This window comes from Actinomyces ruminicola (assembly GCF_900103885.1).
In the GTDB taxonomy this organism is placed as follows: Bacteria; Actinomycetota; Actinomycetes; order Actinomycetales; family Actinomycetaceae; genus Actinomyces; species Actinomyces ruminicola.
The window spans coordinates 1-57,671 of record NZ_FNIM01000004.1; the positions used below are offsets into that span (position 1 = coordinate 1).

Consider the following 57,671-nt stretch of genomic DNA (forward strand, 5'->3'; position numbering starts at 1 on the left):
CGCCACCTCCTCACACATCGCCGCAGCCTTCACCGCAGCCCGCGCATCCCGACCAACCGCGAACGGACCATGATTCGCCATCAACACCGCCGGCGACCGCGACCCCGACAACGTCTCAACAATCCCCCGCCCAATCGAGTCATCCCCAATCAACGCAAACGGACCCACCGGAATCTCACCCCCAAACTCATCAGCCATCATCGTCAAAACACACGGCACCGGCTCCCGCCGCGCCGCCCAAGCCGTCGCATACGTCGAATGCGTATGCACCACCCCACCCACACCATCCATATGCCGATACACATACGCATGCGCCGCCGTATCCGACGACGGCACCAACCCCTCCGGCGTCCCATCCACAACCTTGTCCCCATCCAGCGTGCACACCACCATATTCTCAGCACAAAACTCCTCATACGCCACCCCCGACGGCTTAATCACAAACAACCCCGTCCTCTCCACACTCCCATCCGCCCGGGTCACCACCACCCGCTCAGACACATTCCCAGCCGTCCACACCACCAAACCCCACCGAATCAACTCCCCATGCAAACCAGCCACCCGCTCACGCGCAGCCGCCACCGCCCCACGCACACCATCATCCAAATCAGCCAGGACGATTCGTTCGGTCATGTTCTTCTCCTAGTTGCTCGTCGGGTGGGTCATGGTCTGCAGTGGCACCGTTCAGCACCGTTGCCGCACTGGTGAGGCCTTGCTGGACGTCCGCTCGTTGGATGCCGCAGGGACCCGGCCGCGGCGATCGTCGCGGCTCAGCACCCCAATAGTGAACGTTCACATCTTAGATGTCAAGAGCCTCACGGAGGCGCTCGGTGGAACGGGCACCCCGGTCGGCACGGCGCCCGGCGCCTGGGGGCAGCGGGAGGCACGGCCTGCGGGCACTGTAGCGGCGACGGGCGGGTCCGGTACGCCGGTGCCGCCGGGCCGCGCCGGGGCCAATGGCGGGTACCGGGACGCCGACGGCGACCACCGGGACCGTTGAGGACGCGGATTCGCCCGCCAGGACGCTGGGCGCCTCGAGGACGCGGGTCTGGGCAGCCTTGTTGTCTATACAGCTCCGGGGCTACTGAGTCTCATGACTCCCGGGATGCCAGCGTGCCCGCCACCCCCGCGACGCCGGCAGCCCCGCACCGTTGGACCATCTGCCGCCACTTGGACCGCCTACCGCCACTTGGACCGTCCTAGACGCGTTCTCAGACGGTCCAAGCGGACACACGCGGTCCAAATAGCGGAGCGCGGTCCAAGTAGCGGAGCGCGGTTCAAGCGGAGCATGCGCGGGGAGGGCAACTCGGCATAAGTATCCGGGGCGCCGCGGGGCAGGCTCACGAAGCCTTGCCGCTCCGCACCAGCCGTCGACCGAAAGACACCAGCCGCCAACGCATCTGCCGCCGCACCCAAAAGACGAAGCGCCGGATCCCGACCGCCACGTGGCCTGGTGGTCATCCCTCGAACACCACGCCCCGTTTCGGCCAGCCCGACCGCGGCGCCGCGCAAGACGCCCCCGTTGTGCCAGCGCCAGAGCCTCGCGGCTTCTGACACCCCCAGAACCAACGCGATCCGATAGCCCCAGAAACCACGAGACAACACAGCGGGTATGGGCTGCGTGCTCGGTGTCAGTCGCGCATTCTCGACGGCTTGCCCGCGTCACCGTCCGCTATTGTCCGCGCGTCCGCGCCGTCGCCCGCCATACCGCAGTCCCGCACCCACGGCGTCCACCCGGCGCCCGCCGAAATACCGCACTCACAACCGGACAAGCCGTCAGTGCTCCGCCAGTGCCCGAATGGCGGCCTCGACATCGGCGTCGTCGGGTTCTTCGATCGGCACCGCCGACTCCGGCAGCGGGAGGACGCCCGAGCGCCAGTACAACCAGGCCACGCACCAGGCGGGCAGGGTCGTACCGAAGACGGGGACCAGCCCTGGACACGCGCGCCACAGCCACAGCCATCCGGCCGCGACGGCCAGCACCGTCAGCGAGTGCGCCGGACGTGACAGCGCCAGCACCACCACCAGCCTGGCCACCCGCGGCAGGGGCTCGTCGAAGTGCACCGCCACCGGCCAGACGATCAGCGTCACCGCCGCCCACAGCACGCTGAGCACCACCACGAGCCCGGACAGCCAGGGAGTGACCTCGCCGACGCCGCCGCGCAGCACCAGCCGGTCGAGCCCGAACAGGGCCCAACCTGCGAGCAGCACCGCGCCGATCGCCTGCGCGCGCCAGAACTCTTGGCGCCACACCCGCCAGAACTCCCGCCACAGGCCGGGCCGTTCGGCTACCACCAGATTGCCCGCCTCCAAGGCCTGATTGAGCAGGTCGCGCCGAATGACGGCGTTGAGAGCCAGAGTCGCCGGCGCCGCACCGATAATGACCCCTCCGGCAGCGACCCCCAGCAGCCAGACCAGATGCAGGACGAACAGGCGTCCTACTACCTCGCCGATGCGTACGTGCCACCCCACGAGGGCGGGCATGACGCGCCCCCGTGGGGCGGACTGGCGGCTCATCCCTTCACCGCTCCGATCAGCACGCCCTTCTCGAAGTACTTCTGCAGGAAGGGATACACGACGATCACGGGCAGGGTGGACACCACGATCACCCCGTACTTGATCTGGTCGGCGTATCGCTGCGCGTAGGCGCCTCCAGACCCGCCGCCACCGCCGGCCCCGCCGGAGAATGCCTGGTTGGACAGCAGGATGTCTCGCAGGACGATCTGGAGCGGCTGCTTGGCGTAGTCGCGCACGAAGATGAGGCCGGTGAAGAAGTCGTTCCAGTGCTGCACCAGGTAGTACAGCCCGATCACCGAGATGATCGCCTTCGACAACGGCAGCGCCATGGTGGCGAAGAACCTGAAGTAGTCCGCGCCGTCTAGCGTCGCCGCCTCGTAGAGCTCCTCGGGCAGGGAGTTCTCGAAGAATGAGCGGGCAATGATCAGGTTGTAGACGTTGACCGCCGAAGGCAGGATGAACACCAGCCAGTTGTCCAGTAGTCCGAGGTCCTTGTAGAGCAGATAGGTGGGAATGAGCCCGCCGCTGAAGAACATGGTGAACGCGAAGAACAGCATGAGCGGGCGCCGCGGCCGGAACTCCCTGCGGGACAGCGCGAAGGCCGCAGGCAGGGTGACCGCGAGGTTCAAGGCCGTGCCCACCGCCGTGTACACGATCGTGTTGCGGTATCCGGTCCAGATACGCCCGTCGCCGAGGATCTGTTCATAGCCGAACAGGCTCAGCCGTTTGGGGAGCATGATGACCTCCCCGGTGGCCACGGCGTTGGAGTCGCTGATGGACGCGATCAGCACGAAGTAGATCGGATACAGGGTCGCGAACACTACGAGCACGCAGGCCAGCAGCACGCCGAGGTCGAACAGCCTCTCCCCCGACGACCAGCGCCGACGTTGAGACGGAGGTCGCCCAGCCGCGCGGGATCGGCCCGGTGAGAGCGATGTGGTGGTCATGTCTCCTCCTTCGTCACCACAGGCTCGTGTCAGACACCCGCTTCGCGATGCGGTTGGCAAGCACGAGGAAGGTGAAGTTGATGAGCGTGTTGAACAGGCCGATGGCAGTCGAGTAGCTGAACTGGCTGCTGAGAATGCCGATCTTGTAGGTGTAGGTCGAGATGACCTCGGAGACCGGCAGGTTCAGGGTGTTCTGCATCAGGAACACCTTTTCGAAGCCGGTGTTGAGTACGTTGCCCATGTTGAGAATGAGCAGGATGATCATCGTGGGCACCAGGGCGGGTATGTCCACGTGGCGAATGAGTTGCCACCGGTTGGCCCCGTCGATGCGGGCGGCCTCGTACAGCTGGGTGTTGACGCCGGCCAGTGCCGCCAGATAGATGATCGAGTTCCATCCGGCGTGCTGCCAGATGTCGGACAGGACGTAGACCGGGACGAAGCTGCCCGTATCCCCCAGGAAGTTGGTGCCGGAGATGCCAATGGATGCCAGCAGCCGCGTCAGCAGGCCGTCGCTGGGAGACAGGAACACCTGCAGCATGCCCACGATCACCACCACGGAGATGAAGTGCGGCAGGTAGGTGATGGTCTGGACCCAGCGCTTGATGCGCGAGTGCATCAACTGGTTTATCAGCAGCGCGAGGATGATCGGGGCGATGAATCCCAGCACGAGTGTGGTCACCGAGATCAGTACGGTGTTGCGCATCAGAGTGGCGAACATCGGGGACTCGAAGAACTGTTGGAAGTACTTCAGCCCCACGAACTTGCCGCCCGTCAGGCCCGCGGAGAAGTCGAAGTCCCGGAAGGCCAGCTGGATGCCGTACATGGGGACGTAGGCGAAGACCAGGACGAAGGCGGTGGCCGGCAGCACCATCACCCACAGCTGCCAATAGCGCTTGAAGTGTCTGGCCGGGCCATGCCCGGCATGCCCCGCCGGGGCACCGCTGCGTCTTGCTACTGCGGTACTCATTGCTTCGAGGCCATGTAGTCGTCGTAGTACTGCTGCATCTTGGCGATGTTGTCCTCAAGGCCCGAGGCCTTGACGGTGGCGAGGTAGTCGTCCCACTGCTCCTCGACCCCGCCGTTGGTGATCCAATCGGCGAACTTGGTCTGCGTGGTGTTGAGCATGGTGGTGTCGACCAGCGCCATCGCGTTGATGTCCTCGGCGCTCATCTTGATGAACTGGGCGGGATAGACGTCCTGGTCCAGATCCATGTTGTCGATGGCGGGTTGCAGCGGCACCGACTCGTCGATGGCCTCCTGCAGGTCGGTGGGCAGCTCTACGGTGATGTCGTCGCGGATCCACATGGGGCCGTTGTCCGCCAGGGTGGAGGTCCACTTCCAGGTGGAGGGGTCGGTGCCGTCCTCGGCCGGCAGCACCTTGTAGGTGGTCTCGTCGACCTTCTCAATATTGGGGCCGATGTCTCCGAAGAGCACCTGCAGGCTCATCTCCTGGTCATAGAAGGCGTTGAGAGCCTTCAGCGCCGCCTCCTTGTTGGGCGTAGCGGCCGAGACCACGATCTGGTTGGCGGGGAAGTTCTCGCCGAAGCCGTCGTAACTCCAGACGACGGGCGCGGCCTGTCCGGCCTTCTGCGCCAGCACGGGCATGGCCTCGTACTGCTCGTAGATCTCGGGGCCGAAGCGGTCCGAACGCGTCCAGCCCCAGGTGAAGCCGACCGTGGCCACGCCGTCCCCCGGACCGCGCGCGGCGGACTGGTAGGCCGAGTAGTCCTGAGTCAGCACCTCCGCGGAGATCAGTCCGGCCGCGTAGCACTTGTGCAGGAAGACCATGACGTCGCGGTAGCGCTCGTCGATGAGGAAGTTGGAGACCTTGCCGTCCTGGAGGAAGTAGCCCTGCCCGCCGCCGGAGGACAGGGGCAGGCCGGTGGATCCGAGCAGCAGCACGGATTGGAAGTAGCCGAAGCCCGTGGTTCCTACCGGGCTCCAGTCCATAGGGATCACCTTCGCCCCGGTTCCGGTCGGATCTCCTTCTTTGAAGGCGAGTAGCACGTCGTACAGCTCGTCCCAGGTGGTGGGCATGTCCAGGCCCAGCGCGTCCAACCACTGGCGGTTGATGTACTGGTGCTGCACCGTGGGCGGCCAGAAGCGCTTGTACCCGGGGACGGCATAGATCGCACCGCTGTTCTGAGTGGCCAGGGCCATGAGTTCCGGCTTGGCCGCCAGCATCTCCTTGACGTTGGGAATGGCGTCAAGATCGTCGGAGAGATCCTCGAAGAGCGTGCCATAGGTGGCCAGGTCGGAGTCCGAGATGGCCCCGGTGCCGACGATCAGGTCGGGGACGTCGCCCGCGGCGAGCATGGTGGACTTCTTCTGATCCCAGTCTGCGGAGACCTCCTCCCAGGTGATGGGCATGCCCGCGACGTCTTCGAGCTGCTTGACCCATGCCATCTGCGCCATCGGCTTGGTCAGGGCGTGCTTGAGCACAAGGATGCGCAGGCCATTGGAGCCGCCCGAGCCGGATCCGCCGCATGCGGCGAGCGTGCCGCCGGCCGCCGCGACGGCGGTGGCAGCCGCCAGGCTCCGCAGGACGGTGCGTCGGCTAAGCGCCGGCACACGTGGACAGGTGTTCATGGTTCTCTCCTTTGAGCGAGGGTTGGGGAATGGACAAGAGAGGGAAGGCGTGGCCGGCAGCACGGTCATGCCGTCGGGATCCACACGCGCATGGCGCCGGGGCCGCGGTTGCCCCAGGTGGAGAAGGGCACCAGGTCGACCTCGACCCTTCGGGATGCCGCCACCCGTGCGCCCCAGGTGGCGGGGCGGTACAGCGGGTTCTCGGTCTCACGCACCTTCACGCCGATGCGCAGCGATGGGGCCGGGGCGGCAGCCGCGGGCGGCAGCTCAATGGCCGTCGGCGGTTCGGGCAGGTAGACGTCGTCGACGGCTACGCCCTCGGGCAGGTCCGCTTGCTCCAGGCAGTACAGGATCGGGCCGCGTTCCAGCGCGACGGCGCCGCGAACGGCATCCACCCGGTGGTTGGCTGCGGTCCAGCGGGCACGGAGCGGGAGTTGCAAGAAAGCGCCGTCGACGTCGTCGGCCGGGATGACCACGTAGCCGCGAGCGCGCTCGGCGTCCGTAACCGACCGCTGCCTGTCGGCAGCCCGCAGTGTGACGCCCTCGGCCCACGCCGGGATGCGCACCCGCACCGCCGACCCGAGTGGCAGCGCCGGACCGTTCACGTGCAGGGAGATTTCACCGTCGGCGGGGTAGTCGGTGCGGACCGCCAGAGTGCCACCGCCGAGGGCGTCAGGCAGGCCGATGTCGCAGGCGACCAGTTGGTGCAGCTCCAGCACGGGCCCGTCGGCGACTTCCAGGACGCTGGCGACATAGGCACCGGCCTGGGCGATGGTGCGGGCGATATTGGGCGGGCAACAGGCACAGGCGTACCAGGGTTGGCGCTCGGCGGGGGCGTTCTCCTCACTGAAGCGGTCGGGGCGGCGCTGCATCGGGTTGGAGTAGAAGAAGCGAGTGCCTCCCTCATCCACTGCGGCGGCCAGGGCGTTGAAGAGCTCGCGCTCCATCACGTCGGCGTAGCGGCGGTCCTCGCCGGCCAGCAGCATGCGCCAGGTCCACTGCAGGTCGGCGATGGTCGCGCAGGTCTCGGCGTAGGCCCGGTCCGCGGGGAGCTCGTAGTCGTTGCCGAAGGACTCGTCGCGATGGCGGGAGCCGAAGGCTCCGGAAAGGTACATCTTGCGCTCGTGGGCACGGTCCCACTGCTCACGCATGACCTCATGCAGCAGCTCCTCGCCGGTTTCCAGGTACAGGTCGGTCACCCCCGCGTTCAGGTAGAGCTGGCGGACCGCGTGGCCGGTCGGGTCGACGGCGTCGCGTACAGGCCGGTGATCCTGGTAGTAGCGGCGACCGAAGCCCTCGCCCGGCAGAATGTCGCGGCCGCGCTGGTTGACCAGGTGCTCGGCCAGGCGCAGCCAGCGCGCCTGGCCGGTGTGGCGGTACAGCTCGATGAGGGCGGTCTCGACCTCGGGGTGCCCCGGGATGCCTTCCTCGCGGCCGGGACCGAAGCGGCGGTCCACCAGGGCGGCGAAGCGAATCGCGACCTGGAGCAGGTCCTCTCGGCCCGCCGCCCGGTCCAGGGCCACGGCGGCCTGAATCAGGTGGCCGAGCACGTACATCTCGTGGTTGCGATCCAGTTCGGCGAAGCGCCTGGAGGGGGCGACCCCCTGGATCCAGGTGTGCAGGTAGCCGGTGGGTTCCTGTACGCGCGCGATGAGCGCAACGGCGTCGTCGAGCCAGGAGTCGAAGCGGTGAGTGCCGGAACGGGCGATCTCCCAGGCGACGGCTTCAATGACCTTGTACAGGTCCGAGTCGGCGAAGACGAAGCCCCGGTAGGGAGCGCCGGACTCGCCGATGACGCGCCGGAAGTTGTTCATGACGCCGGAGGCCTCCAGCTGCCCGATGCAGTGGGGGATGGTTTTGGAGGCGTTGCGCTCCTGCCAGCGGCCGAGCAGGCTCTCCGGACGAATGCGGACGCGCTCGAGGCCGAGCGGGGCACGACCGGCGGGGCGGGCGCGGGGTCCCGGTGCGGCCGGGGCGCATTGGCAGATCGGCGCCCCGGTCTCCTCCATATCGAGTGGCGTCATTGTCAACTCCTCTGGCCGTTGTGACACGTCCATCATGACCCCCTGATTAAACGTTGTCAACCACGATTAAGTGATTCAGGGCACAACCCGGCGTCGAGGTGGCGTTGCGAGAGGGGAAAGCGCCGGGCGGCGTGCGGGCGGTTCAGCGGCTGGAGTCGCGCACGATCAGCGTGGTCGGCGCCTCTGCGGGCGCCTCGTGCGCCTCGCCCTGCAGCTGTGCCACCAGGCATTCCACCGCGGCGCGGGCCATGGCGTCGGTCCCCGGGTCGACAGTGGTCAGCGAGGGGGTGGCGAACTCGCCCTCGACGGTGTTGTCGAAGCCGGTCACCGCCACATCCCGGGGGACCGCGATTCCGGCCGCCTGCAGAGCCCGCAGAGCACCGATGGCCACGGCGTCATTGCTGCACATCAGCGCGTCGAAGCGGACGCCCGAGCGCAGCAGGCCGATCGTCGATTCCAGCCCGGTGTCCCGGCGGTCCCAGTCCTCGCCCTGGACGATCAGGGCCGGATCGGCGTCGACGCCCGCTTCCTCCAGCGCGAAGCGGTACGCCTCCAAACGCGGCCCGCCGGCGCCGTCCATCTGAGCCATGTAGGCGATGCGGCGGCGTCCGCTGGCGACCAGGTGGCGGGCGGCGGCGAGCGCACCGCCGAACTCATCCATGGCCACCCTGGCCACCCCGGCGGTCGGGTTCGCGCCTATCTGCACCACCGGCAGCGGCGGACGCCGCCCGGCCAGCAGCTCATCTCTCAGGCGATGCGGGCATATGAGCACGCCGTCGGCGTCCCGGGTGGTGACGCCCATGACCGCATCGCGTTCCCGTTCGGGATCGTCCTTGGTGAGCCGAATCGTCGAGCGCAGGCCGTGCCGGGCCAGTTCGTTGATGAGGGTCTCCGCGAGACGGGAGAAGTAGGGCTGGTAGAGGTTGGGGACCACGATCGCGATCCGCCCCGAGGCGCCGGTGACCAGTCCCCGAGCGGCCTCGGAGGGGACGTACCCCAGGGTCCGCGCCGCCTGCCTGACCCGCTGCCGAGTCTGCTCGGACAGCCGCGTGGTTCCGCCCTTCTCGCGCCCGGAGAGCGCCGTCGACGCCGTGGCCACCGAGACACCGGCGGCCTGCGCCACATCCCGCAGCCGGACCCGCCGCTGCATCAGCCCGCCTCCCCTCGGCGCGGCCGGAAGCCCCCGATCGAGAGAGGGACCGTGGAGGTGAACCCCAGCGTGGATTCGCGACGTATGAGCGTGGCCCCTACGGGGGTGATCACCCCGCTGCGGGACCCCGGTTCCCACCTGCGTTGCAGATCGTCGAGCGCGATCCTGGCGATCTCGCCCGCGGGGAAGGCCAGCGTGGTCAGCGACGGCGAGGAGAACCGCCCGTCCTCGAGTCCGCCGCATCCGCACAGCGCGATCTGCTGCGGTACCCGGATTCCTCGGCTGCGCAGGCCCGCGAGCGCTCCCAGGGCCAGTTCGTCATCTGCCAACGCGACGGCGTCGTGGCGGTCCACGAGCAGCGCCAGTTCCGCAGCCAGGCGGAAGCCCTCGGCCCGGCTCGGCACGGCGGCCGTCTCCACCACCGACGGCGCGTTCAGCGCCCGCCGCAGGGCGTGAGCGAAGCTGCCCGGCCGGTCCGGGCGGGGGCCGACCACCGCCGGTGTCGTCAGGCGCAGCGCCCGCAGGTGCCGGGCGACGGCGTCTGCGGCCTGCTCCAGGTCCAGGCCCACTCCCCCATCGGCGCTCGGGGCGCCACCGGCCTCGAAGGCGCCGACGCGGCAGACCGGCAGCGGCCACTCCGCCGCAGGGGAAGTGTCCTCGCCATGTATTCCCCCCACGACAATCGCGCCGTCGAAGGAGGTCGCCTGCTCGGCCAGCACGTGAGCGGCCCGTTCACCGTCCCGGCCACAGGGCTCGATCGCGGTGCGCAGCCCGCGCCGATCCGCCTCGATGACCAGCGCCTGCGTCAGCGCGGACACCCAGCCGGACCGCATGTCAGGAACGACGACGGCCACGGTCTCGGTACGACCGGTGCGCAGCGTTCGCGCCATGGCATTGGGCCGCCAGTCGAGTTGATCAATCGCAGCCTTAACCTTGCGCCGCAGCTCGTCGCTCACATTCGGCTCGCCGTTGACCACCCGGGACACGGACTTCAGCGAGACGCCGGCCAGGTCCGCAACCTGACGCATGGTGGCGGCCATCGCTTCCCCTCCTTGATCTCGCCCCCGGGGCGGCTCGGCGCCGCCACCCACACGGTATCGATGCGCGACGGGTTCGGCGCGCAACACCGCAGACACGTACCTACACTCCCGAACCCAACTCTCACCAATTGCTTTGACAACGATTCATCGCCGGAACAGGATACGGGCGACAGCCCACCGCGGAGCCGATAATGACATATTTCGGACCCCGCCTTCCCGCCGAGCAGTGGGCGCGAGCACTCCGAGCCCGGCCTACCAGGCAACCAGCCTGCGCTGTTACACCTTCCGCGACCCCTTCGAGGCCAGGGGCGCGCCCGCGGTTTCACCGCCTAGGAGGGTGGGATTTCGTCGAGTAGTGTGGTCAGGCCCAGCTCGTGCAGGGCGGCAGGATAGGGGACGGCCTCGAAGGCTCCGACGGGCCGCCACCGGGCCGAGGCCCGCGGCCGGCGGCATGCTGGCTGCCTTGCCGGGTACGCAGGGTCATGCCCGTTATGGCGTCCGCCCGCAGCTGTGAGGGCGTGCGCTTGTCTCCGGAGGCCCGGGCACTCGCGGCGACGGCGCCCAGTAGTCCGGGGGCCTAGCCCGCCCCGCTTCAAGCACTACCCCTTCACCGACTAGATGTCGATGTCGTCATGCACGGCCACATTGATGAGCTCCACGCGCCCGTCCGGCAGGCGCCAGAAGTGCAGCCTCCGGGCGGAGGGGGTGTTGACCTGGACGGCCACCCGGAAGGCGATCGCGCCGTCCTCGCGGGTGCGCACCTGACCGCTGTGATTGTTCAGGCGCAGCCGGTGCAGCTGCCGCGCCGGGATGTCCTTCACCCGTCCGGTGAGCACCTCGACCACGACCCTGAGCACCCGTTCGTGGTCCACCCCCTCCAGGGCCTTCAGCGAGTCGAGGAAACCGGAGCCCACGACATAATCCGTCGGAAGCGGCCACCGACCCTTCTCCTGCGGAGGAGTCAGCTGCGCCCAGGCCAGATAGATCTCATGGCGCAACTGGTCCTCGGGCTCGAGGAACAGCGCCTGCGCGCCTCGCGGCGATTCCGTCCCACCACCTGCACCGCCCCGCGTGCCATCGCGCTCGGGCCTGCGCTGCGCGAGCCTGCGGGATGCATTGCGGTGCTGCGCCATGGAGTGTTGGAGCCGCTCGGTCAGTTGTGCCGCCTCGTTGACGGCCTCGCGGTGGAGCTGCCTCGTCAGGGACAGCTCCCTGCGCAACTGCTCCGTTTGTTCTCGTTCCCGGTCCAGGCGGTCGGCGAGCCGAGACATGCTCTCGCGCGCGCTGGCCAGGGCGCGCTCCAGCTCGATGATGCGGCGCCCCCGGGCGTCACCCTCCACCACCCCGCCCACGGCCAGTGGAGACGGCACAGTCCCGCCACCACCCACGGCGTCTCCATTCGCGACGCCGGGGGCGGTGTCGGGTGAGGGCGCACTGCCAGGTGATTGCGGTTCGCTCCCCGCCCCGCCAGTCGGCTGTCCGGCGACATAGTCGGCACCCTCCCACGCGGCCGTATCAGCCTCCTCCAGCCAGGGGGGTCCGCCCGGAAGCAGGCTCGGCGGCGTACGAACCGGCTCGTCGTCGTCGACGTCGTCCATGGACAATGCCAGCCCGTCAGCAGTGGATTCGACACGGGCGCGGGCCACCGCGCCGATCCAGAACAGATCGTCCAAACTGTCAAAGGGGTTCGGTGTCACGCGACCCTTCGGAATGCGTACAGCCACGCGCGGATAGGGCTCGACCACGAGCTCTTCCGGCGTCATCGCCTGCACCCTGACCAGAACTACGTCTCCGGCCATCACCCCGTCCAGCGCGCGTTCCGGCGGGTAAACCCCCGCCGAGACGTCGAGGTAGCCGGTGTCCTGGTCGTAGCCGCCTTCGACGTGCTGCCCCTGCGCGACCAGCTGACCGATGCTCACCTCGAGTGCGGGCACGGAGTCCTCCGGAGAAATCGTGGCGAGCACGGAGTCCTCCCCCTCGCTCTCGATCAGCGCCCGGGACGGAGGAATCAGCATCTTCACAGTCCCTCGGAACGGCTGCGCCGCCACCGGCTGATCCTCACGCGGCAGCAACCTGGCGACTTCCCCGATCAGACCATCGGTTGCCCGCTGCCCGGACTGCTCGTCGTATGCGAGGAACAGTCGCGACCTGCTCCAATCCGTGACCCAGCTGAGGTCCGGCGCGTATATGCGGCCCGCTCCCCCGTACACCTGCGTGTACTCCGGCATGGCATCGGCAAGGGCGAAGGATGCGGGCCCCGTCTTGAGCACGTAGACCGGGACGCGGCCGCGCCCGTAGCGGGCGAGGGCGGCGGCGTCGATCAGGGGCTTGTCGCTGCCTGAAGGCGTGGACACCACGGCCACTGCTGTTTCACGGTCCGCACGCAGCAGGAGGGCGGCGAGGTCACGGGCACCGTCCGGCGTTGAGACCACCTCTGGCTCGGGTATGCGCGGGCGGGCCACGTCATCGGGCGTTGCCGGTCGCGCCCTGCCCCTTCGCTTGTCCCTCCGCCGCCGTTTCACCACAGTTGCCTCCCAGGGTACGTCTCTCGCGACCGTTGTCTTCAAGGCAAGGCATCATCCCATGTTCCCCTCAGCGGCTCACAACCGTAGTCCACCCGCGCCACCGGGTCGACGACGCACCCGCCCGAAATCGAGTGCCTGCACGTGGGCGTGTCCGGCCCGGAGTGATCGCTATATTGCAAACGGGGAACGCCCCGCCACGACTGTGCCTGCCGAGGCCGGGGACGCCCCGGACCGCTGCCGAATCGACCAATCCCTGGAGGTCAACATGGCACGACTCGAGGACTCTGCGGCGCCGCTCAAAGACGCCATGGGCAACGCCCTGCTCGAGCTCATGCAGAACAAGCCACTGAAAAAGATCAGTGCCGGTGAGATAGCCTCACGGGCCGGACTGGGCCGGGTGACCTACTTCCGGCACTTCTCCTCCAAGGAGGAGGTACTGGCCTACAAGTACCGGGCCGCCTGGCTGGACTTCGCCGCCCGCCACTGGTACGACGAGACCGACGACCGCGCGAATGCGATAGCCCTGTTCCGCTTCTGCCTGCAGGTGCGGGACATCAACGACGTCGTCTACGACGCGGGGCAGGAGAACATTCTGCTCGACACGGTACTGGCCGCCCTAGACGGAGAGGCGCCGGCTCGGGCGGCGGGCCGCGCCCCCAGCGGCGCCTCCACCGTCGACCCCCGCACACAGTACGTGCGCCGCTTCAAGGCCTATGGCCTGTTCGGACTCATCGATGACTGGATTCGTGGCGGCTACCACCGCTCGCCGGAGGATATGGCCGCCGAGTACATCAACTGCCTCAGCCCGGAGATCGAGTCCCTGGGGCATCGGGGCGGCGGGCGCAGGACCGGTGGCCGGGCGGCGCGGATGCGCAGGCTGCAGCGTATCCGCGCCGCCCGGCAGGACTCGCGTCGGCACATGATGCCTTGACAAAATGAAACCATTCAAGGTTAAATGAACCAACCGGTTGGAACCTCGTTGGTTGCCAGCGTCACAGCGAACGTCCGGGCATCTATGCAAAGGAGCCGCATGTCCACCACCGTCGATCCCCGCGTCGAGGAGCCCAGCCGCCCGGGCACTTCGGCCAAGTACCTGGGCGGGCGCCCGTACTACCAGTACCTGATCTCCTTCGTCATCGCCGGCGTCTTCCTGTACGCCTGCTACTCGGCACTGGCGGCGATCCTGCTGCCCAACACCGTGCAGACGATCGAGTTCCGGCAGTACTTCTCCGGCACCACCGTGACCACCCTGGATCAGCTCACCGAGCTGACCAACCTGGCCAATGAGGTCAACGCCGGCACGGCCACCGCCACGGCCGAGCAGGCGCACCTGCTGGAACTGCTGAAGCAGTACGAGGCCGCCCGGGCCAGCTCGATCTCCAACATGATGATCGTCGGCTCGTTCTTCACGCTGTTCGCCCAGCCGATCGTCGGCGTCATCTCCGACCGCTGGCGCTCGCGCTGGGGGCGGCGCGCCTTCTGGATCGTGGCCGGGGCCGTCGCCGGGGCCGCCTTCATGATCGGCCTGCGCTACTCCACCACGGTGCTCATGCTCACCGTCTTCTGGACCACTGCCCAGGTGTCCCTGAACTTCATGCAGGCCCCACTGTCGACGACGGTTGCGGACCGGGTGCCCGCCGAGCGCACCGGCACCGTCTCCGGCATATCCGGCATCGGCATGATGGCCGGATTCACCGGCGGTTCCGTGGTTGCCGGCATCCTCATGAACTCCATGGGCCTGGACGCCTACTTCGTGTTCGCCATCGCCGTGGTGGTGGGGGCACTCATCTTCGTCACCTTCGCCAAGGACCGCTCCTCCAAGGACCTGGAGCTGAGCCACTTCGACTGGATCGCCTTCTTCAAGGGCTTCTTCGTCCCGTTGTTCGACCATGACTTCCGCTGGGTCTGGATCGCCCGGTTCATGATGTTCTTCGGCTACACCGCCGTCACCAACTACAACCTGTACATCATTCAGTCACACCTGCGCCCCGCGCACACCGCGGCCGAGGCCAACACGATCGTCGCCACGCTGTCGGCAGCCGCACTACCGGTACAGCTGCTCATGCTGGCCTTCGCCGGCAAGCTCTCGGACAAGGTCAAGCGGCGCAAGCCATTCGTCATCGGCGCCTCGTTGGTGATCGCCGCGGACATGCTGGTACCGCTGCTGGTGCCGACACTGCCGATGTACTACTTCTTCTACATCCTCATGGCGGCCGCCTACGGCATGTACATGGCGGTGGACGTGGCCCTGTTCATCGATGTTCTGCCCGACCCGGATGCCGCCGGACGCGACCTGGGCGTGGCCAACGTCGCCTCCAACATCGGCCAGATGCTGGCGCCCTTCGTCGCCGGACAACTGGTAGCCCGCACCGGCGGCTACTCCGCCATCTTCATCACGGCGGTAATCGCCGTAGCCATCAGCGCCGCGGCCATTCTCCCGGTCCGCAAGGTCAAGTAAGGAGCAAGGCATGACTACCGCCCCCAGGACCTGGGCCTACGGCACCCAGCCCTGGTTATCCGAGGCCGACCGACTCCCCGGCACCGCACCCCGCACCCGCGTCATCATCGACAACGACTTCGCCGGAGACCCCGACGACCTGTTCGCCCTGGCCCACCACCTGCTCATCGAGGGCACCGAGGTGCGCGGCGTAGTCGTCTCCCGGCTGCGCGAGGACGACGCCTGGAACCGCACCGGCTCCTCCGTTCGCGCCGGCCGCGAGCGCGTCGGGGCGCTGCTGGAGACCATGGGCGTGACCGGCGTCGACCTGTATGACGGCGACGACCGCGGCTTCGACGCCTACGACGGCGAGACCGCCGCCTCCCGCTTCATCGTCACCGAGGCGCTGCGCCACGATGACCGGCCGCTCTACGTGGTGGCCGGCGGCTCGCTCGGCGACGTCGCCCGCGCCTTCAAGGCGGCGCCCGAGATCACCGCGCGCCTGACCCTGATCTGGATCGGCGGCGGGGAGCACCCGGGACTGGCCTACGTGCCCGAGGGCGGCACGGACATGGAGTACAACCTCGCGCTCGATCCGGCATCCGCCCGCTACGTCTTCAACGACACCCAGGCCCGCATCTGGCAGATCCCGCGCGACGTGTACCGCTCCGCGACCGTGTCCATGCCGACCATCCGCCGCGGCTGCGCCCGCGCGGGAGCCGTCGGCGCCTACCTGCTCAGTGAGCTGAACCAGGTGCGGGCGCTGGTCGCGGGCATGGCGCACCCGGGGGCCACCTATGTGCTGGGCGATCAGCCGCTGGTGCTGCTGTCCTCGCTGCAGACCACCTTCGAGCCCGACGCCGCCTCCTCCTACTACGACGTCCTCCCCACGCCCCGCATAGCCGAGGACGGCACCTACCGCTACCCGCAGGACACCCGGCCGATGCGCCGCTACCGGCGCCTCGACAACCGGCTCCTGTTCGACGACATGTTCGACTCCCTGGCGGCCCTGGCCGCCTGGCAGGAGGGCTGAAGCCGCTCAGCCGCACGGCACCCGCACGACGACGGCGTCGGACGCTCCCAGCGACTCGGCGCCTCCCAGCACAGTCCCGCCGAGCATCCCGGCCACATCGACGGCCGTTCCGAGGTCGCGGTTGCCGCGGTTGGTGAGCGTCCAGTAGTCGGCCGCCTCGCCACGGCGGACGGAGGCGATGACCTGGCCGCGCAGCGGCTCGGGCAGGTCCGGCTCGATCCCCGCTTCGGCAAGGAGTTCCGCGACCAGCCCGGCCAGGTCCTCACCCTCCAGGCGCGTCGAGACATACGCCGCCGAGCCCCGACCCACCGGGCGCAGCGTGACCGCGGGGGTGCCCGGGTCGATGCCGCGGGCCCACTCGTAGCGGCGCAGCACCCGGACGTCGGCGGCGGCGACCTCCACCGCCTCGGTCCACATGCGGCCGGTGGCGCCGTCGGACAGGGCGGCGGCCTCGCCGTCGAGCAGAGGGGCGAACTCCTCCACGCGGATGCCGAGCAGGTCGCGCAGGGCGCCGGGGTAGCCGCCGAGGATCACGTGATCGTGCTCGTCCACGGTCCCGGAGAAGTAGGTCGTCACCAGGTGGCTGCCCCCGGCGACGGCGGCGCGCAGGCGCTCGGTCAGGTCCGCGGGCATGACGTGCAGCAGCGGGGCGACCAGCAGGTCGTAGCCGGCCAGATCATTGCGCGGGGAGACGACGTCGACGCGCACTCCCGCCCCCACCAGGGCCCGGTACCAGTCCAGCGCCTGGCCGCGGTAGTCCAGGCGGGTGTGCGGCAGGAACTCCTGGGTCAGCGCCCACCACGACTCGTAGTCGAAGACGACCGCGGCGCGGGCGGGCAGGGCCGGGCTGCCCGCCACCTCCGCCAGCTCCTCCAGGCGCTTGCCGAGGGCGACGACGTCGCGGAACAGGCGCGAGTCCTCTCCGGCGTGCGGGAGCAGGGCGGCGTGGTACTTCTCGGCGCCTGCCCGCGAGGCCCGCCACTGGAAGAAGCAGATGGCGTCGGCGCCGTGGCCCAGGTGCGTCAAGGAGTCGCGCATCAGCTCCCCGGGGACCTTGGGCGGGTTGACGGGACGCCAGTTGACCGCGGAGGTCGAGTGCTCCATGAGCCACCAGGGGCGTCCGCCGGCGATCGCGGAGGTGAGCGAGGCGGAGAAGGCGAGTTCATCGATTCCACCCGGACGGGGGTCCAGGTAGTGGTCGTTGGAGACGAAGTCGACGTCCTCGGCCCAGCCCGGGTAGTCCATGGCGGCGGTGTCGCCCATGACCATGAAGTTGGTGGTGATGGGGATGCTCGGGGTGGCTCTCCGCAGCACCTCGCTCTCTGCGCACAGGTAGTCGCGCAGCGCGTCGGAGGAGAAGCGCCGGAAGTCCAGCAGCTGGCTGGGGTTCGGCTCGGAGGCGGCCAGGCGGGGCGGCAGGATCTCCTCCCACCGGTGGTAGGTCTGCGACCAGAACGCCGTCCCCCAGGCATCGTTGAGCGCCTCCAGCGTGGTGTAGCGCCGGCGCAGCCAGTCGCGGAAGGCGGCCGCGGCGTCCTCGGAGTAGTCGTAGGCGTTGTGGCAGCCGAGTTCGTTGCTGACGTGCCAGGCGGCCAGTGCGGGATGCTCGGCGTAGCGCTCGGCCATGCGGCGGCTCAGCTCCAGCGCGTAGCGGCGGAAGACGGGTGAGGTGGGGCGCCACTGCTGTCGGCCTCCCGGCCACAGGGTCTCCCCCGTGCGGGTGACCGGCAGCACTTCGGGGTGCTTGGTGGTCAGCCAGGCGGGTGGAGAGGCGGTGGAGGTGGCCAGGTCGACGTCGATGCCCGCCTGGGCCAGCCGATCCATGATCCGGTCCAGCCAGCCGAAGTCCCAGGAGTCCTCGCTCGGCTGGAGATGCGCCCAGGAGAACACCGGCAGGGTGACCACGGTGATGCCCGCCTGCCGCATGAGGTCAATGTCTTGTTCCCAGGTGCTCTCGGGCCACTGATCCGGGTTGTAGTCGGCGCCGAAGTGGATGGCGGCGCCCTCGCGGCGCGGGCGCCGAGGGAAGCCGGGGCGGGTGGTGGTGCTGTTCATCATGCCCTGTCTGGTCGCGAGCCGGCCGTGAGCCGTTCTGTCGGTGGTGTGCAGCGGCGCGCCGGGGTTGGGGTCCCTGCCCCGTCCTCCGGCGCGCCGCCCCGGGGCGGGTCAGGAGACCTTGAATCCCTGCTGGTTTCCGTAGGTGACGCAGGCCTGCTGCCAGGCGGACAGTCCGTCGGCGATGGAGGTGGTCCCCTTGGATTCGTAGGCCTTGCCGACCGAGTCGTTGAAGATGGAGTTGGCGTAGGCCTGGAAGGGCAGGAAGGACCAGCCCTCGGTAACGGCCGCGGCGCTGTCGGCGAAGACCTCATTGGCCTTCTGCCCGCCGAAGTAGTCGAACTCGGTGGACAGGAAGTCCTCGCTGGTCAGGTCCGCGGTGGTGGCCGGGAAGGCCCCGTTGGCGATGCGGCTGGCGACGCCGTCGCCGGCGTTGGCGTACTCGATGAAGTGGTAGGCCAGGGCCTGCTTGTCGCTGGCGGCGGTGACCGCCAGCGAGGAGCCGCCCATCTCCGAGGATGCGGTCTGCCCCGCCTCCCAGGCCGGCAGCGGCGCCACGCGCCACTTGCCGGCTCCGGCCTCGACGCCGCCGACGAAGGAGGCCGGCATCCAGGCACCCATGGCCAGGGAGGCGATGGTGCCGTCTCCCAGGCCCCGGTACCACTCGTCGGACCAGTCGGCGCAGGGGTAGAGCAGCTGCTCCTTGATGAGGGTGGTCCACAGCTCGGCATACTTCTGGGAGGCCTCCTCGCTGAAGTCGATGCCGACCGTGGTGCCGTCCACCGTGTAGGGGCGGGCCCCGGCCTGCCACAGCAGGGACAGCGTCTTGACCGCGTCGCCGATGTCGTTGGCGATGTAGTGGTTCGGGTTGGCGGCGTGGATGGCGCGGGCGGCGTCGAGGTACTCGTCCCAGGTGGTGGGGACCTCAACGCCGGCCTCGGTGAATACCTCCTCGTTGTAGAACAGCGCCATCGGCCCGGAGTCCATGGGCAGGCCGAAGATGCCGTCCTCGGAGGCGACCGACGACCAGGGGCCCGCGGAGTAGGAGTCGGCCAGGTCGGCGGCGCCGAACTGGGTCAGGTCCGCGAGCGACTCCGACAGGGAGAACTGCGGCAGGGCGTAGTACTCGATCTGGGCGATGTCGGGGATGCCGGACCCGGCGGAGATGGCGTTCTGCAGTGCCGTGTACTCCTCGACGTTGGTGCCGGCGTTTACCAGCTCCACCTTCACGTTCGGGAAGGCCTGCTGGTACTCGGCGACGACGTCGGTCAGAGTGGGCTCCCAGGACCACACGAGCAGCTCGCCCCCGGCCGCGGCCGCGGCGGCCGCGGCGGAGGGGTCGACTTCGGCGGCGGGCTCGGCGTCCTTCTCGGAGCCGGAGCAGGCGGCGAGGGTGAGGGCCAGGGCGGAGGCGCCCAGCGCCGACAGGGCGCTGCGGCGGGTGAGATCGACAGGCATGAAGGAGTCCCTTCTCGTGATTCGAATCAAGCTATGACGTGTACGGGTGCGCGGTCAGGAGACCGTGAAGCCCTGCTGGTTCCCGTAGGTGATGCAGGCGTCCTGCCAGGAGGCGAGGCCCTCTGCGATGGTGGTGGAGCCGCCCGTCGTGTAGGCCTTGCCCACGTGGTCGTTGAAGATCGAGTTCGCGTAGACCTGGAAGGGCAGGTAGGTCCATCCGGGCAGCACGTCCTTGGCGGCCTGGGACAGGACCTCGTTGGCCTTCTGGCCGCCGAAGTACTCGAACTCCTTGCCCAGGAACTCCTCGGAGTCGAGCTCGGCCGTCGTGGAGGGGAAGGCGCCGCCGTCGATGCGGATCTGGATGCCCTCCTGCGCGGAGCAGAACTGGACGAAGGAGTAGGCCAGGGCCTGCTTGTCGGAGGCGGCCATGACCGCCAGCGAGGAGCCGCCGTTCTCGGCGCAGGCGGGGGTGTCGGCGTCCCACCGGGGCTGGGCAGCCACCCGCCACTTGCCGGAGGCGTTCGGCACGGAGGAGGTGAAGTTGCCGGGCATCCAGGCGCCGGTGACCAGCGTGGCGATGGTGCCGTCGCCCAGGGCCTGGAACCACTCGTCGGTCCAGCCGGAGATCGGGGCGAGCAGCCCCTCCTTGATCATGGTGGTCTGCAGCTCCGAGTACTTCTCGGCCTCGGATCCGGAGAAGTCAATGGTGACGTTGGTGCCGTCAACCGTGTAGGGCTTGGCTCCCGCCTGCCACAATCCGGAGAGGGTGGAGCCGGCATCGCCGGTGTCGTTGGCGATGTACTTGCTCGGGTCGGCCGCGTGGATCTTGCGGGCGGCCTCCAGGTACTCGTCCCAGGTGGTGGGCACGTCGACGCCGAGCTCGGTGAAGACCTCCTCGTTGTAGAACATGGCCATCGGGCCGGAGTCCAGGGGCAGGCCGTAAACGCCCTCACCGGTGTGCACGGAGTCCCACGGGCCCGCGGTGAAGGTGCCCTCGTAGTCGGCGGCGCCGAACTGAGTCAGGTCCGCCAGGGACTCTGAGATGGAGAACTGCGGCAGCGCGTAGTACTCGATCTGGGCGACGTCGGGGCCGCCCTTGCCCGCGGAGATGGCGTTCTGCAGCGAGGTGTACTGGTCGGCGGAGGTGCCGACGTTGGTCACGGTCACCTTCACACCCGGGTACTTCTCCATGAAGGCCTGCGCGCAGGGCTCAATGGTATTGTCCCAGGCCCATACGAGCAGCTCGCCGCCGGCCTCGGCGGCCGCCGCCGCGGCCGAGGGGTCGGCATCGGCACTGTCTGGGGACGAGGAGTCCGAGCCGCAGGCGGCCAGGAGTGCCGAGGTGGCACCGGCCATGGCGACGGCGGAGGTGGCTCGCAGGAACATTCGACGGTCGATGGTCATGGTTCTTCCTTTCCAGTTCGCACCCTTGCGGTGCTGGTGGGAGTGTTGGGGTGATCTCATTCCTTGACGCCGCCGGAGGCCAGGCCGGCCTGCCAGAAGCGCTGCAGGCTGAGGAAGGCGGCGATCAGCGGGATGATGGTGAGCAGCGAGGCGGTGATGACCAGGTTGAAGATCGCCTGCCCGCCCGCGGTGGCGGCCTGGGCGTTCCAGGCGTTCAGGCCGATCGTCAGCGGGTACCAGCTGGCGTCCTTGAGCATGATCAACGGCAGGAAGTAGTTGTTCCAGGTGGCCACGATCGCGAAGAGCGCCACCGTGACGATGCCGGGGCCGAGCAGCGGCAGGGCCACCTGGCGGAAGGTGCGGAACTCGCTCGCGCCGTCGATCCGGGCGGCCTCGAGCAGCTCGGTGGGCACGGCGTCGCGGGTGAACTGCCACATCAGGTACAGCCCGAAGGGGGAGATAAGCGACGGGATGATCACCGACCAGGGGGTGTTGGTCAGGCCCAGCTTGGCGAACATGAGGAAGGTCGGCACCGCCAGGGCCGTGCCCGGAACCGCGACGGCGCCGATGACGATGGCGAAGACCGCGTTCTTGCCGGGGAAGTCGAACTTGGCCAGGCCGTACCCGGCCAGGACCGACAGCAGCACGGAGCCGCCCGCCCCCAGGATCACGTACATGAGCGTGTTGAGGAACCAGCGCACGAACTGGCCGTCGTTGTAGGTCAGCGTCTCGCGGACGTTGTCCCACAGGGCGAAGTCGTGACCGAACCACAGTCCGAAGGTGGAGAAGAGGTCGCCCTGGGTCTTGGTGGAGGAGATGAACAGCCACAGCAGCGGCAGGTAGGTGTAGATGAGCATCAGGCCCATCACGACGGTCAGCAGGCGGCTCTTGCGGGGGTTCTCGACGTTGTAGCCGCGGTGGGCGACGGGCGGGGTGGTCTGCTTGCTCATGGCTCAGTTCTCCCGGTTCCCGCGCAGCTGGACGAGGTAGGCCACGGCCATGGTGATCAGGCCCATGACGATGGCGACGGTGGCCGAGTAGTTGTACTGCTGGCCGGCGAAGGAGAGGTTGTAGGCGTAGTAGTTGGGCGTGTAGTAGGTGGTGATGGCGTTGGGCGCCAGGCTCTGCAGGATCGAGGGCTCGTTGAACAACTGGAAGGAGCCGATGATCGAGAAGATGGTGGCGATTCCCAGGGCGCCCCGCAGCGCCGGGATCTTTATGGCGGTGATGATGCGCCACTCACTGGCGCCGTCGATGGCTGCGGCCTCGTACAGGCTGTGCGGGATGGTCTTCAGCGAGGAGTAGAAGATCAGCATGTTGTAGCCGACGAACTCCCAGGTGACGATGTTTCCGATCGACACCAGGATCATGTTCGCGCCCAGCGGGTCGGGGATGCTCACGCCCAGGAAGTCGGACAGCGAGCCGACCAGGCCGAAGCGGTTGCCGTACATGAAGCCCCACATCAGGGCGGCCACCACCGCGGGGACGGCGTAGGGCATGAAGATGGAGATGCGGAAGAAGGCCGTGCCGTACAGCTTCAGGGAGTCGATCGCCAGCGCCGCCAACAGCGACAGCGTGAGCATGATCGGTACCTGGACCACCAGGAACAGGGCCACGCGGCGGAAGGCCTCCCAGAACTGCGGGTCGGCCAGGAGCTGGGTGTAGTTGTCCAGGCCGACGAACTGGTTGCCGCCCACCATGCGCTTTTGGAACAGGCTGAGGTAGATCGAGTAGAGGATGGGCGCCAGGAAGACGAAGGCGAAGACCAGCATGAAGGGGCCCACGAAGCCCCATCCGGTCCAGCGGCGTCTGGGGCGCCGCGCGGGCGCTTGCTTGGGTGGTGCGGCACTAGGCGTGCTCGCTGCGACGGGGATCGCCGACATCCTTGTCCTTCCGTCTCTGCACTGAGCGGAGTAAGCCGATAGGGAATGTTTACGTAATCAGCGGCAATTATGGGGATGGTTGCGCAAACATCATGAACGGGTGTTAGCTTGTCACATCAACGTTGACCCTGTCAACCGTTACGATGACACCCTCTCGCCATTAGGAGGTCGCCATGCCAGCCCGACGCCGTCGTCAGGTCTCCATGGCGGACGTGGCCCGGCAGGCCGGCGTCTCCGCACAGACCGTCTCACGCGTGTCCAACGGGTACGAGGGCGTGGTTCCAGAAACCCGTGAGCGGGTGGTCGCGGCCATGCGCGAGCTCGGCTACCGCCCCAACGCAGCCGCCCGCGCCCTCAAGCGCGGCAGCTTCCGCAACATCGGGGTGGTCATGTTCGACCTGACCGCCACCGGCAACACCTCCACTCTCGCAGCAATCTCCGAGTCCGCCTCGGCCCACGGCTACACCGTCACCCTGCTGGCCCCCCAGGCACGCACCACCGCCTCCGTCTCCGGCGCCTTCGACCGCCTGCATGAGCTGCTGGTGGACGGCGTCATCCTGGTGATGGAGTCGATGCCGGACGACTCCGAGGACGCGTCCTTCACCATCCCGGACGTCGAGCACCTCGTCGTGGTCGACTCCGCCCTGGGCCCCGACCACGCCGTAGTCGACACCGACCAGGCCGCCGGCACCCGCTCCGCCGTCGAGCACCTGCTGGCGCTGGGTCACGAGACCGTCCACCACATCACCGGCCCCGCCCACTCGTATTCTGCGCAGCGCCGTGAAAAGGCCTGGCGGGAGGTGCTCACCGAGACGGGACGGCGGGTGCCCGAGCCCGCTCACGGGGACTGGTCGGCCGGCTCCGGGTACCGGGCCGCGCACACCCTATTGGAGGATCCGACCTGCACCGCCGTCTTCTGCGCGAACGACGAGATGTCGCTCGGCCTGCTGCACGCAGCGCAAGACCTGGGCCGGCGCGTCCCGGAGGACCTGTCGGTGGTGGGCTTCGACGACATCCCCCTGGCCGCGGACTTCGCTCCCCCGCTCACGACCGTGCACCAGGACTTCGCCGGCATGGGCCGGGCCTGCATGGCCCGCCTGGTGCGCATGATGAACACCGGAGTGGCCGAGACCGGCCAGGATCTGGTGCCGACCTCGCTCGTGGTGCGCGCCTCCACGGCGGCGCCGCGGCGGTCTTGAACCGGTAGCCTCACGGGTCACCGGCCCTGCCACGCGCTAGCCCGCGTGGCAGGGCCGGTTTGGGGGTGCGATGGCCGGGATGGTTGTGCCGCGCTGCCGGGGCGAACTGACGCACCTGATCCACCCCCACGCTCGCACCGACTATTCGGAGACTGTCCGAGATCGGCACAAACGGTCTGGTCATGCCTAATGCTGTTTGACGAATCGGCACATTTGCGCCGTTCTGCGGTTCGCTCCAAGGCGCGCAGGAGGCGTTTGTGCCGATCTCGGACATTTTGTTGGCCCCCACCGAGCAGATACCGACCAACACCGAAGCCGTCTACGCAGCAGCGGCGATGAGGAACCGCTTACACAAGACCTCCTACGCCGCACGCGTGGGGGCCGGCAGCCAAGCTGCCGGCCCCCACGCTTCAGGCCGCGATCAGGCGCCGCTGCGGCGCTTGCCGACGATGTCCACGGCGACGGCGAGCACCAGCACCAGGCCCTTGATGGCCTGCTGCCAGGCGGAGTCGACCGCCATGATGGACAGCCCCATGTTGAGCACGCCCATGATCAAGGCACCGATGATGGCGCCCGATACGCGACCCACACCGCCGGAGACCGCCGCTCCGCCGATGTACGCCGCGGCAATGGCGTCCATCTCGTACAGGTTGCCGGCGGTGGAGACCGCGGCACCCGCCCGCGAGGTGGTGACGATGGCCGCCAGCGAGGCGAGGAAGCCCATGTTGACGAAGACCAGGAAGTCCACCCGCTTGACGTTCACGCCGGACAGGCGGGCTGCCTTCAGGTTGCCGCCGACGGCGTAGATGTGGCGTCCGAACACGCTCTTGTTCATGACGAAGGAGTAGATGAGGATGACCGCGCCGACGATCACCAGGACGATCGGCGTGCCGCCGGCCGAGTATGCGAGCAGCATGGTGAAGAAGCCGATCGCGGCCGCGAATACGAGCAGGCGCGCAGCCACCACTCCGGCCGGGTCCACCGCACGCCCGGCCGCACGGTTGCGGCGCCGCGAGCGCAGCTGGGTGAACACCAGCCCGGCGATGGCGAGCAGGCCGATGAGGATGGTGACGCCGTCGTAGTTCTTGAGGTAGCCCAGCCAGGCGGGCAGTGAACCGTTGGCGATGCTGACGAAGGGTGCGGGCAGCCCGGAAACGGTGCGCTGGACCAGCACCACCGTCAGTCCCCGGAAGATGAGCATGCTTCCCAGGGTCACGATGAAGGCGGGGATCTCCATGATCGCCACCCAGAATCCCTGCCAGCAACCGATGAGCAGGCCGATCACGATCGCCACCAGTACCGCTAGCGGCCAGGGCACGCCGGAGTTGACCACCAGCAGCCCGATGACGCCTCCGACGAAGCCGACGATCGAGCCGACCGACAGGTCGATGTGCCGGGCGATGATGATCATGACCATGCCGACCGCCAGGATCATCACGTAGGCGTTCTGCTGGATGAGGCTGGCGACGTTGTTGGGCGCCAGCAGCAGCCCGCCGGTCAGGATCTGGAAGAAGATGATGATGGCGACCAGCGCGGCGAGGATGCCGTACTGGCGCAGGTTGCGCCCCAGGGATTCCCGCAGCTTCACACCGGTTGAGCTCATTTGGTTCACTGTTCCGCCCCTTCCTGGTCCATGCGCGGCGCGGGCCCCTGCCCGCCGGCGTCCTTCTCGATGGTCATGAGCTTCATAAGGTTCTCCTGGGTGGCCTCGGCCCGGGGCAGTTGCCCCGTTATCCGGCCTTGGCTCATGGTGTAGATGCGGTCGCATATCCCCAGGAGTTCGGGCAGCTCCGAGGAGATGACGAGGATGGCCTTGCCGGAATCGGCCAGGTTGTTGATGATCTGATAGATCTCGTACTTGGCGCCGACGTCGATGCCGCGGGTGGGCTCGTCGAGGATGAGCACGTCGGGGTCTGAGAACATCCACTTGGCGAGCACGACCTTCTGCTGGTTGCCGCCCGACAGGGAGCCGACCGGGGTGGTAAGCGAGGTGGTCTTGGTGCGCAGCTCGCGGCGGTAGCGTTCAGCCACCTCAACCTCGGCGGCGTCGTCGACGATGCCGTGGGAGGAGACCTTGTCCAGGGCCACCGCCGTGGTGTTGGTCTTGACGTCCTGGATCAGGTTCAGGCCGAGCACCTTGCGGTCCTCGGTGACGTAGGCCAGGCCGTTGTCGATGGCCTGCCGCACGGTGGCGGTGGAGATCTCCTTGCCGTCCTTGTAGACGTGCCCGGAGATGCCGGTGCCCCAGGAGCGTCCGAACAGGCTCATGGCCAGCTCCGTGCGCCCGGCCCCCATGAGGCCGGCGAGCCCGACGATCTCGCCGCGTCGCAGCGTCAGTGCGGCGTCCTCGACAACCGCGCGGGAGGTGTCGATGGGGTGGTGCACCGTCCAGTCGCTGATCCTCAACGCCTCCTCACCGACCTGGGAGGTGTGCTCAGGGAAGCGGCTGGACAGCTCGCGTCCGACCATGAGGCGGATGATCTCGTCCTCGCCGATGGCGCCGACGCCGTGCAACGGCGCGGTGTGAACGGTGCGGCCGTCACGGATGACGGTGGTGCGGTCGGCCACGCCGGCCACCTCCGCCAGCTTGTGGGAGATCATCACCATGGTGATGCCGCGCTCGCGCAGGCCCCACATGAGGTCGAGCAGGTGGGCGGAGTCGTCGTCGTTGAGGGCGGCGGTGGGCTCGTCGAGGATCAGCAGGCGCACGTCCTTGGACAGCGCCTTGGCGATCTCCACCAGTTGCTGCTGACCGACGCCGAGGTCCGCCACGCGTGTCTGCGGGCGGATGTCCAGGCCGACCTCGCGCAGCAGCTCGGCCGCGGCCTCATTGGTGGCGTCCCAGTCGATGAAGCCGCGGCGGGCCTTCTCGTTACCCATGAAGATGTTCTCTGCCACGGAGAGATACGGACTGAGGGCGAGCTCCTGGTGGATGATGACGATGCCGACGGCCTCGGAGTCCCGGATGGAGCGGAACTCGCGGACCTGACCGTCGTAGTAGATGTCGCCGTCGTAGGTGCCACGGGGCCAGACCCCGGACAGCACGTTCATCAGCGTCGACTTGCCGGCGCCGTTCTCGCCGCAGATGGCGTGGATCTCGCCGCGGTGCACCTCCAGGTTGACGTCGTCCAGCGCCTTGAACTCGCCGAAGGCCTTGGTGATGTGGCGCATCTCGAGGATGGTGTCGGCCTCCGACGCCGTTTCCCGGGTAGACGCGGACGGTTGCGGGTTACTCGGCTTGGCCGCCATTACAGCCCGACCTCCGCCGCGGTGTAGTAGCCGGAGTCGACCAGTACCTCCTGGACGTTGTCCGCGTTCACGGTAACCGGGTCGATCAGGTAGGAGGGGACCACCAGCTGGCCGTTGTCGTAGGACTCGGTGTCGTTGACTTCCACTTCCTCGCCCCGGGCGAGCTGGTCGACCATGGTGGCGCAGCGCTCCCCCAGCAGGCGGGTGTCCTTGAAGACCGTCATGGACTGGCGCCCCTTGACGATGTTGGCCACGTTGGCCTGGTCGGCGTCCTGCCCGGTGAGCACGGGCCAGTTGTCATCGCCGTACCCGGCCGAGGCGAGGGCCTGGCCGATTCCCAGCGCGATGGCGTCGTTGGGGGACAGGATCACGTCGACGCGCTTGGTGGTGGAGTAGAAGGAGTTCAGGCGGTTCTCCATCTCGGCCTGGGCGGTGGTGTTCGACCAGGCCTGAATGCCGATCGACTGCCAGTCGTCGACGCTGGCGGGCAGCTTGCCCGAGGGACACACGAGCTTGCCGGACTCGATGTAGGGGCTCAGTACGTCCCAGGCGCCCTCGAAGAAGAAGCGGGCGTTGTTGTCGTCCGGGGAGCCGGCGAAGGGCTCGAAGTTGAAGGGTCCGGATGCGGTGTCGAGCTCGAGGGCATCCACGATGTACTGCCCCTGCATGGCTCCGACGTTGTAGTTGTCGAAGGTGACGTAGTAGTCGACCGCCTCGGTGTCTCGGATCAGGCGGTCATAGGCGATCACCTTGATCCCGAGCCCGGCCGCGCTCTGGAGCACCGGGCCGAGCGCCGAGCCGTCGATGGCGCCGACGACGATCACCGCCGGGGACTTGTTGAGCATGGTCTGGATCTGAGAGTTCTGCTGCTCGACCTTGTTGTCGGCGAACTGCAGCTCGACGGTGTATCCGAGCTCCTCCAGCATCCGCTTGAGGTTCTCACCGTCACGGCTCCAGCGCTCCAGGTTCTTGGTCGGCATGGAGACGCCGATCAGGGCGCCCGCGCCGCCGCCCGTGTCACCGTAGTAGTCGGCCGTTCGCTCCGCGGTGCATGCGGCCAGCAGCGCCGCCGTGACGGCACCACCTGCAATGAACAGCCTGCGCGACAAATTCGACATAAGGCCTCCTCGCCTCGGTTGATAGGGCTGACGGACCCGCAGGTCCATTTAGTTGCACGCTAGCACTTATATGGACCCGTGACAACCTGCCCGTGAGGCCGACCTCGCAAGCGCACGAATCCCTACCAGATCCGCACGCGATTCACCCCCGGCCTCAGGCCGGCCAGCGGCCCGGCCGGGCAGGCGGCATGGGCGGCTCGGTTGATGGTGCGGGAGGGTGCGATGGCGTCCCATCGCACCCTCCCGCGGCGCCGGCGGGTAGCGTCCCCCGACCGGCGCGCCCCGTGGCCGGGTCGTACCGCCCCGGTTACGGGAGTCTCAGCCGATCCGGCGTCGAGCCCGCAGCAACAGCGTGCCCGCGCCCAGTAGCAGGGCTGCTACCGGGAGGACCAGCATCTCGGCGCCGGTGCGCGCCAGGGGACTACCACCGCCACCCGGCGACGGCGCCGCACCCACCACCGGGGTACCACTTGCCGCCCCCGAGGGCGCGGGCAGACCGCTCGTGCTTGGCGCAGCCGAAGCCGCAGGCTCCGCAGCAGTGGCCGAGGGCCCCGCGGTAGGCGTCGGCTCCTGCGTCGGCTCGGGAACGCTGCATTCCTGCGGCGTGGCCGGAATCTCCTGACCGACCGCGGCTGCATAGCCCCACTTGCCGTGGTAGTACGGATCGAACAGCAGCGGGTCGCCCTCGTAGAACCGCCACGAGCCGGAGTCGACCAGCCCCCACAGCGTCACCGAGAACAGGTCCCGCTTGGCGTCCTGCTCCGCGAACATCTCGAACAGGCGCTGGTAGAAGCGCCCCTGGTCCAGCAGAGTCTGAGTGTCCACGGGCGTGCCGGTGCGAGTGGGGACGTCGAGCTCGGTGACCGCCTGCACCAGCGGCAGGTCGTCGAAGGCGCTCATGGCCGCGCCGAAGCCCTCGACGTCGTCATCGAGCCAGGCGTGGAACTGGTGCCCGACGCCGTCGATGGGGACGCCGCGATCCACCAGCCGCTCGATCAGGGCGTGGTAGCGCCCGGTCTTGGAGGAGGCGTCGGTGCCATACTGGGTGTTGTACTCGTTGATGAACAGCGTCACCGGGTGCTCGGCGCCGGGAGCGGCGTAGGTTGAGTTGAATGCCTCGTTGGCGTAGATGAAGGCGTCGTCGATGAACTCCTCGCCCAGGATCTGGTACCAGTAGGAGTTGCGCAGCCCGTCGGTCTCGGGCGAGGGCCCGTCGGTGATCACCTCGTTGACGACGTCGAAGGCAACCAGCGGGTTGGTGTCCGAGCCGAACAGCCCGTACTTGTCAGAGAGGTACTTGGCCACATTGTTGATGTGAGTGCGCATCCGCTCGCGCAGCTCCTGCCGGTCGGCCTCGGAGTCGCCGGACAGGAAGGTGCCGTCCTCATGCTGGAACAGCCAGTCCGGGGTCTGGGAGTGCCAGACCAGTACGTGCCCGTATACCCGGCCGCCATTGGCCTGGGCCCAGTCCATGACGGCGTCTGCCTCGGCGTTCTCGTCAACGAAGCTGTGGTCATCGTTGTACCAGGCCTCCGGCTTCATGAAGTTCTCCGGGGTGACCTGGTTGAAGTGCTGGTTGAGCAGCTCCAGAGAGTCGCCCTGGACGGTGTTGGCCGTAACCGCCACGCCTACCGGATAGGGCAGGGCGTCGAGCAAGGAGGTGGAGTCGTCAACCGGACCCCGCCCGCAGGCGAAGGCGGTGATGGCGGCGTCGTCAACGTAGAAGGACGCGGTGGGGTCCTCCAGCTCGATGTAGATGGTCCCGTCTACACCCTCGGGCGGCGAGTAGCTACCGGTGAGCTCGACCCACTCATCGGAGTTCACTGCCGTCAGCGGGGTGATCTCGATGTACTGCCCGTCGCTCTGGGCGGCGGTGAGCTTGGCGCGGGTGGACGCCGCCCCGTCCGGGAGGCGCACCCAGGCGGTTACGTCATAGGACTGGCCCGCCTCCATGAAGTCGCCGATGGAGATCTCCACGCCGTGCCAGGCCTGGGTGCGGCCGGTTACATACAGGCTGTTCCACGGGCTGCGGCGGACCTCGTTGGTGGTTGTGGTGGTCACGCCCTCGCCGCGTGGAGCCCAGGGCATATCGGGCTGACTGGACTCGAAGTTGGAGTAGCTGACCGCATAGGGCTGGGGCTCTGTCGGAGTTTCGACGGCGGCCGCCCCTGCAGCCACGCCCGCGGTCGCGATGGCGGCCGCGGCTGCCGCCCCGAGCAGGCGGATCCGGCGTGGGTGCCGGGTTGTCGTAGTGCGCATGCGCTTGCCTTTGCTGTTGGCCTCTCTGCACGGACGAATGAAGACAACGCGGCCTTGACCCCATGTGGTGGTACGAACCGACATGGGCCCGCGCGTATGACACTCCGGGCAGGGAGGATGGCTAGGAAGGATGCCGGCCGACGCTGGCCCGCACCCCAACACTAGCCAGCCCGAAACCAGACTTCAATGGTTTCGTTGCGTTTCGCAACATAAACCGATAGACCACCCCCAGACTGTCAGAAGGCAGCTAGACGGCGCCGTGGCGGGGGGTAGCGGTAGCCACGTCGCCGCGTCATTGAGGAAACTGTCATGATTCGGCACAAACGGGCCGGTCGCGCCGATTCACCTTCGACTGAACGTTGCAATCACGCCGTTTTGCAGTCCGCCCAGAGGCCCGCAGGCGCCGTTTGTGCCGATCTCGGACATTCTCCCGGCACGGACACTGCTGCGGCCCCCGTCCAAGCGCTCAGTCCTGCTGGGCGGCGGCCACCAGGGCCGCGGCGGCGTCATAGGCGGCGCGCACCTCGGGCTGAGGCGCGGCGGTCAGGTGCTCGACCGGGCCGAGTTCCCACGTGGGCGGCGCCTCGCCCCCGGCGAGCACCCAGGCCGCCTGCTTGGCGGCGCCGTTGGCGACGTACTCGCCGGGCTCGGGCACGTCCACCGGTACGCCGAGCACGGCGGGGGCGAGCTCCCGGGCACAGGCCCACTTCACTCCCCCGCCCACGAGCGTGACCGCATCCACCTCTACCCCCTGGCCGCGCACGGCATCCACGCACGCCCCCATCAGGCACAGCAGCCCCTCGACGGCGGCGCGCGCATAGTTGGCGGGGGTGAGCGACGCGAGCGTCATGCCGGTGAGCATGCCGGTGGCCTCGGGCAGGTTCGGGGTGCGCTCCCCCTCCAGGTAGGGGACGTGGACCAGCCCGGCCGCGCCGGGCTCGGCGGAAAGGGCCAGCCGGTCGAACTCGTCGTAGGACACGCCCAGCACCTGCTTGGCAGCGTCCAGGATGCGGGCGGCATTGAGGGTGCAGGCCAGCGGCAGGAAGGCGCCGGTGGCATCGGCGAAGCCGGTGACCAGCCCGGAGGCGTCGTGCGTGGGGGTGGCGGAGACGGCGGCGACCACGCCGGAGGTGCCCAGGGAGACGCTGGTGGCGCCCGGGCGCAGGCCGAGCCCGAGGGCGGCGCCGGCGTTGTCGCCGCAGCCGGGTCCGAGCACCAGGTGGGTCAGGTCGCGCTCACTGCCCGACGGCGTTGTAAAGGTGCCGCCGCGGGCGGCCACCTCGTGCGGACCGACGACGCGCGGCAGCACGATGTCGGCGACCTCGGCCTCGCTGCGGCGCAGGGCGAGCGCGAGCAGGTCACGGCGGTAGGTGTTGGTCACGGAGTCGAAGTAGCCGGTGCCGGAGGCGTCGGAGCGGTCGGTTACCAGGGCGTCCAGGGAGGTCGCGCCGGACAGTTTCCAGGTGAGCCAGTCGTGCGGCAGGCAGACGGCGGCGATGCGGGCGGCATTGTCGGGCTCGTGGTCCGCCAGCCAGCGCAGCTTGGTGATGGTCAGGGAGGCGACCAGCACGGAGCCGACGGCGTCGGCCCAGGCCTTGGCGCCTGCGGCCTCGTCGCCGGCGCCGAGCTCGCGGATGAGGTCGCGGGCGGCACCGGCGCTGCGGGTGTCGTTCCACAGCAGTGCGGGGCGGATGACCTCGCCGTCGGCGTCGAGCACCACCATGCCGTGCTGCTGGCCGCCGACGCTCAGGGCGGCGACGTCGTCGAGCCCGCCGACGACGTCGATCACTTCGTTGAGTGCGCTCCACCAGTGCTCGGGGTGGATCTCCGAGCCGTCCGGGTGCGAGGCCTTGGCCTCACGGACCAGGGCACCGGAGGTGGCGTCACGGATTACAAGCTTGCAGGACTGCGTCGAGGAGTCGACGCCGGCGACGAGGGGCATGGGGGTTCCTTCCGCGTTGAAGGCCGTCCGGCCGCGGGCTGATCGCTCAGCGCGCGGCCGGACGGTTTGTGTACTTCTGGATCGGCCGCCTGCGCGGCCGCTGGGTCGGCTGAGGGTTCAGCCGATGAGGTGCTGGACCGCCTTCTCGTACAGGTCGACGTAGTGGTAGTCGCGGGCGGCGGCCGCCTCGGCGTCGAAGTCCTCGTAGGCGGAGCGGTCGGCGAGCAGGTCGGCGATGGTCTCGCCCTCGGCCAGGGTCGGCTCGCTGAGCTCGTAGATGCCGGAGAGCTTGAGAGCCTCCTGAACGGCCGGGTCGGCCCGGAAGGCGCGGGCCTTCTCCGCCAGCTGGATGTACATCTCCATGTTGGCGGCCGCGGACTCCCACACGCCGTCAATGCCGTCGGTGCGCGAGGGCTTGTAGTCGAAGTGGACCGGGCCCTCGTAGCGGGGACCGCCGCCGGGGAAGCCGTTGACCAGCAGGTCGACGGTGAAGAAGGCGCTGAGCAAGTCGCCGTGGCCGAAGACGAGGTCCTGGTCGTACTTCAGGCCCTTCTGACCGTTGAGGTCGATGTGGAAGAGCTTGCCGGCCTTCAAGGCCTGCGCCAGGGCGTGGGTGTAGTTCAGGCCCGCCATCTGCTCGTGGCCGACCTCGGGGTTCAGGCCGACGATGTCGCCGTTGTCCAGCTCGGCGATCAGCGCCAGGGCGTGGCCGACGGTGGGCAGGAAGATGTCGCCGCGGGGCTCGTTCGGCTTGGGCTCCAGGCCGATGCGCAGGTTGTAGCCCTGGTCCTTGATGTACTGGGCGACGGTGTCCAGGCCCTCCTTGTAGCGGTCGAATACGGCCCCCAGGTCCTTGGAGGAGTCGTACTCGGCGCCCTCGCGGCCGCCCCACATGACGAAGGTGGTGGCGCCCAGCTCGGCGGCCAGGTCCACGTTGCGCAGGATCTTGCGCAGCCCGAAGCGGCGGATGGAGCGGTCGTTGTTGGTCAGGCCGCCGTCCTTGAAGATCGGGTGGGTGAAGGTGTTGGTGGTGACCATCTCGATGGTCAGGCCCGTGGCGTCCACCGTGTCCTTGAGCTTGCCGACGATTTCGGCCCGCTCGGCGTCGGTGGCGTCGAAGGGGAAGACGTCATTGTCGTGGAAGGTGATGCCCCAGGCGCCGAGCTCGGCGAGCTTCTCGGCATACTCCCAGGGCTTGAGCGCCGCGCGGGTGGTGTCGCCGAAGGGGTCGGCGGCCAGCCAGCCGACGGTCCACAGACCGAATGAGAACTTGTCTTCCTTAGTGGGCTTACGAACCATGGTTCCTCCTCGAGCCGGATTTGTTCGCTGACGCAACTATGGCACAGCGGTGCGGTATGGTCAAGCCGTGTCTGAAATCCGCCCGACGCCGGAGTCGGCCTCCCGCACTTCCCGCCCCCAGGCCTGCACCGCCCCTGTCTCCGCCCGGCAGTCCAGCCTGCGCACAGCGAACCTGGCCCTGTTGGCCGGTCACGTGTTCGCCCAACCCGAGCCGGTATCGCGGGCCGACGTCGCCGCCGCCACCGGCATGACCCGCTCCACCGCCTCCCGGCTCGCCGACGATCTCGTGTCCGCCGGCATCCTGAGCGAGCTGGAGCCCTCGCCCGCCTCCGGCCCCGGCCGGCCGGCGGTGCCGCTGGCGCCCGCACGGGGCACCTTCGTGGCCATCGGCCTGGAGGTGAACGTCTCCCGCATGGCAGTGCGGGCGATTGACCTGTCCGGCCAGGTGCTGGCCGAGCGGGTGGTGCTTGACGACTTCGAGGCATCCGACCCGGCCCAGGTCCTCCCCCGACTGGCGGAACTGGCCACCGAAGCACTGGCGCTGGACACCGTGCGGCATGCGCGCAAGGTCGGCGCTGCCATCGCGCTGCCGGGGCTGGTCTCGCACGAGACCCTGCTGCGCGCGCCCAACCTGGGCTGGGAGCGGATCGACCCGCGCCCGTTCCTGGCCGAGGCGCTGCAACCTGACGGCCTGGTCCTGCACCTGGGCAACGAGGCGAACTTCGGCGCGCTGACCGCGGGCCGCAGCCGACCCGCGGCACCGCACTCGGCGCCCTCCTACATCTACCTGTCCGGGGAGAACGGCATCGGCGCGGGAATTGTGCGCGAGGGCCAGGTAATGCTCGGAGTCTCGGGCTTCGCCGGCGAGATCGGGCACATTCAGGCGGACCCGACCGGCCCCTTGTGCACCTGCGGCAACCGCGGCTGTGTCGAGCGCTACGCGGGACGCCAGCTCATCTTGGCCGCTGCCGGCCTGGAGCCGACGGCGGGGCCGGACCAGCTGGTGGCCGCGTGGGAGGCCGGCGAGCCCCAGGCGCGCCGAGCCGTCACCCGGGCCGCGCAGGCGCTCGGAGTCGGGCTGGGCGCCGCCATCAACATCCTGGACATCCCCACGGTGATCCTGGGCGGGCACCTCGCCCCGCTGTCCGAGATCCTGCGCCCCGAGCTGGAGGCGGAGCTGCGACAGCGGGTGCTGTCCTCGCGCTGGTCGGTGCCCGAGGTGATCACCACCTCACAGGACCAGACCCCCGCGGTCACCGGCGCCGCCTGGTCGCTCCTGGAGGAGGTCGTCGCCGACCCCGCCGCCTGGATGTGACCTACCGTTCCTCCCTCTCCCGACCCATCGCCGAGATCGGTAGAAGTTACGCGCCCAGATCGGTAGAAGTTACGTACCGAAATCGGTAGACAAGGCAATCTTCCCGCGGCCTTACTGGTGACTGCCCGTGCGGCGCACGCCCTCGTACCGCCGGGGGCTGCGCCGTCGTCGGCCCCATCAGCGCTGCACGCGGGCCCCGCCGCCCGCAGCGAGCCGCAGTACCTCGGCCCTGGTGGCCATGGTGGTGTCGCCGGGTGTGGTCATGGCCAGAGCGCCGTGGGCGGCGCCGTACTCGACGGCGGTGGCAAGGTCCCCGGTTTCTATGAGCCCGTAGATCAGGCCGGAGGCGAAGGAGTCGCCTCCGCCCACCCGGTCGAGGATCTCCAGGCCCGGCCGCCGGGTGGAGCGCACGAAACCGTCCTGCCTCGATCAGGCGATCGCCGACCAGTCGTTGACGGTGGCGGTACGCACCTGCCGCAGGGTGGTGGCCGCGACCTTGAAGTTGCCGAAGATCTCGGCTACAAACGCACCCGACCACGTCGCCCTGCCGACTCGGCGGAGGAGACCTATGTGATCGCCTTGGCGATTGCCGACGTCGGCAACCCGTTCTTCAGCCGGGTCATGATCGGCCTGCAGGAGTCCGCCCGCGCCAACGGCTACACCGTGCTGCTGGTCGACTCCCGGGAGAATGCTGCCGAGGAACGCGCGGCTATCGGGAAAGTGCTGCACCTGATCGACGGGATCGTCCTGGCCTCGTCCCGTATGAGCAACTCCGCGATCCAGCAGTTCAACCGGGCCGTACCGGTGGTGTCGTTGAACCGGCGGATCCCCGGCGTCACCTCCATCCTGTCGGACTCCGTGCAGGGAATGCACACCGTGGTCGAGCACCTGGCTTCCCACGGGCACCGGGAACTGACCTACCTGGCCGGGCCGCCGGAGTCATGGTCGAATGGCACCCGCTGGGAGGGGCTGACCCGCGCCTGCCATGTCTTCGGCCTGCGCCCGCATCGGATCGGCCCCTTCTCCCCCACCGTCGGTGGGGGACTGCATGCCTTGGAGGTGTGGGGTCGCCGCCCGACCAGCGCCGTTGTCGGCTACAACGACCTCCTGGCGATCGGCTTCATGAAGGCGGCGCTCGCCCGCGGGCTGCGCGTGCCTGAGGAGGTGTCGATCATCGGCGTGGACAACGTGGACCTTTCCTCCCTGACCAACCCGGCGCTCACCTCCCTGGCGGCCGGGGCGCGGCGGCTGGGCTCGCGAGCAGCGACGGCGATCGTCGGACACCTGCGCCACCGGTCCCAGCCGCAGCCGGCGGTCACCATGTTGGAAATGTCCCTGCAGGAGCGCCAGAGCGTCGGGCCTGCACCCGCAACACCACCTGCCCTGCCGGATATCACCTGAGCCCGTCGTCATCGCCCCGACGACGATGCCCGCGCGGGGGTCGACCGCAACCGGCATCGTCGTCGACTTCTATGCCCCCGGCATCAACACCACTCACCAAGGAGACCGCCGTGTCCGCCTCAACAGCGTCCCAGCCCCTCACTCTCGACCCCGACCGACTGCTACCCGCCGACCCGACCACCCGGGCGGTTGCCCGAGAGCTATTGGCGGAGGTGGCCGAGGCGCCGATCATCTCCCCGCACGGGCACGTCCCGGCGGAGTGGTTGGCGCGCGACATCTCCTTCGCCGACCCCACCAGCCTGCTGCTCACCCCCGACCACTACACCAACCGGCTGCTGCACTCCCTGGCCGGGGTGGAGCTGGCGGACCTGGGCGTCCCGGTGGGCAGCGGGCTGAGCCCGGAGCGGTCGCGGACGGCATTCCGGCTGCTGTGCAAGCACTGGCACCTGCTCGCGGGCACGCCGGTGCAGACCTGGTTCACCGAGGTATTCCACGACGTGTTCGGGGTGCGTGCGCGCCCGTCGGCGCGCACGGCGGACGCGATCTACGACCAGATCGACGCCGCCCTGCGCACCCCGGAGTTCACCGCCCGGGCGTTGTACCAGCGCTTCAATATCGCGGTGCTGGCCACCACGGACGATCCCTGCTCGGACCTGGCCGCTCACCGCGCCCTGGCCGCCGACCCGGATTGGAACGGCCGGGTGATCCCGACGTTCCGGCCGGACGCCTACCTGGAGCCGGCCCGGCCCGACTGGCGGGCACTGACCGAGGCGCTGGGACTGGCCGCCGACCAGGACGTATCCACCTACGCCGGGCACGTGGAAGCGATGCGGCGGCGTCGGGCCTTCTTCAAGTCCTGCGGGGCGGTCTCCTCCGACCACTCGCATGCGGACGCGGGCACGCAGCGGCTGGAGGAGGCGGAGGCGGAGGTGCTATACGCGCGCGCCCTGGCGGGGACGATCGACGCCACCGATGCCGCCCGGCTGCGGCGGCACATGCTAAGTGATCAGGCCCGGCTGGCGGTGGACGACGGGTTGGTGATGACGCTGCACCCGGCCGTGTACCGCAACCACGACTCCGGGGCGCTGGCCCGGTACGGGGCCGACGTCGGCGGGGACATCCCCATGGGGGTGGAGTTCACCCGCGCGCTGCGGCCGCTGCTGGACGCCTACGGCAATGCCGCGGGCTTCCACCTGATCCCCTTCACCATTGATGAGGCGGTCTACTCCCGGGAGCTGGCGCCTCTGGCCGGCTGGTACCGGGCGGTGTACGTGGGGGTGCCGTGGTGGTTCATCGACGAGCCGGATGCGATAGTGCGCTTCCGGGAGGCGACGACGGGGTCGGCGACCTTCTACAAGACCTCCGGTTTCATCGACGACACCCGGGCCTTCTGCTCGATCCCGGCCCGCCACGGCATCGCCCGCCGCTGCGACGCGGGCTTCCTGGCGCGGCTGGTGGTCGAGCACCGGCTGGGAATGGATGAGGCGGCCGCGGTGGCCCGCGATCTGGTCGACGCCGTCCCCCGTCGTGCCTTCAAGCTCGGCTGAGAGCGGTGCCGGCTCAGCGGCCCGGCTGCTGCGGCAGGGCCGCTGATCCCACCTCAAGACTTGCGAAAGTGTCCAAATCCGGGACAAACGGTGCCAACACGCTCAGCGCCCGCGGAAAAAAACGCATGATTCCAACGCGTCGAAGCACGCCGTTCAGCTCCACGGGCTCGTTTGTCCCGAATCCGGACAACCACCTATCGCGTGCCGGGCCCGTCAGAGTATGAGGCTGCCGCCCCGGAGGAACACGGGGATGTACTCATACGGCGCCTCCGCCTCGATGCCGACGCCCCCTTCGAAGGTCTTCCCGGTGTGGATCTCCGTCCAGCTGGCGCCGGCGGGCAGGTACACGTGCCTGCTCACCACACCCGGCGTCGTCACCGGGGCTACCAGCAGATCCGGCCCCAGGAGGAACTCATCCTCGACGTCCCAGGCCTCCGCATCTTGCGGGAACTCCAGGAACAGTGCCCGCATCGCGGGCATACCCGTGGCCGAAGCCGTCGCCATTACTTCGGCGATATAGGGGCGCAGGCGTTCGCGCAGCTCCATGTGGGTGCGGGAGATCTCCAGGCAGCGCTCTCCGTAGCTCCACACCTCGTTCGGACCACCGCTCAGGGGGGACCCCAGTTCACCACGCGGCTCGCGGTGCCCATGGAGCCTGAACAGGGGGCAGAACGTGCCATAGGCGAACCAGCGGGCGTACAGCTCGCGGTAGGTCTCGTCGTCGGGGTCTCCCCCGTGGAAGCCGCCGATGTCGGTGGTCCACCAGGGGATGCCGGAGATGCCGATGCTCAGTCCCGCGCGTACCTGCACCGCCAGGGACTCCCAGGTCGGCGGAATGTCGCCGGACCACACCGCCGCACCGTACTTGGCCTGGCCCGCCCACGCCGAGCGGCACAGCAGCACGGTGTCGCCTCCCCCGGAGGCGTGGTGGCCCTCGTGGAACAGGCGGGCATTGTCACGGGGGTAGATGTTGGCGACGGCGGCCCCCGGGCCGGCATGGAACGACAGATTCTTCGGGTGCCCGGGGTTGAGCTCGGGCTCGCAGGCGTCCAGCCACCACACCCGCACTCCGAGGTCGAAGTAGTTCCGCTTCACCGTCTCCCAGACGAACCGCCTGGTGCGCGGGTTGGTGGGGTCGTAGAAGGCCACCGGCAGGGAGCGGGGCATCCGCTTGTCATGGATGTCCTGGTGGAACTCCACTCCCTGGTCGCATCCGACCAGCAGGCCGCGAGCGCTCATCTCCTCATAGTTGTCCGACAGCGGCGAGATGGTGGGCCAGATCGACACCATCAGCCTCACGCCGAGCTCCTCCAGCTCCCGCATCATGCCGGCGGGGTCCGGGTACTCCTCCGGGTCGAAGCGGTAGTCCCCCATTGCGGTCCAGTGGAAGAAGTCGGTGACGATCACCGACAGCGGCAGTCCGCGTCGCTTGTACTCGCGTGCCACCTCCAGGAGCTCCTGCTGGTTGCGGTACCGGAGCTTGCACTGCCAGAAGCCGGAGGCCCATTCGGGCAGCTGCGGGGCGTGCCCGACGGCGTCGGCGTAGTGGGCCATGATCTGCGCGGGGCTGGAGCCCGCGGTCACCCAGTAGTCCAATGCGGGAGCGGCGTCGGCCACCCAACGGGTGCCGTTCTCCGCGAACTCGACCCGGCCGACGGCGGGGTTGTTCCACAGGAACCCATAGCCGCGGCTGGACAGGTAGAACGGGATGGAGACCTCGGTGTTGCGCTGCAAAAGGTCGACTACGAGCCCCTTGTGGTTCAGGCGGCCGTGCTGGTGCTGGCCCAGGCCGTAGATGCGCTCGTCCGCGTATGCCTTGAAACGCTGGTGGATCTCGAACAGTCCCGACCTGCTTCCGTAGAACACGTGCGCACCCGGCCACCAGAAGTGCTCGCGCTCCTCGGCCAGCAGCTCAGTGCCCTCGTCGGTCCGGTGGAAGCTCAGCATCACGGCGGGCTTGCCGTCGCCGGAGTCGAGCCGGGCCCGAACCGTGATCCCGCCCGCCACCAGGGTGACCGCGTCCCCCTCGCGGCTCACCCGGCAGCCGGGGGCTGCCGGTGGGGGCGCGTCCAGGGCGCCGACGTCGTCAGTGGGGATGCGGTGCTGCGCGGCGCGTACCCGCACCGAGTCGCGCCCCCATTGTTCGACGCGAAGCACCTCGTGCTCGTGGCGCACTTCGAAGCCGTTGTCGATTGGCGAATAGTCCAGCACTTCTTTCTCCTAATGTCATTGAAAAGGGGAGTCTTGAATGAAATGAGTGGTTCGGCTCAGGCCTTGACGGCACCACCGGTGGCGCCCGCCGCAATGTACTTCTGCGCCGCCACCAGCAGCACGGCGGCGGGCACGGACGCCATGGTCGCCGTCGCCATTACCGAGCCCCAGTCGGCCACGTACCCGCCGATGAACAGGTAGATCCCCAGGGTCACCGGACGTGCGGCCGAGTTCGAGTTCAGTGTGAGGGCGAACAGGAAGTCGCTCCAGGCGAACAGGAAGCTGAACAGCGCGGCGGTGATCATGGCATTCCGGCTCAGCGGCAGGACGATGGAGACGAAGGTGCGCAGCCGTCCCGCGCCGTCGACCCGGGCGGCCTCCAGCAGGGACATGGGGATGGCCCGCATGAAGGCCTGAATGATCAGGATTGAGAAGGGGATGCCCAGAGCCGAGTCGGCCAGGATCAGACCAACCGTGGTGTTGAGGATCCCCAGGTCGTTGTAGGCCGAGTACAACGCGTTGGCGATCACGATCCCGGGAATCATCTGGCTCAGCAGCAGGGTGAACATCACCGCCCCCGCCCCGCGCACCCGGTACAGGCTCAGGGCGTAGGCCGCCGGGGTGGCGACCGTCAGGCTGACCAGGACGGCGCCCATGGCCACCACCAGGCTGGTGAGCAGATTCGGGCCCTGGGTGGAGAAGGCCGCGCGGTAGCCGTCCAGGCCCGGGCGAATGGGGAACCAGTCGAGGTCGGCGGTGGAGACCCCGGGCTGGAGGGAGGCGTTTACCATCCAGTAGACCGGAAACAGCATGAACGCCAGGAAGAGGCAGCCCAATACCGTATAGACCCAGGACCTGCGGTGCTGTTTGTGAGACATGGCCTCAGTCCTCCGTTCCGGAGCGAGTCATCCGCAGGTAGACCATGGCGAACACCAGGGAGATGAGCACCAGGATGTTCCCGAGTGCCGCGCCCTGCCCGAATTCGAAGTTCGCGAAGGACAGCCGGTAGGACTGCGTGGCCAGGGTCTCGGTGGCATTTGAGGGGCCTCCCTCGGTCAGGCCCAGAATGATGTCGAGGACCTTGAGGGTGTAGACCACTCCGAGAATGAGCACCACGGAGACCACCGGCCGCAGCAGTGGCCAGGTGATGTTCCTGAAGGCCCTCCAGCCGGTGGCGCCGTCCAGGGCGGCGGCCTCGTAGAGCTCGTCGGGGATGTCCTGCAGGCCGGAGTACAGGATGGTCATGTTGAAGGGGATGCCCAGCCAGATGTTGACCATGACGACGGCGATCAGGGCGACCTCGGTGCTGGTAAGCCACGGAATGTTCTCGACGCCGGCGAGCCCGAGGAGCTGGTTGACGACGCCGGAGTCCTTGTCCAGCATCCACTTCCAGATGGCGCTGGACACGATCATGGGCAGCAGCCATGGCAGCAGCATGAGTGAGCGCATGACCCCGTTGAGCGGGAAGTGCTTCTTGAAGAAGACCGCCAGGGCCAGGCCGATGGTGAACTGCCCGGTGATGGAGCCGACCGTGAACAGCACCGTGTTGATCAGCGCGGTTGAGAACACGGAGGACTTCACAACCGCCGCGTAGTTCGCAAGCCCCACGAACGGGGATTCGCCGGTGTAGAAGGTGCGGGTGGTGTAGTCCTGCACGCTCATCATCAGGTTCTTGACGATCGGATAGCCGAAGTACAGCAGCAGGAACGCGATCGCGGGTGCCAGGAAGGCCCAGCGGAAGACCTCCTCGCGCCGACGCATCCGCCGGCGCGCCGGGTCTGGGCGCGGTTCAGTCATCATCGTCTCCTTCGGGGTGGGTTGCGGTCAGTCGAGCCGACGCGGCGGCCGGAAGCGGGGTCGCACCCGGCCGCCGCCGCCTTCAAGAGACGAAGTCCGCCTTGGCGGTCTGGAGGGCCTGCAATGGGGCGGCCTTGCCGGTCAGGGCGGACTGCATGGCGTTGTACAGGGCCTCCGCCGTCTTGGGCCAGGCCTCACCGAGCTTGGCGGTGCGGGAGCGCCCGTTGTTGACGGCGGTGACCAGGGGCTCCATGTCCGGCAGCTCGGCGAGGTAGTCGGCGTCGCCCTCCTCGCGGGTGGGGATGGTGAAGCGGGTGGTGTTGAGTTCCAGGATCGACTCCTTGCCCAGCAGTACCGACAGCAGCTCGGCGGCCTTCTTCTGGCGCGCCTCGTCGCCAGTGGCCGGCACTGTCCACAGCTCGCCGCCGAGGGGAGACACGCCGGTCGCCCCCGCCTTGGGCACCGGGATCTCGGCCACGCCCCAGTTGATGCCGGAGTCGTTGAAGGTGTTGGTCATCCACGGGCCGTTGACGATCATGGCCGCCTTGCCGGAGGTGAACTGGTCGCCCAGGTCCCCCTGACCCCAGTTGACGACGGACTGGGAGGCCGAGCCCTCATTCACCAGGTCCACCAGCAGCTGGAGAGCGCTGGCCGCCTCCGGGCTGGCGATGTCGGTCTCGTCCGCGCCCGCGGACCAGAAGAAGGGCAGGAACTGCCAGGAGCCCTCGTAGGAGGCCTTGGCGCAGAAGGCGACCCCGTATGCACCGTCCTTGGTCAGGGTCTTGGCGGTGGCCTTCAGCTCGTCCCAGGTGGTGGGCACGGCGACGCCGGCGGCGTTCAGGAGGTCCTTGTTGTAGTACAGGCCGAGGGTGTTGGCGCACGGGCCCATGCCGTAGAGCTCGCCGTCGTAGGTGCCCGCGCCGACGAATCCGTCGATGAAGCCGTCGGAGGTGATGCCGAAGGTGCTCAGCGGCGCCAGCGCACCCGTCGCCGCGATCTGCTGCAAGTCGGGATTGTCTAGCATGAGCAGGTCGGGCAGAGTGCGCGAGGAGCTCATCTGCAGCACCTTCTGGATCAGGCCGGTGCCGGAGACGGCCTCGCGCTCAATGGTGACGCCGACCTGCTCGGCAGCGGCCTCCAGCGCCTTCTGGAAGATCTGGTTGTCCGGCTCGTCGGCGTAGTAGTCGAGCACCTTCAAGGAGGTGACCTCTCCGCCCTTGCCGGCCGCGCCGCCCCGGCCGCAGGCGGCAAGCGGAAGCGCGGCGGCGGCCAGCGCGGCGCCCTGCAGCACACGGCGACGGTTGACGATACGGCTCCCAGCGGGGTGCGGCCCCGCGGTGTTCCGGGTGTTGATGAACATGTCGACTCCGTTCCCCGGGGCGACACCGAGCTTGTCGATACGTATGCGCAAACGTATGCGCAACTGTTAGATTTGCTCGGTGTCGTCCTGCGGTGTTGTGAGAAAGACTTGACGAAGCGTCTTCGCTCCGCCTCGGGCGAGAAATGTATCATCGTGAACCGAACCTGGCAAGCGCGTGCGCGAGCACGACCTGCCCGTCGGCCCCCAATCGAGAGTGCCCACCATGCAGTCCTCACCCACAAGTCGCGACGTCGCGCTCGCCGCGGGAGTCTCCCAGTCCACGGTCTCCTATGTATTGAGCGGCAAGCGGTTCGTCGCGCCGGATACGCGTGCGCGCGTGCGCGCGGCTATGGACGAGCTCGGGTATCGCCCGCATGCGAGCGCCAGGGCACTGAAGAGCAGCCAGAGCAGAATCCTGGGCCTGCTGGTGCCCTACCACGAGCGCACCGACACCCCCGGACAGTATCGCTACATCGTCTCCCTGGCCGCCGCATGCCGACGTCGCGGCTACGACCTGCTGGTCATCAGCGGCGAGGAGGGCGTGGAGGGCATGCGCCGCCTGGTCGGCTCGGCGCTGTGCGACGGCATCCTGGTGATGGATGTCCTCGACGACGACGCCCGGGTCGACGCCGCCCAGGACCTGCACCTGCCCTCGGTCTTCATCGGCCTGAGCCATAACGCCGAGGCGGTGGTGGCCACCGACACCGACTTCGAGGCCATCGGGGCCGGCTGCGCGCAGAGGATTCATGATGCCGGTCATCGGCGCGCCCTGGTCGTCAATCCGGCGTCCGAGCACGTCACCCCCATGGGTTTCATCCGGCGCTTCGACCGTGCGCTTGAGAGCCGGGCCGAGGAACTGGGCCTGGCTCTGGACTCGATCGCCGTCCCCCGGGGTTTCATGCCGACACACGCGGCCCTGTGCGACTACCTGGCCCGTCCCGACCACGCCGATGCCTTCATCGTTGCGCCGTCCACCTCGATCGACGATGTAATCAATGCGCTGCTGACCGAAGGGCTCGGGCCCGGGTCCGAGGTCTCGGTCATCGGTGCCGGGGGCTCGGGGGACTCCTCCCACACCAACGTTGACTACGCGTGCTACGACTCTGACGTTCCCAGGGTGGCCGATACGGCCGTCGGTCTGCTGGTGGATCAATTGGAAGGCGCGCTCCCCCTGGCCGGGAGGGAGCCGGAGCGCATCGCCCCTGTCTTTCATGAGGGGGTTTCCCTGCGCAGCCTCACCGCAACCCACGACACAAACGTAACGAGCTTTACAAGGTGAGGTCACGGACATAGCTTGACCGGCGTCGGCGAGCCCCGAGGAACCGCCCCGGGTCCGCCTCGGCACAGTGCAAGGTTCAGATCGCAGGGGGTACATGAACGATGCCGGACGGTTTCATTCATATCGTTGCGGGCGATCTGGAACTGCTGTCCGCCCGGGCGGAAACGCTGGAAGACGACTTGCGAGGCCTGGATGTCGACGGCGCCCTCGCCCGCGTCGGGGCGGCGATGCCGGGCTCGCTCAGTTCCGGCGCGGCAGCTGCGGCCACTGCCGTACTCAGGGACTTGACCGACGCTCTGGGCAGCCGGTACACCGCCATTGGCTCGGGCACCGCCGACTTGGCGGCCGCCCACCGCAGCAATGATGAGGCCATGGCCGACTTGACGCCCAGGGCCGCCTCCGGTTCAGCCTTGCAGTGGGCGATTGAGAAGGGACTGGCCTGACCATGGCAACATGGGCAGAGATCCGCGCCTGGAGTCCCGACGGCCTGGCCGAGACCACGGATTCGCTCCTAACCATGAGCAGCCGACTGTTGTCTCTGCATGGGGACGCGGAGTTGGCACTTACGCAGGTGGCCTCCCAGTCTCAGGGCGTGAATGCGATCCGTGCGGAACTGCGGTCCAGTGTCGCCGAGCACGGCGAAGCCCCCGAACGAGTCGGCTCGCTTCACGCCGCCTCCTACGAGGGATTGCTGGCGGTGCGCCGTAAGGTGCTGGAGTGCCAGGACTACGCCGATTCCAACCCCCACCTGTCCTTGGCGGCGGACGGCACGGTCACCGCCATTCTTCCGACCTCCAGTAACACCAAGGGCGCCGCCGCAACAGCTGCCACCAGTGCTTCCGCCGCCGGGGCGAACGCGGATGCGAAACTCATCCAGTCCCAGGCCGATGAGTTGGCCGCGATGGTAGCCGCTACTGTCACCCTGGCGAACCAGGTCGACGCCGACTACGCCCATGCGCTCAAGTCAGCCACGCCGAATCCGCAACCAGGGCCCTCACCTACACCCGACCCCAATCCGAATCCGCGCACAAATCCGTCCCACCGGGGAGGCGACTCAGCCACCCGGAGTTCCCGCTCCGGACGCGTGGTGCCCAGGGACAGCGTGCCGAGTGGGCAGGGAAACTCGGACGGCAGCACCAGTAAAACAGGCCTGGGCGATCCAGTACCCGGTGAACACGCCGACATGCCGGGCGTAGACCCATGGCAGTATCCGGGCGATACTCCGGAGGAGGGATCCGGTCCGCACGGGCAACGCGAGCCCACCTTACGAGATCACCTAGTCCATGAGGCGGCTACTGTTGCCGCGCGCGCACTCGAGGATACATGGCCGGATGCCGCGGCGAATCTCAACCACTATCTGGACAACACCGGAACGCCGCAATACATCAACGTCGACGGCATGCTAAACGACTTGTCCAGCTTGGATGAGAGCTCACAGATCGAGGTCAGTCGGGCGGTCAACGCGGCAGTAGACGACTACAAAGCCTCCGGGGCGACAGGTCCGATGACCTACCCTTTCAACACCGATTGGACGTCTGGCTACGCTCAAAAAAGCGAGAGCGAGAACTGGTTTTATGAGACGGGCGGCTACCATTACTGCACAGAAGGCACCGTAACCGTATACCCGCCAACCGACTCCAACTCAGACTACACTTACTCTTACGACTACCGGGTACATGTGGCCGATCGATACAACTGGGACTACAATAAAGAGACGCCAATCGGCCCGGCAACTATCACCGATGCAGAGATGCAAAAACTACATCAGGCCGGCATAGCACAGGAGTACGATCTGGTCGGTAAATCATCAGTGCAGCACGGGACGGGACCATGATCAACGCAGCGAAATCACGGGCTACGCTCGGCGTCCTTCTCGCAGGCGCGCTGGTGCTGTCGGCCTGTGGAGCAGTACCGGGCTCGCGCGACGCCACACCCACCCAGTCGACCAACACCCAGGAGGCCACCATGACCGTCACCCAGCAGGAGGGCGCTCCCTACCCGGCGGATATGGACCACCTGGATGACATCCTGTCCATCGGCCAGGGACACGAGCTACCCGAGAACGCCGAAGTCCTCTCGGTCTCCCCCGCCGTGAACTTCGCCGAAAACTACCCCGGAGGCTGGGGCTACATCATCGCCTTCACCGCCCAAGACCAGGCCATCCGCAACTACGTTTCAAACCAGACAGGCCATCCCGGCGAATACATATCTGGCCCAAATGCGAGTCAAAATAGGGACGGTTTAGAGGACGTCGACCTGAGCGTAATTTCAGACCCCTGGGATTTAGGCTTCGGCGGTGATGCCATGCTACTGCTCGAACGTCCCCTGGGACGCGGGTGGCTGATCATTCGCGGCGCGCCGCGCTGATGCTCATGGCCTCGTTCCCTTTCCCGACCGGCGCTCACATGCCGTGCGCGAGACGGCAGCATGGTCTTCACAGGCCGGCAGCATGCGCACTGATCGGCGCGCTGGCGTTGTCGGCCTGCAGCGCAGCATCAAGCTCACGCACCACCCCACCCGCCCAGTCAGCCGCTACCCAGGAGGCCACCGCGACCGTCACCCAGCAGGAGGGCGCCCCCTACCCGGCGGACATGGACCACCTGGATGACATCTTGACCATCGGCCAGGGACACGAGCTACCCGAGAACGCCGAAGTACTCTCGGTCTCCCCAGCCGTTAACTTCGCCACCAACTTCCCTGGAGGCTGGGGCTACATCATCGCCTTCACCGCCCAAGACCAAGACATCCGCAACTACGTCACCAACAACACCGAAGGCTTAGGCGACATTATCGAGAATTATCCGACAACTTCCCCGGACAGCGGCGGCCTAGAGGACATCGACCTCAGCAACATCAGCAACCCTTGGCGAATCAGTTTTGCCGGCGACGCGGTACTGCTGCTTGAACGCCCCCTGGGGCGTGGCTGGCTCATTATCCGCGGGGCGCCGCGCTGACTCTGCTCGGTGTCACGCTCCCTGTCAGCTCCAGCGTCACGGTCGAATCGTCGTCAGCCCATACGCTCCGCCCATCCGCCTCCAGCGCCCACGACCCGCGAGCGCCGTCGGCCCGCGCGGTGATCACGCCGTCGTGGCGGGCGACGTGGAAGGTGACCGCCGCGCAGCCGTCGTGCGCGGGCACCAGCACCTCCCGCTCGTCGCCGTCGACCAGGCCGAAGCAGCGCAGCGTCAGGTCCGCCGCCCAGTCTTCCTCCGGGCGGTCCACCCTCCCCGTCACAGGCAGCACGCTGCCCTGCCGCACATACAGGGGCAGGGTGTCCAGGTCGTGGCGCTCACGCACCCACCGCGGCCCCTCCACCGTCGTCCCGTCCCACCAGGACGTCCAGGTCCCCTCGGGCAGGTAGACCTCCGCGGCGCCGTCGGCGTCCATTACGGGCGCCACCAGCAGGGCGTCTCCGAGCATGTACTGGGTGTCGACGTCGCGCGCACCGGGGTCGTCGGGGAACTCCAGGAACATGGGCCGCATCATGGGCACGCCTGTGGCCTGGGCCTGCGCCGCCAGCCGGTACAGGTAGGGCATGAGCGACAGCCGCAGGCGGATGAACCGGCGGGCGATGTCCACCGCCTCCTCGTCGAAGGCCCAGGGCACGCGCACCGAGTTCGAGCCGTGCAGGCGGGCATGGGATGACAGCAGCCCGAAGGCCAGCCAGCGCTTGAACACACCCGGGTCCGGGGTGCCCTCGAAGCCGCCGATGTCGTGGCTCCAGTAGGCGAAGCCGGAGGAGCACAGGGACAGGCCGCCGCGCAGGGTCTCCCCCATGGAGGCGTAGGTGGACTCGTTGTCCCCGCCCCAGTGCACGGGGAACTGCTGCCCGCCCGCCGTGGCCGAGCGGGCGAACAGGACCGCCTCCCCCTCGCCGCGCTGCTCGCGCAGCAGCTCGAAGACCGTGCGGTTGTAAAGCTGGGTGTAGTAGTTGTGCATCTTCTCCGGGTCCGAGCCGTCGTGCCAGGCGATGCCCCGCACCGGGATCCGCTCCCCGAAGTCGGTCTTGAAGCAGTCCACGCCCATGTCCAGCAGCGCCTGGAGCTTCCCGCGGTACCAGGCGACGGCGTCGGGGTTGGTGAAGTCGACCAGGGCCATGCCCGCCTGCCACAGGTCGGTCTGCCACACGTCGCCGGCGGTGGTGCGCACCAGGTAGCCGCGGGAGGCGCCCTCCGCGAACAGTGCCGAGCGCTGGGCGATGTAGGGGTTGATCCACACGCATACGCGCAGGCCGCGGGCCATGATGCGCTCCAGCATGCCCGCCGGGTCGGGGAAGGTGGCGGGATCCCACACGAAGTCGCACCAGTGGAAGCCTCGCATCCAGAAGGTGTCGAAGTGGAACACACTCAGCGGCAGGTCCCGCCGCTCCATCCCGTCTATGAATGACATGACGGTCTGCTCGTCGTAGTCGGTGGTGAAGGAGGTGGTCAGCCACAGTCCGAAGGACCAGGTGGGCACCAGCGGGGCGCGGCCGGTCAGCGCCGTGTAGCGCCGCAGCACGTCCTTAGGCGTGGGGCCGTCGATCACGTAGTAGGTCAGCCGCTCGCCCTCCACGGAGAACTGGACCCGGGTGGTCACCTCGCTGCCGACCTCGAAGGACACCCCGCCCGCCTCGGCGACGAACACGCCGTAGCCGGCGCTGGTGAGGTAAAAGGGAATGTTCTTGTAGGCCTGCTCGGAGGCGGTGCCGCCGTCCTCGTTCCAGATGTCCACGCTCTGGCCGTTCTTGGTGAAGGCGCCGAAGCGCTCCCCCAGCCCGTAGACCCGCTCCCCCGGTCGCAGGGAGAGCTGCTCGCGCATGTAGCTGGTTCCGTCCGGCCCGACGACGTGGGCGACGGCGCGCGGCAGGCTCGCCGTGAGCGGCCGACCGGCGGAGCTGAACTCGGCTGTCCAGTCCTCCCCCTCGCGCAGGGTCACGGCCAGCGCTCCGGCCCGCAGGACGACGGCGCCCGGCGCCTGCTCCACCTCCCCCCGGTATCCCTCCGGCGTGGTGACCGCGAAATGCGGCCCGCGGTCGCGCACGCCCCGGTGGTTCACCAGCTCCACCTTGATGACGCCGTCGGCGACGGCGGTGAAGGACGCCGACAGCAGCGCCACGTTCAGGGTGTCGCCGCGGGTGGACACCGGGCGGACGGGCGCGTAGGCGCTGACGGTGCTGGCGGCGCCGGCGGCGTCGACGGACAGGTCGAGCAGGCCGCGGGCCTTCTCCACCGTGTAGCCGGGCCGGTCGAGCCAGTAGCCGTTGGAGAACTTCATGGCGGGTTCCTTTACTTGACCGCGCCGGCGGTGACGCCGCGGGTCAGGGTGCGCTGGAAGAAGAGGAAGAACAGGAAGGTCGGAATCAGCGAGACGAGGGCGCCGGCGTTTAGTGTGGGCACGTCGAGCATGCGGTCCCCCTGCAGGCTGGACAGGGCGATGGGCACCGTCTGATTGTCATTGCTGGTGAGCATCACCAGGGGAATGAAGAACTCGTTCCACGTCCAGATGAAGAAGAAGATCGCGAGCACGCTCATGGTGGGGCGGACGATCGGGTAGACCACCCGCCACAGGATCTGCCAGCGGCCGGCGCCGTCGAGCTCGGCCGCCTCCAGCAGCGCGCGCGGGAAGGTACCGAGCACGGAGGACAGCAGGTAGGTGCCGAAGGCCGACTGGATCACGGTGAAGATGATGACGATCGACCACGGGTTGTCGGTGAGCCCGACCCGCTGCGCCATGGTGAACAGGGGGTAGATCAGCCCCTCCTGCGGGAGCATGTTGGCGATCATGAACACGGCCACGATCCAGGCGCGCCCCCGCACCCTGCCCACGCCGATGGCGTAGGCGTTCAGCAGCGAGAGCAGGGTGCCGGCGACAGCCACCAGCGCCGAGGTCCAGACGGAGTTCCACAGCTTGACGGGGAAGTTGACCCGCTGCCAGAAGTAGGCCAGGCCGTCGGTGTACAGCTGCTTGGGCAGGGACAGCGGGCTGCCGCCGGAGTAGTCGGCCGGGGCCTTGAAGGCGTTGATGACCATCAGCAGGAACGGGGCGATCATGAGCAGTGCGAACACGCCGACGACGGCGAGCACGAGCCAGCGTCCCGCCCCGCGGTGGAACCGGTCCTTCCTGCGGGAGCTCGCACCCGGTTTGGGTGCCGGGGCGCGCCCGGTGGCGGCTGCCGCGGACGCGGCCGCAGGGGCTGAGCCGAGGGCGGTGTCAGGCATATCAGCGTCCCTCCTCCTCGCGGCGGGCACTGCGGTTCTGGAAGACCTGAATGACGCCGGCGATGACGATGATGACGAGCGTGAGCACGGTGGAGATGGCGGCGCCGTAGCCGACCTTCGACTTGTCGAAGAAGTTCAGGTAGGAGTAGTAGCTCGGCACCAGGGTGGAGCTCTCCGGGCCGCCGCGGGTGAGCACGTAGATGGGCGCGAAGACCTTCAGCGCCGCGATGGTGCAGGTCAGCACGATGACGAAGGTCTCCGGCCGGATCTGCGGCACGGTGATGGCGCGGAAGCGCGCCAGCCAGCCGGCGCCGTCGAGCTCGGCGGCCTCGTACAGCTCCGGGTCCACCCGCTGCAGCGCGGACATGAAGATGACGGTCGGGTAGCCGATCTGGATCCAGATGAGCACGAGCATGACCGAGCCCAGCGCCGTCGAGGTCGAGCCCAGCCAGTTGGGCGGACCGGCGACGCCGAGGCCGCGCAGAATCGTGTTGATCGCACCCGTCTGGGAGTTCAGGATCCAGTTCCACACAATGCCTGCCACCGAGATCGGCAGGATCTGCGGCAGGTAGTACATGGCGCGCAGCGCCGCGGCGGTGCGAGAGGAGAAGTGCTTGCCGACGTAGTCGAACAGCACGGCGGCCAGTACCAGCCCGATCAGGGTCGGGATGATGACCATGGCCACGATCATCGACAGCGAGTTGCGGAAGGAGGCCCAGAACTTGGCGTCATCCAGCAGTTGGACATAGTTGTCCAGCCCGACGAACCGCATGGGCGACATCCCGCCCTTCCAGCTGTTGAGGGAGTACCAGATGTTCAGGGCGAGCGGCACCAGGATGATCACGGTGAAGCAGATCGCGCCGGGAGCGAGGTAGGGCAGGTAGGCCAGGCTCCGCGACCGCCGCCGCGGCGCACGGTTGGCGAAGGCACGCACCATCAGTCCTCGGGAACGATGTCGGCCTTGCCCTCGTCATAGGCGGCCTGCAGATCGGCAAGCACCTCGGCGCCGCTCTTGGAGCCGTTGATGAGGGACTGCATGGCGGAGACGATCTGGTCGTAGAAGCCCGCAACCGGCCAGTCCGGGTAGAAGGCCAGTCCGTCCGCCTCATTGACCCGGGCGAAGTTCTCCGTCATGGTGCGGGTCTTGTCGTCCTCAATGGTGGAGGGATCGCCGCTCACCGGCAGCCCGCCCTTCTCACCGAGGATCGCCTGGACCTCGTCGGACAGGGTGATGTCGATGAAGTCGTAGGCGAGCTCCTTGTTCTTCGCATTGGTAGGCACCACCCACAGGTTCCCGGAGGAGCCGGGGTACAGCTCCGTGCCCGGGAAGAGGAACTGATCCCAGTTCTTGTCCGCCATGTCCCCGGCGAGCCGCCCGAACCACCAGGAGCCGGAGACGAACATGGGGTAGCTGCCGTTGATGAAGGCGGTGCCCGCGTCCTCGGCGGTCAGGCCGGCGCAGTCGGAGGCGACGTACCCCTTGCCGATCCACTCCACGAGCTTGTCGGTGCCGGCCTTGATCGGATCGGCGGCGAAGTCGACGTCGCCTTCGAACAGCTGGTAGGCGTTGACGAAGGAGCGGTCGGCGTGGGCCAGGACGAGCTGGTACCACAGCTGCCCCATGGGGTACTCCGAGCCGGCCTCCGCCAGGGGCACCTGTCCGGCGGCGACGAAGGCGTCGCACACGGCCTCGAACTCCTTCAGGGTGGTCGGCACGCTCAGCCCCTGGGCGTCGAACATGTCCCGGTTGTAGTAGACGAATACGTACTCGCCGTAGTTGGGTACCCCGTACCAGTCGCCGTCGCCCATGAGGCCGTCCTCGGTGTAGCGGGCGGTGGTCTGCAGGGAGGCGGCGAGCTTGGCATCCCAGCCGCGTTCGGTCGCCTGCTCGGTCAGCGGCTCGATGAGCCCCTGGGAGGCGAGCTGCCCGGAGGTCGAATTGCCCTTGTTGTACTCCATGATGTCCGGAACGTCATCGCCGGTCAGGACGATCTTGGCGTTCTTCTGCAGCTGTTCGAAGGTCTGGTCCTCGATTCTGACGGTGACTTCGGGATGCTGCTCCTTGAAGATCTCGACGGCGCGGGCCCAGGCCTGCCCCATGGCGGAGTCGTCCGACTCGTAGTCCCAGATGGTGAAGGTGTCGGAGCCGGCCCCGGATGAGCCGGAGGAGCCGCAGCCCGCCAGCGACGGGCCCAGCAGACCGGTGGCGGCAGCGGCGGCCAGGAGGGCGTTGAAGTTCCTGCGCTTCATGATGTGGTTCCTCTTCGTTGAGTGTCTGCACCCCCGTTGGGGAGTGGCGATGGAGCCCGGCACCGGTTGGTGCCGGAAGTTCTGGGGGTGTTCTCCGCGTGCGGTCTTCAGCCGCTCGTCTTCTCGGACGAGCTCCCGACGTCCGCCTCGCCACGCTCGGGCGCGGGGCCGAGGCTCTCGCCCTGGACCACCGCGCAGGTGACCAGTTGATGGCAATCGGCGGGGTCCAGGCGCTCGTCGAGGATCGCCAGCAGGGCGCGGGTGGCGAAGGCGCCCATGCGCTCGCCGGGAGCGTGCGTCGTCGTCAGGGCGGGTACCGTCATGGCACCGAGCGTCGGGGAGGAGACCGCGCCGACCACGGAGACGTCCCGGGGCACCCGCAGCCCCATGGCGCGCAGGCCGGCGAGCATGCCCAGCGCGGCCATGTCGTTCATAACCACTATGCCGGTGGGTGGTTCCTCCAGGGCCGCGAGCTCGCGCGCGATTGCCTGGCCCGCCTGGGGATTGGCGTCGCAGTCATAGGCGAGCGGCGCCAGCGCACGATTGCCCACCGCGCGCAGATATCCCTGCCTGCCCCTGACCGCCGGACCGTAGCCCGCCTCCGTCTGGGAGGCGGGACGCCCGATGAAGGCGATGCGGCGGTGGCCGAGGCGGTACAGCTCGCCGACGGCGTCATCGACCGTGCGCTCGAAGTCGATGTCGACGTAGGCCAGGCCGGTCGGGTCCGCGGTGCGCCCGACCATGACGAACGGCAGCCGGGCGCGCTTGAGCGCGGCGGCCCGCGGGTCCTCCACCCCGACCTCGACCAGCAGCACGCCGTCCGCCTTGCCCTGCCGCACCAGGTTGACCAGTTCGGCGCCGGCCTCGGCATCCTCCAGCGGCCAGACCGCGAGGTTGTAGCCGTTGCGGGAGGCCTCGTGCTGCGCGCCCCGGACGATCTCGAAGACGGTCTCGCCCATGGCGGTGTCGAAGCTGGGGAAGGTCATGGCGAGGGTGTGGGAGCGGCGGCTGGCCAGCCCACGGGCCATGGCATTGGGCTGGTAGTTGAGCTCCTCCATGGCTGCGCGGATGCGGCGGGCGGTCTCCGGGGCCACCGGGCGGGCGCCGGACAGGGCGTAGGAGACGGTCGAGACGGCGACGTTCGCCTTCCGGGCCACGTCCTGCATGGTTGCCATGCCCGCCTCCTTGATCTGCTCGGCGCCCCCGTGCTGCGGCGGCGCCCCGGTCCCGCCCGGACAGCACCCGGGACCGCCCGGCCGTTGTCCAGATGCCCGCGAGAATCGCTCCGAGTGCCGGAGCCTCACCGATGCGGTGGCACTCGAAGCGCTTCGTCGAAGCGCTTCGATAAGTGTGCGGCACGCCCGCCGCAAGGGTCAACGAGAGCGGCGAAAGATCGAAATTTCGACTGCCCGACCATTCCTGCCGGTGTCCGGGGCCCGCCCCCGCCGCCCACTCGGCCTACTGCCGTAGCATGCGGGCGTGGGCGAGGACAGCACACGAGGCGACGTCGAGCTACTGCTGCAGGTCGCACGGATGTACTACGAGCAGCACCTCACCCAGGCGGAGATCGCCCACCGGATCGGCTACTCCCGCCCCAGCGTCTCCCGCCTGCTCGCGCGCGCCCGGGACCAGGGGATAGTGCACATCACCATCTCCCACCCCCTGGAGCACATCCTGTCGGTGGAGAAGCGGCTGCGGGAGGCACTGCCGCTCAAGGCCGTGCGGGTCGCCGAGGTCGACGGGACGGACGTGATCGGCGCCGTCGGCCAGGCCGCCGCCGAGCTGCTGATCGCCTCGGTATCGAACGGACAGGTGGTCGCCGTCGGCAACGGGCGCTCCATCCAGGCCGCCGCCCAGCGGATTCCACAGATCCCCCGGGTCGATTGCACGATCGTGCAGCTGCTCGGCTCCATTCCTGGCGGCCTGCCCTCCTGGGGGCGTGATGCGCCGACTATCTGCACCCGCATCGCCTCCCAGCTCGGGGCGAAGGTCGCCCGCATGCCGGTGCCGCTGATCGTGGACAACCCCTCGCTGCTGCGGCCGCTCATGCGCGAGGAGAAGGTGGCCACCACCCTGGCACTGGCGGCCCGGGCGGATGTAGCCCTGGTCGGCGTGGCCGGAGTGGAGGCCCGGGGCGCGGGGAACATCCTCGCCGAGTACCTCACCCCGGATGTGCGCGAGGCGATCCGTGCCGGCGCAGCGGTCGGGCACATCCTCGACCACCACTACGACGCCGCCGGCAATCCCGTGCCCACACCACTGACGCCGCGTACGTTGGCGCTGCCGCTCGATGAGCTCAGACGCATACCGCTGGTCATCGGGGCGGCCGGCGGCGAGGACAAGGTGGAGGCGATCGTCGGGGCAGTGCGCGGCGGCATCCTCAGCGCCCTGGCCACCGACTACCAGACGGCCCTGTCGATCCTCGACTTCCTCTGAACGGTGAAGTCTCCCGCGTACAACCGGGTCGGTAAGGTCGCTCCGTAAGAGCCCCGAAACCAGTCATGCCACGGGGCGATGGATGTCATAGGCCCGTGGGATGATGGCGGCGCCTCCACGGCGCAACCCCGGATCAACGCAGAAGTCTGTGCCGGGGAGTGCGCACCGAGAGGAGGTGAGCTCGGGCATGTCGAAGAACCGTAAGCGCCGACACCGCCAGGCCAAGGCGCCCGAGGGGATGAAGAGCAGGCAAAAGGCCCAGATCTGGCGGACTGTCGTCGAAACCATTCCGCCGATGATCTGGGCCCTTGCGGCTCTGCTCAGCGTCCTGCAAGGCCGCTGAGATCAACATCCCGGATATCTCCGGAGAGTCCGGCGGTCCCACCCGCTCGGCTCCCCGCAATGGTCTCACATCGCAAGCCATCGGCGCCAGCGCACGTTCACCGGCCGCCGCCCCATTAGTCCGTTTCCGCCTGTGGAACCGCGGCGCGCTTGCGGTGGTAGAGCAGGTAGGCGCCCACGCGTGCGCGCAGGCTCGGACGCACTTCCTGCGGCCAGCGGCGGGCGACGTAGGAGACGGCGTCGTCCACCTCGAGCCTCTGCGTGGAATTACCGACCCGCACCCACAGTTCGGTGCCGCCGTTACCCTTCGGCCCCTTGAGGTAGACGGGCACCGGCGAGGGCGGAACCGTCACCCGGCACACCTCACCGGACCCGTCGGTGGCCGGAGCGAAGTCCAGGCGCGGCAGCGCGGCGGCGTTGGCCCCCAACCGTACCCGCCACAGACTGCGCAGAAAAAGCTCGAAGCGGTCGGCGTCGGGCTGGCGCAGGGTGGCGTAGTCCGGATCCAGGCCGATCAGGCGCCCATCGTCGTCCACACCCAGCAGCAAGGTGCCGCCGCGCGAGTTGAGGAAGGCGGCCACGGTCTTAGCGGCCACGGTCTCCATGGCGTCGTCCCGCCTGCCGGTATGCATGTTGACCCGAGCGGAGGACTTAAGCTCCAGGCGCTCAGACTCGCCCTGCCGGGCCACATCGGCTATCGGGTCGAGCGGCGGTTCGTGCTGGATGCGGGTGATGATCAGCGCGGTCACCCCCACTACGATCACCGCCACCATTACGGCGGCCGCGAGCATGCGCGGCGCCCACAGGTAGTCCTCGTTGAACAACCAGGCGCCGCCGGCGAACCCTGCCCACAGCCCGATCAGGGCCGTCAGAGTGGCGGTGGAGGTGGAGATATGCGCCCGTCGCCGTACCAGGTGGGAGGCGAAGCGGCCAGCCAGGTAGGCGACCAGCAGCGCTGCCGGCTGGATGAGAACGGCGAACAGCAGCACCGGGCTGCGTGGGGCCGCCGGCAGGGCCATGGCGTTGAGCGGCAGGGCGCTGATGAGACCTGTGAGCGTGACTGGCACGGCACCCCAGCGTAGAGGAACACCGGGGCACCGTGCCGTTCAGGCCGCCCAGGCGGCGAGAGCCTCGAAGATGAGGCGGCCGACGACGGAGCCGCCATCGAGCACACCGATGCTCCGGGAGGCGGAGTAGGCGGCCCGCCCATGCACGGCCTCCATCTCCCGCGTGGCCTCCGAGCCCCGGGCGGCCGCCTCGGCGGCGCGTGCCAGCAGCTCGCCCAGGGGAAACTCTCCCCGGACCACGGCACCGGCGCCCTCCGCCAGCGCCGTCACCCCAGGCACGAGCGCGTCCAGGATGGTCTTCTCCCCCGGCTTGGACTCGGCCTTGCCCATGATGGCGT

The 57,671-nt window shown here is 68.3% G+C and carries 46 protein-coding genes (1 of these 46 running past the window's edge); 14 read left to right on the top strand and 32 right to left on the bottom strand.

Annotated elements, in window-relative coordinates; all coding sequences use genetic code 11:
* The 9 genes from BLR49_RS04980 to BLR49_RS05020 all read right to left on the bottom strand — a co-directional run.
* The coding region (locus BLR49_RS04980) for an L-ribulose-5-phosphate 4-epimerase (protein ID WP_092534397.1) at window positions 1-633 on the bottom strand (633 nt) is incomplete at its 3' end.
* 1,143 nt (window positions 634-1,776) lie between these two features.
* Window positions 1,777-2,517, bottom strand: coding sequence for a YesL family protein (locus BLR49_RS04985; RefSeq protein WP_092534400.1), 741 nt, complete (start codon window positions 2,515-2,517; stop codon window positions 1,777-1,779).
* Entirely contained in the window at window positions 2,514-3,464 is a 951-nt protein-coding gene (locus BLR49_RS04990) for a carbohydrate ABC transporter permease (RefSeq protein WP_092534403.1), read from the bottom strand. The genes BLR49_RS04985 and BLR49_RS04990 overlap by 4 nt, the downstream gene beginning before the upstream one ends.
* A 13-nt stretch (window positions 3,465-3,477) precedes the next feature.
* Window positions 3,478-4,431 (bottom strand): ABC transporter permease, encoded by a 954-nt coding sequence (locus BLR49_RS04995; RefSeq protein WP_092534406.1) that lies wholly within the window; start codon window positions 4,429-4,431, stop codon window positions 3,478-3,480.
* Window positions 4,428-6,053 carry a type 2 periplasmic-binding domain-containing protein gene (locus tag BLR49_RS05000; protein WP_092534409.1) on the bottom strand — a complete coding sequence of 542 codons (1,626 nt, stop codon included), beginning with the start codon at window positions 6,051-6,053 and terminating at the stop codon, window positions 4,428-4,430. The genes BLR49_RS04995 and BLR49_RS05000 overlap by 4 nt, the downstream gene beginning before the upstream one ends.
* Window positions 6,054-6,118: 65 nt before the next feature.
* Window positions 6,119-8,077: a glycoside hydrolase family 127 protein gene (locus tag BLR49_RS05005; RefSeq protein ID WP_218121309.1), complete on the bottom strand. Its 1,959-nt coding sequence runs from the start codon at window positions 8,075-8,077 to the stop codon at window positions 6,119-6,121.
* 142 nt (window positions 8,078-8,219) lie between these two features.
* Complete coding sequence (locus BLR49_RS05010; protein WP_092534415.1) at window positions 8,220-9,227, bottom strand: LacI family DNA-binding transcriptional regulator; 1,008 nt, start codon at window positions 9,225-9,227, stop codon at window positions 8,220-8,222.
* Window positions 9,227-10,267 (bottom strand): LacI family DNA-binding transcriptional regulator, encoded by a 1,041-nt coding sequence (locus BLR49_RS05015; RefSeq protein ID WP_092534418.1) that lies wholly within the window; start codon window positions 10,265-10,267, stop codon window positions 9,227-9,229. Before BLR49_RS05015 ends, BLR49_RS05010 begins: the two co-directional genes overlap by 1 nt.
* Before the next feature lie 614 nt (window positions 10,268-10,881).
* Window positions 10,882-12,699 carry a hypothetical protein gene (locus tag BLR49_RS05020; protein WP_143013702.1) on the bottom strand — a complete coding sequence of 606 codons (1,818 nt, stop codon included), beginning with the start codon at window positions 12,697-12,699 and terminating at the stop codon, window positions 10,882-10,884.
* A gap of 358 nt (window positions 12,700-13,057) precedes the next feature.
* Here BLR49_RS05020 and BLR49_RS05025 point away from each other — a divergent pair, with 358 nt between their 5' ends.
* From BLR49_RS05025 to BLR49_RS05035, 3 genes are all read left to right on the top strand, one after another.
* Window positions 13,058-13,723 (top strand): TetR/AcrR family transcriptional regulator, encoded by a 666-nt coding sequence (locus tag BLR49_RS05025; protein ID WP_176765785.1) that lies wholly within the window; start codon window positions 13,058-13,060, stop codon window positions 13,721-13,723.
* A gap of 99 nt (window positions 13,724-13,822) precedes the next feature.
* Window positions 13,823-15,250: an MFS transporter gene (locus BLR49_RS05030; protein WP_176765786.1), complete on the top strand. Its 1,428-nt coding sequence runs from the start codon at window positions 13,823-13,825 to the stop codon at window positions 15,248-15,250.
* 10 nt (window positions 15,251-15,260) lie between these two features.
* Window positions 15,261-16,262 carry a nucleoside hydrolase gene (locus BLR49_RS05035; protein ID WP_092534430.1) on the top strand — a complete coding sequence of 334 codons (1,002 nt, stop codon included), beginning with the start codon at window positions 15,261-15,263 and terminating at the stop codon, window positions 16,260-16,262.
* A 6-nt stretch (window positions 16,263-16,268) separates the two neighbouring features.
* On the opposite strand, the gene BLR49_RS05040 is transcribed toward BLR49_RS05035, so the two are convergent.
* The 5 genes from BLR49_RS05040 to BLR49_RS05060 form a co-directional block, all read right to left on the bottom strand.
* On the bottom strand, window positions 16,269-18,317 hold the full coding sequence (locus tag BLR49_RS05040) for a beta-galactosidase (RefSeq protein WP_092534786.1): 2,049 nt from the start codon (window positions 18,315-18,317) through the stop codon (window positions 16,269-16,271).
* 111 nt (window positions 18,318-18,428) lie between these two features.
* On the bottom strand, window positions 18,429-19,775 hold the full coding sequence (locus tag BLR49_RS05045) for an extracellular solute-binding protein (RefSeq protein WP_092534433.1): 1,347 nt from the start codon (window positions 19,773-19,775) through the stop codon (window positions 18,429-18,431).
* A gap of 54 nt (window positions 19,776-19,829) precedes the next feature.
* Entirely contained in the window at window positions 19,830-21,179 is a 1,350-nt protein-coding gene (locus BLR49_RS05050) for an ABC transporter substrate-binding protein (RefSeq protein ID WP_092534436.1), read from the bottom strand.
* A 56-nt stretch (window positions 21,180-21,235) separates the two neighbouring features.
* Complete coding sequence (locus BLR49_RS05055; protein WP_218121310.1) at window positions 21,236-22,129, bottom strand: carbohydrate ABC transporter permease; 894 nt, start codon at window positions 22,127-22,129, stop codon at window positions 21,236-21,238.
* Between the two features lie 3 nt (window positions 22,130-22,132).
* Entirely contained in the window at window positions 22,133-23,062 is a 930-nt protein-coding gene (locus BLR49_RS05060; RefSeq protein WP_092534439.1) for a carbohydrate ABC transporter permease, read from the bottom strand.
* Between the two features lie 173 nt (window positions 23,063-23,235).
* Between BLR49_RS05060 and BLR49_RS05065 the strand changes: the two genes are divergently transcribed.
* On the top strand, window positions 23,236-24,261 hold the full coding sequence (locus BLR49_RS05065; protein WP_092534442.1) for a LacI family DNA-binding transcriptional regulator: 1,026 nt from the start codon (window positions 23,236-23,238) through the stop codon (window positions 24,259-24,261).
* Window positions 24,262-24,682: 421 nt separating this feature from the next.
* On the opposite strand, the gene mmsB is transcribed toward BLR49_RS05065, so the two are convergent.
* The 6 genes from mmsB to xylA all read right to left on the bottom strand — a co-directional run bounded on the left by mmsB (window position 24,683) and on the right by xylA (window position 34,128).
* Complete coding sequence (gene mmsB / locus BLR49_RS05070; protein WP_092534445.1) at window positions 24,683-25,864, bottom strand: multiple monosaccharide ABC transporter permease; 1,182 nt, start codon at window positions 25,862-25,864, stop codon at window positions 24,683-24,685.
* 5 nt (window positions 25,865-25,869) lie between these two features.
* The gene (gene mmsA / locus BLR49_RS05075; RefSeq protein ID WP_245690465.1) at window positions 25,870-27,432 is read right to left on the bottom strand and encodes a multiple monosaccharide ABC transporter ATP-binding protein; all 1,563 of its coding nucleotides are present in this window, start codon (window positions 27,430-27,432) and stop codon (window positions 25,870-25,872) included.
* Between the two features lie 77 nt (window positions 27,433-27,509).
* Window positions 27,510-28,628 carry a multiple monosaccharide ABC transporter substrate-binding protein gene (gene chvE, locus BLR49_RS05080; RefSeq protein WP_092534451.1) on the bottom strand — a complete coding sequence of 373 codons (1,119 nt, stop codon included), beginning with the start codon at window positions 28,626-28,628 and terminating at the stop codon, window positions 27,510-27,512.
* A 318-nt stretch (window positions 28,629-28,946) separates the two neighbouring features.
* Entirely contained in the window at window positions 28,947-30,887 is a 1,941-nt protein-coding gene (locus BLR49_RS05085) for an endo-1,4-beta-xylanase (protein WP_176765787.1), read from the bottom strand.
* Between the two features lie 466 nt (window positions 30,888-31,353).
* Window positions 31,354-32,829 (bottom strand): xylulokinase, encoded by a 1,476-nt coding sequence (locus BLR49_RS05090; RefSeq protein ID WP_092534457.1) that lies wholly within the window; start codon window positions 32,827-32,829, stop codon window positions 31,354-31,356.
* A 117-nt stretch (window positions 32,830-32,946) separates the two neighbouring features.
* Window positions 32,947-34,128: a xylose isomerase gene (gene xylA / locus BLR49_RS05095; RefSeq protein WP_092534461.1), complete on the bottom strand. Its 1,182-nt coding sequence runs from the start codon at window positions 34,126-34,128 to the stop codon at window positions 32,947-32,949.
* Between the two features lie 67 nt (window positions 34,129-34,195).
* Between xylA and BLR49_RS05100 the strand changes: the two genes are divergently transcribed.
* Window positions 34,196-35,443 carry an ROK family transcriptional regulator gene (locus tag BLR49_RS05100; RefSeq protein ID WP_245690466.1) on the top strand — a complete coding sequence of 416 codons (1,248 nt, stop codon included), beginning with the start codon at window positions 34,196-34,198 and terminating at the stop codon, window positions 35,441-35,443.
* A 177-nt stretch (window positions 35,444-35,620) separates the two neighbouring features.
* Here BLR49_RS05100 and BLR49_RS13615 read toward each other — a convergent pair whose 3' ends face one another.
* Entirely contained in the window at window positions 35,621-35,854 is a 234-nt protein-coding gene (locus BLR49_RS13615; protein WP_245690468.1) for a PfkB family carbohydrate kinase, read from the bottom strand.
* Window positions 35,855-36,013: 159 nt separating this feature from the next.
* Here BLR49_RS13615 and BLR49_RS05105 point away from each other — a divergent pair, with 159 nt between their 5' ends.
* Window positions 36,014-36,844, top strand: coding sequence for a LacI family DNA-binding transcriptional regulator (locus BLR49_RS05105; RefSeq protein ID WP_245690470.1), 831 nt, complete (start codon window positions 36,014-36,016; stop codon window positions 36,842-36,844).
* 110 nt (window positions 36,845-36,954) lie between these two features.
* The gene (gene uxaC, locus BLR49_RS05110) at window positions 36,955-38,391 is read left to right on the top strand and encodes a glucuronate isomerase (protein WP_245690471.1); all 1,437 of its coding nucleotides are present in this window, start codon (window positions 36,955-36,957) and stop codon (window positions 38,389-38,391) included.
* Between the two features lie 213 nt (window positions 38,392-38,604).
* Here the strand turns inward: uxaC and BLR49_RS05115 are convergent, their stop codons facing one another.
* The 4 genes from BLR49_RS05115 to BLR49_RS05130 form a co-directional block, all read right to left on the bottom strand.
* Window positions 38,605-40,602, bottom strand: a complete 1,998-nt coding sequence (locus BLR49_RS05115) for a glycoside hydrolase family 31 protein (RefSeq protein ID WP_092534473.1) — start codon at window positions 40,600-40,602, stop codon at window positions 38,605-38,607.
* 56 nt (window positions 40,603-40,658) lie between these two features.
* Window positions 40,659-41,480 carry a carbohydrate ABC transporter permease gene (locus BLR49_RS05120; protein ID WP_092534476.1) on the bottom strand — a complete coding sequence of 274 codons (822 nt, stop codon included), beginning with the start codon at window positions 41,478-41,480 and terminating at the stop codon, window positions 40,659-40,661.
* Between the two features lie 4 nt (window positions 41,481-41,484).
* Window positions 41,485-42,399: a carbohydrate ABC transporter permease gene (locus BLR49_RS05125; protein ID WP_092534479.1), complete on the bottom strand. Its 915-nt coding sequence runs from the start codon at window positions 42,397-42,399 to the stop codon at window positions 41,485-41,487.
* 82 nt (window positions 42,400-42,481) lie between these two features.
* The gene (locus tag BLR49_RS05130) at window positions 42,482-43,759 is read right to left on the bottom strand and encodes a sugar ABC transporter substrate-binding protein (RefSeq protein WP_092534482.1); all 1,278 of its coding nucleotides are present in this window, start codon (window positions 43,757-43,759) and stop codon (window positions 42,482-42,484) included.
* A 223-nt stretch (window positions 43,760-43,982) separates the two neighbouring features.
* Between BLR49_RS05130 and BLR49_RS05135 the strand changes: the two genes are divergently transcribed.
* The 5 genes from BLR49_RS05135 to BLR49_RS05155 all read left to right on the top strand — a co-directional run bounded on the left by BLR49_RS05135 (window position 43,983) and on the right by BLR49_RS05155 (window position 47,992).
* Window positions 43,983-45,038 carry a LacI family DNA-binding transcriptional regulator gene (locus BLR49_RS05135; protein ID WP_092534791.1) on the top strand — a complete coding sequence of 352 codons (1,056 nt, stop codon included), beginning with the start codon at window positions 43,983-43,985 and terminating at the stop codon, window positions 45,036-45,038.
* Window positions 45,039-45,139: 101 nt separating this feature from the next.
* Window positions 45,140-45,481 (top strand): hypothetical protein, encoded by a 342-nt coding sequence (locus BLR49_RS05140; RefSeq protein ID WP_092534485.1) that lies wholly within the window; start codon window positions 45,140-45,142, stop codon window positions 45,479-45,481.
* A gap of 2 nt (window positions 45,482-45,483) precedes the next feature.
* Window positions 45,484-46,872 carry a hypothetical protein gene (locus tag BLR49_RS05145; protein WP_092534488.1) on the top strand — a complete coding sequence of 463 codons (1,389 nt, stop codon included), beginning with the start codon at window positions 45,484-45,486 and terminating at the stop codon, window positions 46,870-46,872.
* A complete protein-coding gene (locus BLR49_RS05150) occupies window positions 46,869-47,405 on the top strand; it encodes a hypothetical protein (protein ID WP_245690473.1) in 537 nt (178 codons plus the stop codon). Before BLR49_RS05145 ends, BLR49_RS05150 begins: the two co-directional genes overlap by 4 nt.
* A 224-nt stretch (window positions 47,406-47,629) precedes the next feature.
* Entirely contained in the window at window positions 47,630-47,992 is a 363-nt protein-coding gene (locus tag BLR49_RS05155) for a hypothetical protein (RefSeq protein ID WP_092534492.1), read from the top strand.
* Here the strand turns inward: BLR49_RS05155 and yicI are convergent.
* From yicI to BLR49_RS05180, 5 genes are all read right to left on the bottom strand, one after another.
* Window positions 47,970-50,294: an alpha-xylosidase gene (gene yicI, locus BLR49_RS05160; RefSeq protein WP_092534495.1), complete on the bottom strand. Its 2,325-nt coding sequence runs from the start codon at window positions 50,292-50,294 to the stop codon at window positions 47,970-47,972. The genes BLR49_RS05155 and yicI overlap by 23 nt on opposite strands.
* An 11-nt stretch (window positions 50,295-50,305) precedes the next feature.
* Window positions 50,306-51,238, bottom strand: a complete 933-nt coding sequence (locus BLR49_RS05165; RefSeq protein WP_092534498.1) for a carbohydrate ABC transporter permease — start codon at window positions 51,236-51,238, stop codon at window positions 50,306-50,308.
* A 1-nt stretch (window position 51,239) separates the two neighbouring features.
* Window positions 51,240-52,175: a carbohydrate ABC transporter permease gene (locus tag BLR49_RS05170; RefSeq protein WP_092534501.1), complete on the bottom strand. Its 936-nt coding sequence runs from the start codon at window positions 52,173-52,175 to the stop codon at window positions 51,240-51,242.
* The gene (locus BLR49_RS05175; protein ID WP_092534504.1) at window positions 52,175-53,488 is read right to left on the bottom strand and encodes an ABC transporter substrate-binding protein; all 1,314 of its coding nucleotides are present in this window, start codon (window positions 53,486-53,488) and stop codon (window positions 52,175-52,177) included. Before BLR49_RS05175 ends, BLR49_RS05170 begins: the two co-directional genes overlap by 1 nt.
* 107 nt (window positions 53,489-53,595) lie before the next feature.
* Window positions 53,596-54,663: a LacI family DNA-binding transcriptional regulator gene (locus BLR49_RS05180; protein ID WP_092534507.1), complete on the bottom strand. Its 1,068-nt coding sequence runs from the start codon at window positions 54,661-54,663 to the stop codon at window positions 53,596-53,598.
* A 304-nt stretch (window positions 54,664-54,967) separates the two neighbouring features.
* Here BLR49_RS05180 and BLR49_RS05185 point away from each other — a divergent pair, with 304 nt between their 5' ends.
* On the top strand, window positions 54,968-55,924 hold the full coding sequence (locus BLR49_RS05185; protein WP_092534512.1) for a sugar-binding transcriptional regulator: 957 nt from the start codon (window positions 54,968-54,970) through the stop codon (window positions 55,922-55,924).
* Window positions 55,925-56,111: 187 nt separating this feature from the next.
* Entirely contained in the window at window positions 56,112-56,267 is a 156-nt protein-coding gene (locus BLR49_RS13240) for a hypothetical protein (RefSeq protein WP_176765789.1), read from the top strand.
* A gap of 115 nt (window positions 56,268-56,382) precedes the next feature.
* Here the strand turns inward: BLR49_RS13240 and BLR49_RS05190 are convergent, their stop codons facing one another.
* A complete protein-coding gene (locus tag BLR49_RS05190) occupies window positions 56,383-57,333 on the bottom strand; it encodes an AlbA family DNA-binding domain-containing protein (RefSeq protein ID WP_425425755.1) in 951 nt (316 codons plus the stop codon).
* 39 nt (window positions 57,334-57,372) lie between these two features.
* On the bottom strand, window positions 57,373-57,671 hold the 3' end of the coding sequence (locus BLR49_RS05195) for a dihydroxyacetone kinase subunit L (RefSeq protein WP_092534515.1). Its footprint extends 340 nt past the window's final position; 299 of the gene's 639 nt are visible here — the last part of the coding sequence; its start codon lies off the right edge, out of view — the gene reads right to left on this strand; it ends in the stop codon at window positions 57,373-57,375.

Bases quoted from the DNA above. Each gene is read 5' to 3' on its own strand.
- BLR49_RS05125 (WP_092534479.1), bottom strand. From the start codon at position 42,399: ATGACTGAACCGCGCCCAGACCCGGCGCGCCGGCGGATGCGTCGGCGC.
- BLR49_RS05045 (WP_092534433.1), bottom strand. From the start codon at position 19,775: ATGCCTGTCGATCTCACCCGCCGCAGCGCCCTGTCGGCGCTGGGCGCC.
- BLR49_RS05030 (WP_176765786.1), top strand. From the start codon at position 13,823: ATGTCCACCACCGTCGATCCCCGCGTCGAGGAGCCCAGCCGCCCGGGC.
- yicI (WP_092534495.1), bottom strand. From the start codon at position 50,294: ATGAAGTTCTCCAACGGCTACTGGCTCGACCGGCCCGGCTACACGGTG.
- BLR49_RS05005 (WP_218121309.1), bottom strand. From the start codon at position 8,077: ATGACGCCACTCGATATGGAGGAGACCGGGGCGCCGATCTGCCAATGC.
- BLR49_RS04995 (WP_092534406.1), bottom strand. From the start codon at position 4,431: ATGAGTACCGCAGTAGCAAGACGCAGCGGTGCCCCGGCGGGGCATGCC.
- xylA (WP_092534461.1), bottom strand. From the start codon at position 34,128: ATGGTTCGTAAGCCCACTAAGGAAGACAAGTTCTCATTCGGTCTGTGG.
- BLR49_RS04990 (WP_092534403.1), bottom strand. From the start codon at position 3,464: ATGACCACCACATCGCTCTCACCGGGCCGATCCCGCGCGGCTGGGCGA.
- BLR49_RS05155 (WP_092534492.1), top strand. From the start codon at position 47,630: ATGGACCACCTGGATGACATCTTGACCATCGGCCAGGGACACGAGCTA.
- BLR49_RS05090 (WP_092534457.1), bottom strand. From the start codon at position 32,829: ATGCCCCTCGTCGCCGGCGTCGACTCCTCGACGCAGTCCTGCAAGCTT.
- BLR49_RS05015 (WP_092534418.1), bottom strand. From the start codon at position 10,267: ATGGCCGCCACCATGCGTCAGGTTGCGGACCTGGCCGGCGTCTCGCTG.
- BLR49_RS05035 (WP_092534430.1), top strand. From the start codon at position 15,261: ATGACTACCGCCCCCAGGACCTGGGCCTACGGCACCCAGCCCTGGTTA.
- BLR49_RS05145 (WP_092534488.1), top strand. From the start codon at position 45,484: ATGGCAACATGGGCAGAGATCCGCGCCTGGAGTCCCGACGGCCTGGCC.
- BLR49_RS05140 (WP_092534485.1), top strand. From the start codon at position 45,140: ATGCCGGACGGTTTCATTCATATCGTTGCGGGCGATCTGGAACTGCTG.
- BLR49_RS05175 (WP_092534504.1), bottom strand. From the start codon at position 53,488: ATGAAGCGCAGGAACTTCAACGCCCTCCTGGCCGCCGCTGCCGCCACC.
- BLR49_RS05180 (WP_092534507.1), bottom strand. From the start codon at position 54,663: ATGGCAACCATGCAGGACGTGGCCCGGAAGGCGAACGTCGCCGTCTCG.
- BLR49_RS05120 (WP_092534476.1), bottom strand. From the start codon at position 41,480: ATGTCTCACAAACAGCACCGCAGGTCCTGGGTCTATACGGTATTGGGC.
- chvE (WP_092534451.1), bottom strand. From the start codon at position 28,628: ATGTCGAATTTGTCGCGCAGGCTGTTCATTGCAGGTGGTGCCGTCACG.
- BLR49_RS05065 (WP_092534442.1), top strand. From the start codon at position 23,236: ATGCCAGCCCGACGCCGTCGTCAGGTCTCCATGGCGGACGTGGCCCGG.
- BLR49_RS05130 (WP_092534482.1), bottom strand. From the start codon at position 43,759: ATGTTCATCAACACCCGGAACACCGCGGGGCCGCACCCCGCTGGGAGC.
- BLR49_RS05025 (WP_176765785.1), top strand. From the start codon at position 13,058: ATGGCACGACTCGAGGACTCTGCGGCGCCGCTCAAAGACGCCATGGGC.
- BLR49_RS05060 (WP_092534439.1), bottom strand. From the start codon at position 23,062: ATGTCGGCGATCCCCGTCGCAGCGAGCACGCCTAGTGCCGCACCACCC.
- BLR49_RS05010 (WP_092534415.1), bottom strand. From the start codon at position 9,227: ATGCAGCGGCGGGTCCGGCTGCGGGATGTGGCGCAGGCCGCCGGTGTC.
- BLR49_RS05000 (WP_092534409.1), bottom strand. From the start codon at position 6,053: ATGAACACCTGTCCACGTGTGCCGGCGCTTAGCCGACGCACCGTCCTG.
- BLR49_RS13240 (WP_176765789.1), top strand. From the start codon at position 56,112: ATGTCGAAGAACCGTAAGCGCCGACACCGCCAGGCCAAGGCGCCCGAG.
- mmsB (WP_092534445.1), bottom strand. From the start codon at position 25,864: ATGAGCTCAACCGGTGTGAAGCTGCGGGAATCCCTGGGGCGCAACCTG.
- BLR49_RS05150 (WP_245690473.1), top strand. From the start codon at position 46,869: ATGATCAACGCAGCGAAATCACGGGCTACGCTCGGCGTCCTTCTCGCA.
- BLR49_RS05085 (WP_176765787.1), bottom strand. From the start codon at position 30,887: ATGCGCACTACGACAACCCGGCACCCACGCCGGATCCGCCTGCTCGGG.
- BLR49_RS05165 (WP_092534498.1), bottom strand. From the start codon at position 51,238: ATGCCTGACACCGCCCTCGGCTCAGCCCCTGCGGCCGCGTCCGCGGCA.
- BLR49_RS05050 (WP_092534436.1), bottom strand. From the start codon at position 21,179: ATGACCATCGACCGTCGAATGTTCCTGCGAGCCACCTCCGCCGTCGCC.
- BLR49_RS05040 (WP_092534786.1), bottom strand. From the start codon at position 18,317: ATGAACAGCACCACCACCCGCCCCGGCTTCCCTCGGCGCCCGCGCCGC.
- BLR49_RS04985 (WP_092534400.1), bottom strand. From the start codon at position 2,517: ATGAGCCGCCAGTCCGCCCCACGGGGGCGCGTCATGCCCGCCCTCGTG.
- BLR49_RS05055 (WP_218121310.1), bottom strand. From the start codon at position 22,129: ATGAGCAAGCAGACCACCCCGCCCGTCGCCCACCGCGGCTACAACGTC.
- BLR49_RS05170 (WP_092534501.1), bottom strand. From the start codon at position 52,175: ATGGTGCGTGCCTTCGCCAACCGTGCGCCGCGGCGGCGGTCGCGGAGC.
- BLR49_RS05135 (WP_092534791.1), top strand. From the start codon at position 43,983: ATGCAGTCCTCACCCACAAGTCGCGACGTCGCGCTCGCCGCGGGAGTC.
- mmsA (WP_245690465.1), bottom strand. From the start codon at position 27,432: ATGCGCCACATCACCAAGGCCTTCGGCGAGTTCAAGGCGCTGGACGAC.